The sequence below is a fragment of the Mesorhizobium sp. M8A.F.Ca.ET.208.01.1.1 genome (assembly GCF_004791315.1).
Taxonomy (GTDB): Bacteria; Pseudomonadota; Alphaproteobacteria; order Rhizobiales; family Rhizobiaceae; genus Mesorhizobium.
Genome location: NZ_SRUT01000005.1, coordinates 1 through 57,671, shown reverse-complemented (window position 1 = coordinate 57,671; position 57,671 = coordinate 1). Strand labels below are relative to the sequence as shown.

General features: G+C 63.1%; 47 protein-coding genes and 1 pseudogene (1 of these 48 running past the window's edge). 18 read left to right on the top strand and 30 right to left on the bottom strand.

What is annotated here, in order from left to right; translation table 11 throughout:
- A protein-coding gene (locus EN851_RS22220) for a transcriptional regulator (protein ID WP_245511644.1) crosses the window boundary here: on the top strand, positions 1–8 show its final stretch. It extends 298 nt beyond the left edge of the window; only the last 8 of its 306 coding nucleotides appear in the window; its start codon lies beyond the left edge, outside the window; the stop codon is at positions 6–8.
- Between the two features lie 63 nt (positions 9–71).
- Here the strand turns inward: EN851_RS22220 and EN851_RS22215 are convergent, their stop codons facing one another.
- Together EN851_RS22215 and EN851_RS22210 are read right to left on the bottom strand one after the other, a co-directional pair.
- A complete protein-coding gene (locus EN851_RS22215) occupies positions 72–398 on the bottom strand; it encodes a DUF736 domain-containing protein (protein ID WP_135906813.1) in 327 nt (108 codons plus the stop codon).
- A 530-nt stretch (positions 399–928) separates the two neighbouring features.
- Positions 929–1,273: a hypothetical protein gene (locus tag EN851_RS22210; protein ID WP_135906812.1), complete on the bottom strand. Its 345-nt coding sequence runs from the start codon at positions 1,271–1,273 to the stop codon at positions 929–931.
- A 46-nt stretch (positions 1,274–1,319) separates the two neighbouring features.
- Here EN851_RS22210 and EN851_RS22205 point away from each other — a divergent pair, with 46 nt between their 5' ends.
- The gene (locus EN851_RS22205) at positions 1,320–1,799 is read left to right on the top strand and encodes an NADAR family protein (protein WP_135906811.1); all 480 of its coding nucleotides are present in this window, start codon (positions 1,320–1,322) and stop codon (positions 1,797–1,799) included.
- On the opposite strand, the gene EN851_RS22200 is transcribed toward EN851_RS22205, so the two are convergent.
- From EN851_RS22200 to EN851_RS22180, 5 genes are all read right to left on the bottom strand, one after another.
- Positions 1,796–2,734, bottom strand: a complete 939-nt coding sequence (locus EN851_RS22200; protein WP_135906810.1) for a PfkB family carbohydrate kinase — start codon at positions 2,732–2,734, stop codon at positions 1,796–1,798. The two genes, EN851_RS22205 and EN851_RS22200, sit on opposite strands and share 4 nt — an antisense overlap.
- Positions 2,718–4,697 carry an HAD hydrolase family protein gene (locus EN851_RS22195; RefSeq protein WP_135906809.1) on the bottom strand — a complete coding sequence of 660 codons (1,980 nt, stop codon included), beginning with the start codon at positions 4,695–4,697 and terminating at the stop codon, positions 2,718–2,720. Before EN851_RS22195 ends, EN851_RS22200 begins: the two co-directional genes overlap by 17 nt.
- Positions 4,694–5,836, bottom strand: coding sequence for a hypothetical protein (locus tag EN851_RS22190; RefSeq protein ID WP_135906808.1), 1,143 nt, complete (start codon positions 5,834–5,836; stop codon positions 4,694–4,696). Before EN851_RS22190 ends, EN851_RS22195 begins: the two co-directional genes overlap by 4 nt.
- Before the next feature lies 1 nt (position 5,837).
- Positions 5,838–7,571 carry a hypothetical protein gene (locus EN851_RS22185; RefSeq protein ID WP_245520792.1) on the bottom strand — a complete coding sequence of 578 codons (1,734 nt, stop codon included), beginning with the start codon at positions 7,569–7,571 and terminating at the stop codon, positions 5,838–5,840.
- A gap of 173 nt (positions 7,572–7,744) precedes the next feature.
- Entirely contained in the window at positions 7,745–8,872 is a 1,128-nt protein-coding gene (locus tag EN851_RS22180) for a hypothetical protein (protein WP_135906806.1), read from the bottom strand.
- 465 nt (positions 8,873–9,337) lie between these two features.
- On the opposite strand from EN851_RS22180, the gene EN851_RS22175 reads away from it, so the two are divergent.
- The 3 genes and pseudogenes from EN851_RS22175 to EN851_RS22165 all read left to right on the top strand — a co-directional run bounded on the left by EN851_RS22175 (position 9,338) and on the right by EN851_RS22165 (position 14,793).
- On the top strand, positions 9,338–10,090 hold the full coding sequence (locus EN851_RS22175) for an ImuA family protein (RefSeq protein WP_135906805.1): 753 nt from the start codon (positions 9,338–9,340) through the stop codon (positions 10,088–10,090).
- A pseudogene (locus EN851_RS22170) lies at positions 10,005–11,524 on the top strand (DUF6504 family protein). The gene EN851_RS22175 and the pseudogene EN851_RS22170 overlap by 86 nt, the downstream one beginning before the upstream one ends.
- Positions 11,521–14,793, top strand: a complete 3,273-nt coding sequence (locus tag EN851_RS22165; protein ID WP_135906804.1) for an error-prone DNA polymerase — start codon at positions 11,521–11,523, stop codon at positions 14,791–14,793. The pseudogene EN851_RS22170 and the gene EN851_RS22165 overlap by 4 nt, the downstream one beginning before the upstream one ends.
- A gap of 153 nt (positions 14,794–14,946) precedes the next feature.
- On the opposite strand, the gene EN851_RS22160 is transcribed toward EN851_RS22165, so the two are convergent.
- Together EN851_RS22160 and EN851_RS22155 are read right to left on the bottom strand one after the other, a co-directional pair.
- The gene (locus EN851_RS22160) at positions 14,947–16,647 is read right to left on the bottom strand and encodes a caspase family protein (protein ID WP_135906803.1); all 1,701 of its coding nucleotides are present in this window, start codon (positions 16,645–16,647) and stop codon (positions 14,947–14,949) included.
- A gap of 63 nt (positions 16,648–16,710) precedes the next feature.
- Positions 16,711–17,301 carry an SOS response-associated peptidase gene (locus EN851_RS22155; protein ID WP_135930066.1) on the bottom strand — a complete coding sequence of 197 codons (591 nt, stop codon included), beginning with the start codon at positions 17,299–17,301 and terminating at the stop codon, positions 16,711–16,713.
- A 58-nt stretch (positions 17,302–17,359) separates the two neighbouring features.
- Between EN851_RS22155 and EN851_RS22150 the strand changes: the two genes are divergently transcribed.
- Positions 17,360–17,866 carry an SOS response-associated peptidase gene (locus EN851_RS22150; protein WP_135907069.1) on the top strand — a complete coding sequence of 169 codons (507 nt, stop codon included), beginning with the start codon at positions 17,360–17,362 and terminating at the stop codon, positions 17,864–17,866.
- Positions 17,867–17,924: 58 nt separating this feature from the next.
- A complete protein-coding gene (dinB, locus tag EN851_RS22145) occupies positions 17,925–19,010 on the top strand; it encodes a DNA polymerase IV (RefSeq protein ID WP_135906802.1) in 1,086 nt (361 codons plus the stop codon).
- 45 nt (positions 19,011–19,055) lie between these two features.
- Here the strand turns inward: dinB and EN851_RS36405 are convergent, their stop codons facing one another.
- From EN851_RS36405 to EN851_RS22120, 6 genes are all read right to left on the bottom strand, one after another.
- The gene (locus tag EN851_RS36405) at positions 19,056–19,223 is read right to left on the bottom strand and encodes a hypothetical protein (RefSeq protein WP_167531259.1); all 168 of its coding nucleotides are present in this window, start codon (positions 19,221–19,223) and stop codon (positions 19,056–19,058) included.
- Positions 19,224–19,574: 351 nt separating this feature from the next.
- Complete coding sequence (locus tag EN851_RS22140; RefSeq protein ID WP_135906801.1) at positions 19,575–20,504, bottom strand: DUF2493 domain-containing protein; 930 nt, start codon at positions 20,502–20,504, stop codon at positions 19,575–19,577.
- Between the two features lie 361 nt (positions 20,505–20,865).
- A complete protein-coding gene (locus EN851_RS22135; RefSeq protein ID WP_135906800.1) occupies positions 20,866–21,924 on the bottom strand; it encodes a toprim domain-containing protein in 1,059 nt (352 codons plus the stop codon).
- The gene (locus EN851_RS22130; protein ID WP_135906799.1) at positions 21,924–26,240 is read right to left on the bottom strand and encodes a strawberry notch-like NTP hydrolase domain-containing protein; all 4,317 of its coding nucleotides are present in this window, start codon (positions 26,238–26,240) and stop codon (positions 21,924–21,926) included. The genes EN851_RS22135 and EN851_RS22130 overlap by 1 nt, the downstream gene beginning before the upstream one ends.
- Positions 26,241–26,400: 160 nt before the next feature.
- The gene (locus EN851_RS22125; RefSeq protein ID WP_135906798.1) at positions 26,401–28,524 is read right to left on the bottom strand and encodes a ParB/RepB/Spo0J family partition protein; all 2,124 of its coding nucleotides are present in this window, start codon (positions 28,522–28,524) and stop codon (positions 26,401–26,403) included.
- A gap of 170 nt (positions 28,525–28,694) precedes the next feature.
- Positions 28,695–29,657 carry an ArdC family protein gene (locus tag EN851_RS22120; protein WP_135906797.1) on the bottom strand — a complete coding sequence of 321 codons (963 nt, stop codon included), beginning with the start codon at positions 29,655–29,657 and terminating at the stop codon, positions 28,695–28,697.
- A 483-nt stretch (positions 29,658–30,140) separates the two neighbouring features.
- Here EN851_RS22120 and EN851_RS22115 point away from each other — a divergent pair, with 483 nt between their 5' ends.
- The 3 genes from EN851_RS22115 (at position 30,141) to EN851_RS22105 (ending at position 32,229) form a co-directional block, all read left to right on the top strand.
- Positions 30,141–30,422, top strand: a complete 282-nt coding sequence (locus EN851_RS22115; protein ID WP_135906796.1) for an AlpA family phage regulatory protein — start codon at positions 30,141–30,143, stop codon at positions 30,420–30,422.
- 105 nt (positions 30,423–30,527) lie between these two features.
- Positions 30,528–30,992: a helix-turn-helix transcriptional regulator gene (locus EN851_RS22110; protein WP_135906795.1), complete on the top strand. Its 465-nt coding sequence runs from the start codon at positions 30,528–30,530 to the stop codon at positions 30,990–30,992.
- Entirely contained in the window at positions 30,970–32,229 is a 1,260-nt protein-coding gene (locus EN851_RS22105; RefSeq protein ID WP_135906794.1) for a type II toxin-antitoxin system HipA family toxin, read from the top strand. Before EN851_RS22110 ends, EN851_RS22105 begins: the two co-directional genes overlap by 23 nt.
- Positions 32,230–32,373: 144 nt before the next feature.
- On the opposite strand, the gene EN851_RS22100 is transcribed toward EN851_RS22105, so the two are convergent.
- From EN851_RS22100 to EN851_RS22085, 4 genes are all read right to left on the bottom strand, one after another.
- Positions 32,374–33,630 (bottom strand): tyrosine-type recombinase/integrase, encoded by a 1,257-nt coding sequence (locus tag EN851_RS22100; RefSeq protein ID WP_135906793.1) that lies wholly within the window; start codon positions 33,628–33,630, stop codon positions 32,374–32,376.
- Between the two features lie 293 nt (positions 33,631–33,923).
- On the bottom strand, positions 33,924–35,486 hold the full coding sequence (guaA, locus tag EN851_RS22095; protein ID WP_127278505.1) for a glutamine-hydrolyzing GMP synthase: 1,563 nt from the start codon (positions 35,484–35,486) through the stop codon (positions 33,924–33,926).
- A gap of 55 nt (positions 35,487–35,541) precedes the next feature.
- A complete protein-coding gene (locus EN851_RS22090) occupies positions 35,542–36,207 on the bottom strand; it encodes a 5'-methylthioadenosine/S-adenosylhomocysteine nucleosidase (protein WP_135930065.1) in 666 nt (221 codons plus the stop codon).
- A 4-nt stretch (positions 36,208–36,211) separates the two neighbouring features.
- Positions 36,212–36,670 carry a PaaI family thioesterase gene (locus EN851_RS22085; protein WP_023686843.1) on the bottom strand — a complete coding sequence of 153 codons (459 nt, stop codon included), beginning with the start codon at positions 36,668–36,670 and terminating at the stop codon, positions 36,212–36,214.
- Positions 36,671–36,945: 275 nt separating this feature from the next.
- On the opposite strand from EN851_RS22085, the gene EN851_RS22080 reads away from it, so the two are divergent.
- The gene (locus EN851_RS22080; RefSeq protein ID WP_135880928.1) at positions 36,946–37,344 is read left to right on the top strand and encodes a GFA family protein; all 399 of its coding nucleotides are present in this window, start codon (positions 36,946–36,948) and stop codon (positions 37,342–37,344) included.
- A gap of 169 nt (positions 37,345–37,513) precedes the next feature.
- On the opposite strand, the gene EN851_RS22070 is transcribed toward EN851_RS22080, so the two are convergent.
- Positions 37,514–38,803 (bottom strand): RsmB/NOP family class I SAM-dependent RNA methyltransferase, encoded by a 1,290-nt coding sequence (locus EN851_RS22070; RefSeq protein WP_135930064.1) that lies wholly within the window; start codon positions 38,801–38,803, stop codon positions 37,514–37,516.
- Between the two features lie 323 nt (positions 38,804–39,126).
- Between EN851_RS22070 and EN851_RS22065 the strand changes: the two genes are divergently transcribed.
- Positions 39,127–39,804 (top strand): MIP family channel protein, encoded by a 678-nt coding sequence (locus tag EN851_RS22065; protein ID WP_027146615.1) that lies wholly within the window; start codon positions 39,127–39,129, stop codon positions 39,802–39,804.
- Between the two features lie 69 nt (positions 39,805–39,873).
- On the opposite strand, the gene katG is transcribed toward EN851_RS22065, so the two are convergent.
- Positions 39,874–42,075 (bottom strand): catalase/peroxidase HPI, encoded by a 2,202-nt coding sequence (gene katG, locus EN851_RS22060; RefSeq protein WP_135930063.1) that lies wholly within the window; start codon positions 42,073–42,075, stop codon positions 39,874–39,876.
- A gap of 179 nt (positions 42,076–42,254) precedes the next feature.
- Here katG and EN851_RS22055 point away from each other — a divergent pair, with 179 nt between their 5' ends.
- Positions 42,255–43,163, top strand: a complete 909-nt coding sequence (locus EN851_RS22055) for a hydrogen peroxide-inducible genes activator (RefSeq protein WP_135930062.1) — start codon at positions 42,255–42,257, stop codon at positions 43,161–43,163.
- An 18-nt stretch (positions 43,164–43,181) separates the two neighbouring features.
- Here EN851_RS22055 and EN851_RS22050 read toward each other — a convergent pair whose 3' ends face one another.
- From EN851_RS22050 to EN851_RS22035, 4 genes are all read right to left on the bottom strand, one after another.
- A complete protein-coding gene (locus EN851_RS22050; RefSeq protein WP_135920380.1) occupies positions 43,182–43,988 on the bottom strand; it encodes an amino acid ABC transporter ATP-binding protein in 807 nt (268 codons plus the stop codon).
- Positions 43,985–44,926: an amino acid ABC transporter permease gene (locus EN851_RS22045; RefSeq protein ID WP_135930061.1), complete on the bottom strand. Its 942-nt coding sequence runs from the start codon at positions 44,924–44,926 to the stop codon at positions 43,985–43,987. The genes EN851_RS22050 and EN851_RS22045 overlap by 4 nt, the downstream gene beginning before the upstream one ends.
- A gap of 56 nt (positions 44,927–44,982) precedes the next feature.
- On the bottom strand, positions 44,983–45,840 hold the full coding sequence (locus EN851_RS22040; protein ID WP_135930060.1) for an ABC transporter substrate-binding protein: 858 nt from the start codon (positions 45,838–45,840) through the stop codon (positions 44,983–44,985).
- Between the two features lie 79 nt (positions 45,841–45,919).
- Positions 45,920–46,933 (bottom strand): 2OG-Fe(II) oxygenase family protein, encoded by a 1,014-nt coding sequence (locus tag EN851_RS22035; RefSeq protein ID WP_135930059.1) that lies wholly within the window; start codon positions 46,931–46,933, stop codon positions 45,920–45,922.
- A gap of 103 nt (positions 46,934–47,036) precedes the next feature.
- On the opposite strand from EN851_RS22035, the gene EN851_RS22030 reads away from it, so the two are divergent.
- Complete coding sequence (locus EN851_RS22030; RefSeq protein ID WP_127870942.1) at positions 47,037–47,981, top strand: nucleoside hydrolase; 945 nt, start codon at positions 47,037–47,039, stop codon at positions 47,979–47,981.
- Between the two features lie 103 nt (positions 47,982–48,084).
- On the top strand, positions 48,085–48,759 hold the full coding sequence (locus tag EN851_RS22025) for a TetR/AcrR family transcriptional regulator (protein ID WP_135880934.1): 675 nt from the start codon (positions 48,085–48,087) through the stop codon (positions 48,757–48,759).
- A gap of 15 nt (positions 48,760–48,774) precedes the next feature.
- Here the strand turns inward: EN851_RS22025 and EN851_RS22020 are convergent, their stop codons facing one another.
- Positions 48,775–49,416, bottom strand: coding sequence for a class I SAM-dependent methyltransferase (locus EN851_RS22020; RefSeq protein ID WP_135930058.1), 642 nt, complete (start codon positions 49,414–49,416; stop codon positions 48,775–48,777).
- 192 nt (positions 49,417–49,608) lie between these two features.
- Here EN851_RS22020 and EN851_RS22015 point away from each other — a divergent pair, with 192 nt between their 5' ends.
- Complete coding sequence (locus EN851_RS22015; protein ID WP_245520791.1) at positions 49,609–51,171, top strand: alpha/beta hydrolase; 1,563 nt, start codon at positions 49,609–49,611, stop codon at positions 51,169–51,171.
- Between the two features lie 7 nt (positions 51,172–51,178).
- Here the strand turns inward: EN851_RS22015 and EN851_RS22010 are convergent, their stop codons facing one another.
- From EN851_RS22010 to hisS, 4 genes are all read right to left on the bottom strand, one after another.
- Entirely contained in the window at positions 51,179–52,951 is a 1,773-nt protein-coding gene (locus EN851_RS22010; protein WP_135930057.1) for an AMP-binding protein, read from the bottom strand.
- A 97-nt stretch (positions 52,952–53,048) separates the two neighbouring features.
- Entirely contained in the window at positions 53,049–53,747 is a 699-nt protein-coding gene (hisG, locus tag EN851_RS22005; RefSeq protein WP_135930056.1) for an ATP phosphoribosyltransferase, read from the bottom strand.
- On the bottom strand, positions 53,744–54,865 hold the full coding sequence (locus tag EN851_RS22000) for an ATP phosphoribosyltransferase regulatory subunit (RefSeq protein WP_135930055.1): 1,122 nt from the start codon (positions 54,863–54,865) through the stop codon (positions 53,744–53,746). The genes hisG and EN851_RS22000 overlap by 4 nt, the downstream gene beginning before the upstream one ends.
- A 181-nt stretch (positions 54,866–55,046) precedes the next feature.
- Complete coding sequence (gene hisS, locus EN851_RS21995; protein WP_127278596.1) at positions 55,047–56,543, bottom strand: histidine--tRNA ligase; 1,497 nt, start codon at positions 56,541–56,543, stop codon at positions 55,047–55,049.
- 251 nt (positions 56,544–56,794) lie between these two features.
- On the opposite strand from hisS, the gene EN851_RS21990 reads away from it, so the two are divergent.
- Together EN851_RS21990 and EN851_RS21985 are read left to right on the top strand one after the other, a co-directional pair.
- The gene (locus tag EN851_RS21990; protein WP_127278595.1) at positions 56,795–57,046 is read left to right on the top strand and encodes a hypothetical protein; all 252 of its coding nucleotides are present in this window, start codon (positions 56,795–56,797) and stop codon (positions 57,044–57,046) included.
- Between the two features lie 51 nt (positions 57,047–57,097).
- Complete coding sequence (locus EN851_RS21985; protein ID WP_127278594.1) at positions 57,098–57,487, top strand: hypothetical protein; 390 nt, start codon at positions 57,098–57,100, stop codon at positions 57,485–57,487.
- Positions 57,488–57,671 lie beyond the last annotated feature (184 nt).

Genomic DNA, 57,671 nt, shown 5'->3' with positions numbered 1-57,671 from the left:
ATTCATAGGCAAACTTCCGCGATCTCCGGCAGGAGACGCCTCGCCCGGTACCGGGCGAGGCGTCTGCCGATTTACTCGCCGTTGCGGCGGTTGGGGCGGGACCAGATGAGGCTGTGGCCCTCGCCTTCTTCGTCGGCGAAGAGGTTGGCGTAGATCGGAGCGGTGAAGCTCGGATCGTCGAGCTTGAGCCCGAGATAGTCGCGACCCTCGTTGGAGCGCTTGGACCAGGCGGCGCCGATTTCGGCCTTGCCGACCACCACGCGGTGGCTTGGAGCATTCTCGCCGCTGGCCCGGGTGTCGGGAATGATGCGCACGCCCTTGGCCTGGACGCTGAGGGTGACGATCTCGCCGGTGAACTCGTTCGCATTGGTCTTCTTGAAAGTGCCGATGGTAGCCATTTTCAGTCTCCGTTCTTCGTTTCCGAGCCCGCACCATGCGACCTCGATGGCGATCGAGAGGCCGAAGGCGACCGCCGCCGCATCGCTTGCGACCGCAGCAAAGCGGAGGATGGCGCAGGCGCGCGTTTCTTGGTTCCGCGAGGAATGGCCTTGCCCAGGGGAAGAAACGCGCGACGCACCGTTGCGGCATAGGCGGTCGAGGCTTCAGCCGTCCTTGGGCCAGATCAGCCAGTTCGAGAGGTCGTTGGTGAGCTCTATGAAATGAGGGAGAGAGGCGACGGCAGCACTGGCCATCAAGAGATATGAAGCGCGTTAGTGGCCCATATCTCCACCGAAGGCGATTTGGCGAGATCTAAAAGAAAGCTTGCGCCGATCCGGCACCAGCCGCACACGGTCGTATACAGCGAATGTCTCGTTTGGGGCCGGAAGCTGCTTGGCAGATTTCGGAAAGACGCAGCGAGACCAAACGTCCGCACAGATGGCGCAGGCTGATCTATCTCACCGAATCCCAGACGAGCGACAGCAAGAGGTTAGCGCTCGCGAAGCGCCCCGATGGTATCGAGCACTCGTACGATCTTGTCGGCACCCTCAGGGGTCTTGTCCCATAGGCCGCGTAAGCTCGCCTGCAACTTCGTCCAGGCGGCAGTTTCGGCGTTGGGCTCGATCACGGTTGAGTCCATTTCCAGCCCCAATACCTTGCAAATTTGCACCACGCTTTCGCTGATGCGGCGAAACTTGCCACGCGTGATGCGGCCGACCTGGCTGGCATGCACCCCAACTACAGCGCCGATCTGCGTGTCAGTGAGTGCGCAATCGGTGCGCGCTGCGACGATTCTTGCGCGGAGTACAGAAATCTGATTTTCATTTGCCTTCATGCAGATTTGCATGTAACAAAATGTGCAAATTTGCAAGAGGCACATGATGGCAGATGAAATCCGCTTCTATCGAGCCAGCGAGCGGCCCTACGGTGCGTTCAGCAATCTTTATCGGTGCGAAATCGAGTTTGAGGGTCAGCGCTTCGCCACGAGCGAGCATGCCTACCAGGCGGGGAAGCCGCGCAAGAAGGCTGTCCGCGACTGGCTGATGAGTGCGCCGTCCCCGGCATTACTAGCGATGGCCGCGCACGGCCTGTATTATTGGGATGTCGCGCCAGGCTGGTCGGTCGGCAAATTCGACCGAATGCGCGGGGTGCTCCGGGCCAAGTTCGAGCAGCATCCCGACCTGCGCAATCTGCTGCTCTCTACAGGCGATGCTCGTTTGGTGGAGAGCGCCACCGTCGACAATGATGTCAATCGCCTTTGGGGCGAAGTGAACGGGGTCGGCAAGAATATGCTCGGCGTGCTGTTGATGGAGTTGCGCGCGGAGTTCCGCCGCGAAACGCCGGTGGCGGCGGCGGCCTAGGTCGGGAAATCGCGACGCGCATGCTCTAGGATGGACCGCACATAAGAGACGTCGCGCTGCCGGAACACGCCCCGCGCGCCGGCAAATGCGCAATTTTCCGCCGCGAGCCGCTGGCCGGCGACTACGCCGCCCATCAGGTCATGGATATCCAGGGCCGCGAGCCGCGGCGTGGCTCGGGCCAATAGCCAGTCGATCAGCCCGACGCTCACCATGTCGCCTGATCCGCAAGTGTCCGTCACCTGCTTGGCAGGATAGGCCGCACACCAGATCCGCTCACGACCGTGACGGAGTTCGAGGCCATCGGCGCCGTAAGTAACGATCGCCATTGCCGCGCTGGCAGCTACCTTATCGTCGAGCTCGGGGCCCAAACGATCCGAGGAATATTTAAGCACGCTAGTGATCGCGAGCGCTTCGTCGAATAGCGCGTGATCGATGTCGGACGGTTCGAAATAGATTATCGCACCGCCATGGTAAGCCTGCGCCATCGCGTCGAGGATCGCCGGCGACAGGCGATCAGTGTAAAAGAGTGTGCAATTTTCTAACGCGACCATCGCAGATTGCAGCTCCTCGTGGCCGATCGGCTGATAGCGCGGATATTCCTCGAAAGTGTCGCAGCAGGTGAAACTGAAGCTGTGATGGCCTGAACGGGTGTCGAGTTCCTGGCGCAAGACCGGAGAGCGGCGTCCAGGATGACGATGGATGTAGCGTGTATCGGCGCCGGCGATCTCAAACTCGGCAAGCAACTGCTCACCGATCTCATCCAGCCCAAGTGCCAAAACCGGCGTGACCTGCCTTTGAAGCATGGCAAGCGACACGAGCACGTTGCCACACGACCCGCCAAGCGCCTCGGCGGTAAGATCGCCGTCGGCGTAAAGCCGATCGAGCACCGTAAAACCGGTGCCGACGACATCAATCACGTCACGTTGTGGGATCATAATGTTCTGCAATTGCACTTATTTCGGCAAAGCTGTCGAGTCCCAATGAAGACACATCTATACGAACGCATCCGTCACCATCACGTTCCAAGGCCTGGAGCAGGCGCAGCAGCGCCTCGGGACCGGTTAGCGTCTTGCCGAACAGAGTCCAGCAACCGTCGTGGCGGTCGCAGACCGTTCCAACGCTGATCCCATGGGCGTGCGATAGCAACTCATTGTCATTACCATCGCGCCCGCCACTATCGCCGATGCACAAAATTGCTAAGTCGTTCGGCAACGTCTGCCGCACGCGGTCGACGACGCTGAGCTTGCTGGTGCCGGCCGCAAAGAAATCGATGCTGTGGCCTGAGCGCCTAAACCGAACGGCGCCGGACGCGATGGACGGACAGTCTGCGAGAGCCGCCGGAAAGGCCAAGCGATCAGCGAGATTATCGAGCTTGATCGAAATTTGCACGTCGCTGAACCGCCCCTCGAAAGCTCCAGAGAATAATTCGGGATGTGATTCGAGCCAAGCGTAGCTTTGCGCCAGGTCTGGATCGGACGCTGGTCGATCCACCTCGATGTCGATGCTGAGAGGCTGTATATAAGCACCGTTGTAATAGCCGACGAGCACGTGATCGCGCATCGTCACCGGAAGTACGGCGCTCAGCGCCTTGCCACCCGACCCGCCGCGCCCGGTGGCGATCGCAATGCGCACGCCAATCGCATGGAGGCGTACAAGCTCATCGACGATAGCAGTCCGGGGATGTCCGAAACGCTCGTCATCAGAAATGATCGTGCCGTCATAGTCGAGGACGATCGCGCCGACCCGAGCGTCCGCAAGCACGCCGCGTCGCGCGGCGCAGGCAGCCCGGATACAGACGTGATTGTCGGTCACATCATCGCGCTCGAGTGCGGCCGAGCGCTTTTGTCGGACCGCTGGCCCAAGCTCACGCGCAAGAGCGAGTAATCCGTCTTCCTCGTAGAGGTTTCGGCCAAAATCGCCGATACCCGGCTTTCCTGGATCGATGCCGGTCGCGGCCCCGATCGCCTCGACGATTACTAGGCCTTCGACAATCCCGGCCGCTGTGCGCATGCGCCCGGCATTGCCGAAGTCGAAGACATGGCGCCGTAGCGCCTGTGGCAACAGGGAGATCGCGCGCTCCCATATCTCGCGGCTATCATCGCCGATCAGCCCGAGGATGACGGTTCGTTCGCCTCTATGATGCAGCCAGGTGTGGCGACCATGGGCGAAGTTGCGGAGGTCGGTTCGCTGGATCGGGCACAGCGCAGCCTCCCAGGCGGAGGTCTCGATAAGCTCGGCGACGGCACGAAGCTGGGGATCGGCGACGATCAGCAGGACATCGTCACTCCGCACATCGGCGAGTTGAGCCTGCATGGCCTGCCGGGTTGCTGGGTGCATCCACTCGCGCAGACGTTTGATTACAGCTGCAACGAGCGCCTCGCCCAATGGATCGGCCGATACCAGATCGCTGGCGAACAAGAGTGCGAGGACCGAACCAATGAGCGAATGGGTGGCGAGAAACCCGTCCTTCGCATCGGCGACCGGAATGCTGGTCACTGTGTTGCCAGGGTCTGCGGAGATGGCCTGAACCGCAGCGCCAGTGGCGTTGCGCGTCAGTAGATGGATTTGTGCGGCACCGCGCGAGCGAGCGGCGGCCACACTGGCGATGCTATCGGCATTGTCGGCGCCGGCGCTGAATAACCAGACATCACTCTGCTTAAGTTCGTCGTTGGCGAGGACGAATTCGGCTGGGGTCACTACGTGGGTTGCTGCTTCGAACAGCGTTTCCCTACACCGCGCGAAGTACTGCGCTGTGATCGCCGAGCCACCGGACCCAATCGCGACCACCTGGCGGTGCCGACTTTGCCGAAGCGCCTCGGCCAGCACGCGCAAATCCGCGCTCGCGACCAACTCGGCGGTGCGCAGCAGCGTGTCGAGCTTTTCGGCGAATCGGGTCATACTGCTTTGTCCCTCACTGTCTCAGCGGTATCTGGCGCCGGTGCGGCGGATGCAGCGCCAAGTTCGCTATAGGCAGGGCCGGACAGGAGCAGGTGGACGCGCATGTCGGGTGTCGCCGCGACCGCGGGCTTTTCCGGATCGAAGTCGTAGCGCACAGTCTCGATATACTGGACGGGAAGGTCATGTTCGATCGCGGCCATGAGCGCCCCTGCGGCCATTACACGGCTGCCGACGGGGGAGAGGATGATCGACGGTACGAATACCTGCTCGACCGCGTCGGAGTAGCGTTTGGTGAGTATGCTCAAGGTCCGATAGCAATCCAACGGGTTGGATTCGGAGACATATACGAGATCACGCGGGTCCACCTGCCACTCGTCTACGAGCTGAGCCTCATATTCGGCGATCAGCGCGTCCGCCCGGCGCGGATCGCGTGCCGGGAACGGCACTACCGGACAGATCTTATAGGTGCCGCGGATCGAACGGCCGATATCAGTGAGCGCGCGTGTGCGCCCTTTGGCCAGTTGTGGGACCCAGATTCGCGCGATCTCCAGCTTCGCGTCGCTTTGGTCGGTGCCGGCAAAGCCACGAACGGCAATCGGACGATCACCCGGTTCGCTCGCAATGGCATCGTCCAGCTCTGGGTTAGACGCGATCATGATGTGGAAAGCGATGCCGCAGCTCTCACAATAGTCGAGCAGGAGGCGCGCGGCGGGAAACGCGACGCCGATCGAGAGCGCTGTCATGTCGAGCACGATGTCGGTGGTTTCAGCGGCGATGCTGTGACCACGGATGACCGAAGCGATGCGCGCTCCGGCGATCGGCGCATTATCGTTGCCGAAAATATCAACCGTGGCAATTTCGCAACCGGGCACTAGGCCTCTAAGTAGTACAGCGTTCTGATCGGCCGCCGCGACGAGACTCGCGTCCGGGGTACCTCGCTCCTCCCGGATGAATAGGCCCTTGAGACGTTCACCAAGATGACCGGCGAGAAGCGTCGCGATACCGAGCGATCGGGGGTCGAAGCCCGCGGCGGCCACCAGCAAGCAATGGACGTCTGTGCGCCCAAAGTATTCCCCTGCGAACACGTCGACCTGCGCATCGAAGTGGGCGATGCAGTTTTCCCAATGGTTATGCGCCATCCTAGCCCCCCTGCTCGCGCAGATAGCCAACATCGCGCTCGAGGAAGCCGCCCCGGTGCAAGGTCAGCCCATGCGAGAGTGCGACCACGCCGCTGAGCTCGATGAGGCACCAGTTCTTGCTTCCTTGGCCATAGTCCCGAGTGACCTCGATCGCGCCATGGGCGACGGCATATTTGAGGATGAGCGCAAGCTCGTCGTTTGAGAGTAGAAGCTTGGCCATCTCCTCTTCCAGAACACCAACCGCATTCGCGCCGGCACCGAGACGGGCGTGGGGCAGCAGCGAGACTTCACGGCAGTCCGACGCGATGCCATCGACCATCGCGCGGACACGGCGTGCGAAGGGGAACGCCCAACCATCCATTATTTCTACAGCCTTGGCGCTCAGCACATCCTGTTGTGCACTCGCCGGGAGCGCCAGCGCTCGTCCCCGGATCGCTTGGGTTTCCATGCGTGCGACTAACGCGCCGGCGAGTTGGAGGAACAGCTCGGCATTTTCGTTGCTTGCGTCGCACAGCGTGTCGAAACCGTAGTGGAAGGCACGCCCGCTCAGCGCGTGGAGGTGCAGCCTGGCGGCCTCGGCGACCGGCGCATTCGCCTTGAGCGGTGTCCGCGGCTCTGGATCAAAGTCCTCGAACAGTGATACCTGCTGATCGGAAACGCGGTTGGCGTAACGCGCCATCAGGACTCGGACCATGGCAAGGGCGACCTCCGGCTCACGGTCGCCAGATTGCGTCCCCGCAAGATAGCCGGCCACCAGTTCCTCGATCGAGATGCGCCGCGCCGGAGTTACGTCGAAGCGCTGCTGGTCGCGCTCGACGAGAGCCGCGAGTTCGCGCAGCTTCGCCTCAGACAGGCGTGGTGGTTCGTCGGGGACAAGCCGTCGAAATGGCGGAAGGTTGCGATTGCGGAAGGCGGTGACGCGCGGGAGGTAGCGGTCTGCCATGTCCGCCGCCATGTCGCGGAAGCGCCGCCGCTCCTTGTCGCGGCTTTCGCCGCCCTGCATGAAGATATCGACATAGTCGCGGTCGGGCTTGAGATTATGCGTGGCGACACTACGAGCCGACCGGAACACGGCGCCAGGGCTGAGGGCGTCGAGCCGCATCATCAGCCAGCGTCCGAATTTGATCTCTCGTCGCGCGAGCGCGGTGAAGATCTGCTCGAACTGGTCTGGGTGAAGCGCGTGTACGTCGTCTAGGATAGCGAGCGGCTTGACCGTCAGACGCTCTCCCATCCACGGAATATCGATCTCCTGGATGCATTCGAAAGGCTGATAGGGTTCAGTCGCTGCCTTCGGCAATTTGTCGATGTCGGGCGGCAGCAAGCTCGCTCCGATTGAATAGATGGCGCGCTGCACTTCGAGCGCGCGGTCGCGAATGCCGGTCGCGGTCAGCCCGCCGATCTGCTCGAGGTGCGCTTCCGATGCGTCCCGGGCGATGAAGCGAATCTCCTCGAGCCGGCGATGGTCGCCATTGGTTAGGCCGCGCAGCAGAGCGAGCATAGTGCGCGCCTGGACCAGCCACAGGGCGAGTTTGGTTTTGACGCTGTCCTCATAGGGCAACTCCCAGAAGTCGCGATACTCGGATTCCATAGGAATGCGGACAGCTGCGACCCCGGGTTTCCCGTCTTGCAGAAACCCAGCGCCGGCGAGGGCTATGGAAAGCTGCTTGTTAGTGTCGTTGGTGGGGTCGCGCAGGATCGTTTCGACGAGGCGAAACTCGGCCAGCATGGCCAGCATGGTTTTGCCGCTTCCCGGCGCGCCGACAATGCGGATGGGCAGATCAAAAATGTCGGCCTTGCGAGGATGCTCGGCCAGGAATGTGGTGAGTGGCGCCGGACTCACGATCTCCAGGAAAGTAGTGTCGTCACGAATGTATTCGGTGGCGCGGCGGAGAAATGGATTTGCCATGGTCAGCCGTGCCTATCACGCCGACGAAACAAGGGCTGCATCGCGTGACCATTTTCATTGGTCGTTTCCGCCCAGAGTAGTGGAATGCTGTTGTTAGGTGTGTTGTGCTCAAGGATAAGCGGCAAGGCGCAGTCGGCATAACCCATCTTGAGATCGGCCTGCTCTGCCTCGCCAGCATGTTCGATCAGCCGAAGGTAGAGAGCGTGATTATAGTACTTTTCGCAAAGCGCGATGACGGCGTCGTCAGCGCCTGGATTGAGTTTGAGCGAGGCGGGCAGCAAGGTGCCCTGGGTCACATCGATTGACCCGAAGGTTCGGTCCGCCCATTCGAGATTGGCCAATTTGGTGCGTTGGAGTAGCGCCTCGTGCGCCTGGGTGGTCGAGATATAATGATGAATATGCAGCGCGTAATTCTCGACGATCGGAAAGGTCTTTCCCTGTGCCTCAACCGCCTTGCGCGCACCGATCAGCATGTCGTTGAATTTTTGCAGCTTGCCCTTCCACTCGCCATCCTTGAAGCGAATGAAGGTCGTACCTGAGCCGGTGAAATCGTCGATCAGGTAGACATGCTCGAACTGCTCGTCGCCAGCGTCGGCTTCCTTGATTTTCTTCGCAAGATCGAGCCATTTCTCGATGCCGATATTCATCATCGGCACGACCTGCTCCTGGGTGATGCGGCCGCTGTTGGCGCGCCGCATGATGTCGATGCGGCTGCCGTCGCTCATGCCTATGAATAGCGAGCGTCGCTTAATCCGCTTGAAGGCTGCGACCCCATCGCTGCTGCCCCAAACCTCATGGGGTGGGATGCCGGCCTGCTTGGCGGCAAGGCGCCGCAGATGCGGCGTCACCGTTTCTGGATAAAAGGCCTCGATCACGCGATAAAGCTCTGCATTGGAGATGTAGACGAGCCGGTGCTTAATGAAATCATAGGCCGTCTGGCGGTCCTCGGCATCGAACTGTTTCAGCCAGATTGCCAGGTTTTCGATAAAGCGGGATCCCGCTCGGAAATCGCTGTAGCCGTCATATTTAGTCGAGGCCATTAGCCGCAGCCAAGTATACTCGGCCGTCGCCACGCCGTCATCGGTCCAGTTCATGATTTGCGCAATAAGGCGCAGGCCGAGCAGGTTCATCGGCACCACACCGTAACATGTTCAAATATCGTCTCGCGCACGGAATCTCCCCCTGGAGAGTTTGTAGCGAATTGCACATCGTTGGCAAAGCAATTGAGTCGCGCTTTCAGTGGAATGATGCGTACTCTCGAAATGGAGGAGAAATCGATCAGATTATGCTGCGACTACGGCTTCACACGTCAATCGGCCCAAAGCTACGATTGGGAACGCCCAAAAAAACAGTGAACGAGTGAATGCGGCAGGAATACTGAACGATCGTCTGCTTCTGGAGTCGCGCTATGACGGGCTGAACGGCTGAGATGAGGCTTAACGCCGCCCTTGTGTTGTCGAAGCAGCCTGTAATTTCGCAAGCGGCGCCGCGAAACACGCCAGCGGCTCGCTGATGCCCACTTGACTCTCGTTCACCAATCGTAGAACAAATAGAGAACACGCTTATATACGCTTTCTTGGAGGTCAACCACCATCTTGCGGCCGGAGCCCGCCATAGAGTCATTGCGCGCGCGGATCGAGAAGATCGAGGGCCGAGGCCGGCGCGCCATATCTGTACTTCCTTTCGGAATAGCCGAAATCGACGCACGACTCCCGGGCGGCGGACTGGCGCTCGGCGCGCTGCATGAAATCGCAGGCGGCGGCAATGGCGCCATCGATGGTGCGGCAGCAGCGCTGTTCGCCGGCGGTGTGGCGGCGCGAACGCGGGGCAAGGTCTTGTGGTGCATCACCCGCCCAGACTTGTTCGCCCCGGCGCTGGCGCAGGCCGGCCTCAAACCTGACCGGGTCATCTATGTTGAGGCCGGCGACGACAAGACGATCCTCGCCTGCATGGAGGAAGGCATCCGGCATGGCGGGCTGGGCGCGGTCGTCGGCGAGGTCGCGCGCCTGACCATGACCGCTTCGCGGCGGCTGCAGCTTGCCGCCGAGGAAGCGCACACGATCGGCATCGCGCTGCGGAGATGGCGGCGGCAGGCGGAGGCGGCCGATTTCGGGCAGCCGACGGCAGCCATGACACGCTGGCGCGTCTCGGTCCTGCCATCGGCGCCATTGCCTGTACCTGGCGTCGGCCGTCACCGATGGCTGGTCGAATTGATCCGCGCCCGCGCGGGCGAAAGTGCCGATTTCGAATTGGAGGCGTGCGATGGCACGGGTTGTCTCGCTGTTCCTGCCGACCTGGCCGACCGACAGGGTGCGGCGCAAGGCCGGCGATGGGGCGCCTCCAGCTGAGGCTCCGCTCGTCCTGATCGGCCGCGATAAAAACAGGCGCTTGGTGCTCGCCGCCGACGCCGCCGCACTCGTCGCCGGCCTGCGCCCCGGCATGCCCGTGACGAAGGCGCAGGTGCTGGTGCCGGGCCTCGCGATCCAGGACGCCGATCCGCAAGCGGATGCCAAGGCGCTCGAGCGGCTCGCCGTCTGGATGCTTCGATTTGCACCGATCCTAGCGCCCGACCCTCCCGACGGGATCGTCATCGACACGACCGGCGCCGACCATCTCCATGGCGGCGAGGCCATGATGCTCGAGGGCATGGTCGGACGTCTGGCCATGTCCGGCATCGTCGCCCGCGCCGCGATCGCGGACAGCTGGGGTGCGGCGCATGCAATGGCCCGCTATGGCGGCCATCCCATCCGCATCGCACCGGCCGGCCATGGTCAATCGATCCTCGAACCGCTCGCGCTCGAGGCGTTGCGGATCGCGCCTTCGACGGCGGCCGAACTGCGCAAGCTAGGCTTCCAACGGATCGGCGATCTCCTGAAACAGCCGCGCGCCCCGCTTGCGTTGCGCTTCGGTCCGGAGATCGGCCGTCGTATCGATCAGGCCCTTGGCGCCGTCGCCGAGCCGATCGACCCGGTTCGTCCGCCGGACATCATCGAAGTCCGCCGCGCCTTCGCCGAGCCTATCGGCGCGGCCGAGACAATCGCGCGCTACATCGGCAAGCTCGTCGCCCAGCTCTGCAACCTGATGGAACAGCGCGGCATCGGCGCGCGCCGTCTCGATCTCATCTGCCGGCGCGTCGACAGCCATGCCCAGGCGATCCGTGTCGGCATGGCGATGCCCGTTCGCGATGCCAAACGGTTGACGCGGCTGCTCTGGACAAGATCGAGACCATCGCGGCCGGCTTCGGCATCGAGATGATGATCTTGGCGGCGACGGCGGCTGAGCCTCTGGAGCGCAGCCAGGCCGTGAGTTCCCTCGTCGAGGAGACCGTGCCCGACGTCTCCGAACTCATCGATACGCTGATGAACCGCGTCGGCGAGCGCGCCGTCTATCGGCTTGCACCCGTCGCCAGCGACGTGCCGGAGCGTTCGGTTGGCAAGATTCCGGCGATGGCGGCCGACACCGGCGCGAGCTGGCCCGGTCACTGGCCGCGGCCCTCGCGCTTGCTGGCGCAGCCGGATCCGGTCGAGACGGTGGCGCTGTTGCCCGACCATCCGCCAGTGTCCTTCACCTGGCGAGGGGTGCGCCGACGCGTGAAGCGCGCGGACGGTCCGGAGCGGGTCTTCGGCGAATGGTGGAAGCGCGACGCCGAGCTTGTCGCGGTGCGCGACTATTTCAGGGTCGAGGACGAAGCCGGCGAGCGCTACTGGCTCTACCGCGCCGGCGACGGCGAGGATGCGGCAACGGGCTCGCACCGCTGGTTCCTGCACGGAGTGTTCGGATGAGCGAGGTCCGTTATGCCGAATTGCAGGTCACCTCGCATTTCAGCTTCCTGCGCGGCGCCTCCTCGGCCGAGGAGTTGTTTTCGCAGGCAGCGCTGCTCGGCATCGAGGCGCTGGCCGTCGCTGATCGCAACAGCCTCGCCGGCATCGTGCGTGCCCATGAGGCCGCCAGGACGACTGGCGTGCGGCTCATCGTCGGCTGCCGGCTTGACCTCGATGACGGCACGTCGCTGCTTGTCTACCCAACGGATCGCGACGCCTATTCCAGGCTGTGTCGGCTGCTCTCGCTTGGCAAGGGACGCGCCGGAAAAGCGAAATGCCGGCTGGCGTGGAGCGACGTCGTCGCCTATGGCGCCGGCCTCATCGCCGTTCTCCTGCCCGATCTGGCCGATGAGACCCTGGCGCTGCGCCTCAGGCACCTGCGCGAGGCATTCGGCGATCGGGCGTACATGGCGCTGACGCTCAGGCGCCGGCCCAACGATCAGCTTCGCATCCACGACCTGGCGGCACTTGCCCTCAAGATGAAGGTGGCGTGGGTCGTCACCAACGACGTGCTCTTCCACGAGCCAGGCCGCCGCACCATGCAGGACGTTGTCACCGCGATCCGGCACAATGTTACCATTGACGCGCTCGGCGACCGCCGCGAGCGGCATGCAGACCGCCATCTCAAGCCGCCGCAGGAGATGCACCGGCTTTTCGCGCGCTACCCGGAGGCGCTGGCGCGCACCATCGAGATCGCCAACCGCTGCCGCTTTTCGCTCGACGAACTCGCCTACCAATATCCGGAGGAGCGCGACGACCCGTCTTTGACACCGCAGCAGGCGCTCGAAAAGCTGACCTGGCAGGGCGCCGACTCCCGTTACCCCGAGGGTTTGCCTGACAGCGTCATCGCGTCACTGCGCCACGAATTGCGGCTGATCGAGAAGCTCGATTATGCGCCCTACTTCCTGACCGTGAACGCCATCGTTCGCTTCGCGCGGTCGAAGGACATCCTTTGCCAAGGCCGTGGCTCGGCCGCCAACTCCGCGGTCTGCTATGTGCTCGGCATCACCTCGATCGATCCCGGCCGCAACGATCTCTTGTTCGAGCGTTTCGTCTCCGAGGAACGCCGCGAGCCCCCGGATATCGACGTCGATTTCGAGCACGAGCGGCGCGAGATCGTCATGCAGTGGGTGTTCGACACCTATGGCCGTGACCACGCGGCATTGTGCTCGACGGTGGTCCGCTATCGCACCAAGGGCGCGCTGCGCGATGTCGGCAAGGCGCTCGGCCTGCCGGAAGATCTCATCCGCACTTTGTCCGGCCAAGTTTGGGGCTGGTCTGAAGAGGGCGTCGAGGAACGCCATGTCGAGGATCTAAACCTCAACCTCGCCGATCGCCGCCTGCGGCTGACGCTCGACCTCGCCCGTCAGTTGATGGGCGCCCCCCGCCATCTCAGCCAGCATCCCGGCGGCTTCGTGCTTACCCACGACCGCCTCGACGACCTGGTGCCTATCGAACCGGCCAGCATGAAGGACCGCCAGGTGATCGAATGGGACAAGGACGATATCGACGCGCTCAAATTCATGAAGGTCGACGTGCTGGCGCTCGGCATGCTGACCTGTATGAAGAAGGGCCTTGATCTTCTCGCTGACTGCAAGGACATCCGGCTCGACCTTGCGACCATCCCGGCGGAGGATCCGCGCACCTATGCCATGATCCGCAAGGCCGATACGCTCGGCACCTTCCAGATCGAGAGCCGGGCGCAGATGTCCATGCTGCCGCGGCTGAAGCCGAGGACCTTCTACGATCTGGTGGTGCAGGTCGCGATCGTTCGTCCCGGGCCGATACAGGGCGATATGGTCCATCCCTATCTGCGCCGGCGGGAAGGCCTGGAGCCGGTGCATTATCCGAAGCCGGAGCTCGAAAAGGTGCTCGGCAAGACGCTCGGCGTGCCGCTGTTCCAGGAGCAAGCAATGCGCGTCGCCATCGAATGCGCCGGCTTCACGCCGGGTGAAGCGGACATGCTTCGCAAATCGATGGCCACCTTCAAGTTCACGGGCGGGGTTTCGTCATTCAAGACGAAGCTGATTGAGGGCATGGTAGACAATGGCTATGAGCGGGGGTTCGCCGAGCAGACCTTCAGGCAGCTCGAAGGTTTCGGCTCTTATGGTTTTCCTGAGAGCCACGCCGCCTCATTCGCGCTGATCGCCTATGCCTCGGCCTGGCTCAAATGCTGGCACCCGGACGTTTTCTGCGCTGCACTCCTGAACAGCCAACCGATGGGCTTCTACGCACCGGCGCAGATCGTGCGCGACGCGGCCGCGCACGGCATCGACATCCGGCCGGCCTGCGTCAACGCCTCGCGCTGGGAGTGCACGCTCGAGCCTGTTTCCGATGACGCAGGCTTCGCCGTTCGGCTTGGGCTGCGTATGGTGCGCGGACTTGCCAACACCCACGCCAGCAAGATCGTCACGACACGCGCCGATCAGCCGTTTGCCTCCGTCGACGATCTCTGGCGCCGCGCCGGCGTGCCGCAGGCCGCACTTGTCCAGCTCGCGGAGGCCGACGCGTTCCGGCCAGCACTTGGTCTCGCGCGGCGCGAGGCGCTGTGGGCGATCAAGGCACTGCGCGACGAACCCCTGCCTCTATTCGCTGCTGCGTCGGCCAAAGAGGCCAAGATCGTGCCCGAGATCAACGAACCGGCGGTGGCGCTGCGACCGATGACCGCCGGCGGCGAGGTCGTGGAAGACTACCGCCACATCGGCCTGACGCTGCGCAGCCATCCGATCTCTTTCCTTCCTAATGACCTGCGCCGCCGCAGCATAGTTTCCTGCGCAGAGGCGATGGAAGCCCGCGACGGTCGATGGCTGGAAGCGGCGGGCATAGTGCTTGTCCGGCAGCGCCCGGGCTCGGCAAAGGGTGTGATGTTCATCACGATAGAGGACGAGACCGGAATCGCGAACCTCGTCGTCTGGGCGAAAGTGTTCGAGCAGCACCGGCGCACGGTGCTGTCGGCGGGCATGGTCGCGGTCCGGGGGCGCATCCAGCGCGAAGGCGGGGTGGTCCACCTCGTCGCTCGCAAGATCAGCGATCTATCAACCGAGCTCGCCAGCGTCGGCGAACGCGAGGGCAGCTTTCCGGTGCCGTACGCCCGCGGCGACCAGATACCCAATGGCGGCTCCGGGCCCGATCCGCGCGAGCTACCGCCCAAGGGGCTGCGCAGCCGCGATATCTATATTCCCGATCTTCACATCGACAACATCAAGGTCAAAACGCGGGATTTCAGGTAGGCTGGGTCCGACAGCTCGGGATCATTTGAAGGCGTTGGAATCCCGGGTTAGATTCTAACGATCTTTTGCCCGACAGACGAAGCTCCTCTCCCAGCTGGATTGCATATCAAGCGGGATTGTATCGGACCGGAACCAATTCAAGCCTTTGCCGGATCAAGCTTCGAAGAAGGTGACATCGCCGCTGCCGCCGACCACCGCGAGCTCGTGATCGGAGAAAAAATGGACGCCAGACACGATCGTTGAATTACCGGAGCCGACATCGAGTTCTTGAATCACTTGAAGATCGCGCGTGTCGAGCAGAACCACGCTGCTCTCTTGCGTCGCGATCGCAAGGATCGGCAGCGTGGGCGCGTGGGCGCACGCGTGATAGTCCGGGACTTTCAAACTCTCGGTGAGTGCCCTGTGCACGCGCCGCTTTAATTTCGACGGCTCGAAGATGAACAGGCGGATAGCCTCGTCCTCCGCGAAGTTAAGCAACCGCGCACGAATGCCTGCGGCAGTTTTGAAACCCCGGTCTGGAAGGAGTTCCGCAATCACCTGCCCCGACCGGTCCAGCTTCAATGCGACGCCCCCTTGGCCTACAACAAAAACGCAGTCGCCGTCTGGGGCGACCGCCATCGCGTTGACATGATGCCTGACCGTAGCGATCTCGCTTATGGGTGTGTTCAGATTTTGCGGATCGATTTCGCAGATTCTGCCATCGCCGCCAGCGACCCAGACAAGACCACCAGGCATGTAAGTGCAGCAGTAGACGTCAAAGCCTACCTCATAGCGAGCGACCTCCTCGATATGGTGGATATCAACTCTGAGGCAACTGACAATACCGTTGCCGAAGTAGGTAATGCCATTCGCCGACGGGGAGGCAGTCAACCCGAACGAATGCTCCATTTGGAGGTCCAGTAGAGGTTTATTGCCAGCGCCCGCTACGTACAGCGCGCCGCTTGAGCCGGCGAGCAGAAGCAGCTTGTCGCAATATGCCGCCCCCATGAGGTGGTCCTTGCCGTGATATCGAACTTTCGCAAAGCCACCGATGCCAACGCTCCAGGACATTGCGTCGCCAACTCCAACGATGAGGGTACGGCGCGTAGTGTCGGCCGCTGCCCAGGCGCCGACACTGAAATGCTCGGGGTTGGGCACGCCATGTCGTTGGATCGCTGCGAAACGCGGCAGGTCGGTAAATGAAAGGGTTCGTGCGAGGCTGGAATAGGTCCAGGGCTGCTGATCATTTCGTTGAGCGACGACGTCCTGCGACACGCGCCGGAAGCACTCATCCACAGTGAGGCTGTGATCCAGCAGATGGCGGCAGAGAGCGTTTGAGAATGCGCTGCCCATCCCTTTGGCGCCGTCGCCAGCGTCCCTCGTGGCGCTCGTAGCATAGGCCAGCAGAAGGTTTGACCAACTGCGTTCGTCAGCGACCAGCTCCTCCAGATCGTTCGACGTGCGCCTGGCTTCGTCGGGATCGTGCGGCCAGTTCCGGCACGCATCGAGCACGATTATGCGGGACGCAGCGCCGCCCGTGGCCTCCACGAAGGTGTTCAAACTTGTGGCGGTGTAGCGCAGGCCAGCGGCGGTTGGCGGGAAACAGAAGTCGATCGGGAGGAAATAGCCCCGACCATGGCGTTCGACGGCATGCCCGGCCAAAAAGATCACCGCGAGTTCCGCTGTCTGCGCCAACTCCTTAAAGTTGGTGAGGGCGGCGTCTATAGCCGCCAGGCTAGGGTCAAAGACGGTCGTCACGGCAAAGCCGCGATCGCGCAGCGCGTCAGCGGCGTGACCTGCATCGCTTGTCGCGTTCTCCAACTCCTGACCCGGATAAGCGATTGCTCCGATCACAAGCGCGTGGCGTCCGTTCATGATTTTGCACCCAGCGCTGCAGCCCGCCGCAGATGAGCTGCCGTAGCCAACCCCGACTCGACGTTAGCCGACCTGCTCGACGGTGAGCGAGCCAGCTTGGAGCGACCTGATCAACGACTTTGCCGAGACCAGCGGATCGAGCCAGCTCGCCCAGTCCTTCCGGTCTAGTATCACGATCTGCCGGTCATGATAGGGGGCGATGTCCGGACCGGGTTCCATCGTAAGCATCGTAAACGCTTCACCGACATCATTGGTCTGGCGCCAGATTCCGGCGATGCAGAAGATCGGCTCGTCGCGCTTGGTGAAGAGCCACTTGTCCTTGCGCTTCTTGCCCTTCTCCGTTGGATCGGTGAATTCGTAAAAGCCATCGGCAGGGATCAGGCAGCGGTTCGCTGCGAACTCGCGACCATCCGAGCGGAAGTTGTAGACCGGCCGTTTGTTCTGTCCGGGCCAGCTCCACCGGCGCTGAATCAGGTCACCCTCGCCGCTCGCGCCGTCGACCGCGCGGATAATCGGCCCGATATCCGTTATCTTGATGTCCTCGCGTGCCTCGATGTTCGGCGCGCCGTCGCTGAAGCGGATCTTGATCTTGAGATCGGCGAAGTCCTCGACGATCGAGGCGACATCCACCATCAGCCGATAATCATTGCACATGTGTCACCTGTTTCCCGGCGTTGCGCGGCAATTATGTTCCTGTTATGTTCTTTTGGCTATGAGCGCAAGAGTTTTTGATTCCGACGCACCGCTCGACGAACGCCGCGTCATCATAAGACGCTACGGCGGCGATGTTGAGATGCTAGAGCTGCCGTGGGGACTTCAACCCAGGGACCCGGGCGGGCGACCCTTCACGGTCGTGCGCACAGAAGACCGATCGTTTCCGAGCCATCGCTGCCTGGTGCCGGCGTCCGAATTCCGGCACCGCAGCCAGGGGAAGAACTACAGCTTTCGCCTCGCAAACGGTGACTGGTTCTACTTCGCCGGCATCTGGCGGCCAGCGACGCGCGATTGGCCGGAAGCCTACGCAACCCTCACGATCCAGGCCAACGATGATATTGCGCCCTACCATGACCGCCAGATGGCGGTGCTGCGCCGGGACGAGCGCACGGCTTGGCTCGACATGACGCATCCGGAACATGAAGTCCTTCGTCCCCTTCCCGGGAGAAGCTTTGCGATTTCGCGTCTCCGTCAGGGTCGTATGCAGGCTGAATTTGCGATCTGAAGATTGTAGCATCCTTCAGCACGAAGCTCAGACCATGCCGAAATGACATTGCAAGCAAATGGCCCCTGAACACAGCGCCGACCCGCGCAAGATCATCCATGTCGACATGGATGCGTTCTACGCGTCGGTCGAACAGCGCGACGATCCGGAACTCCGCGGTAAGCCGCTTGCCGTTGGTGGAGCGGCTGCCCGCGGCGTTGTGGCGGCCGCGAGCTACGAGGCCCGCGCCTTCGGCGTTCGCTCCGCGATGCCTTCGGTCACGGCAAAGCGCAAATGCCCCGAGCTGATATTCGTGCCGCCCCGCTTCGAGGTCTACCGGGCAGTCTCGGCTCAGATCCGCGAGGTGTTTGCCGAACATACCGACCTCATTGAGCCGCTGTCGCTCGACGAGGCCTATCTCGACGTGACGCAGAACCGGCTCGACATTGCGTCTGCCACGACGATCGCCGAGATGATCAGGGCAAAGATCCTGCTGGTGACCGGTCTCACCGCGTCCGCCGGCATTTCGTACAACAAATTTCTCGCCAAGATGGCGTCCGACCAGAACAAGCCGAACGGTCAGTTCGTCATCACGCCGCGCCACGGCCCCGCCTTCGTGGAGACTTTGCCAGTCAAGAAGTTTCACGGTGTCGGCCCCGCGACAGCCGCGAAGATGGAAGCGCTCGGCATCGAGACCGGCGCCGATCTCAAGGACAGGTCGCTCCCCTTCCTGCAGCAGCATTTCGGCAAGTCCGGGCTCTGGTACTATCAGATCGCGCGCGCCATCGACGAACGCGCGGTCGACCCGGATCGGCCACGCAAATCAATCGGCGCCGAGGATACGTTCGCAGCCGACATTATCGATCTCGATGCATCGCTCGCCGAACTCAAGCCGCTGGTCGCCAAGGTCTGGGGATACTGTGAAGGCAAAGGCATCCGGGGCCGGACCGTCACGCTGAAGATCAAATTCGCCGACTTCCAGCAGATCACGCGCAGCCGCACGGTGGCCGTGCCGATCGAACTCCCTGATTTCGAGGCGCTTGCAGCCGATCTCCTGCGGCCGGTATTTCCGGTACAGAAGGGAATCCGCCTGTTGGGTGTCACGCTTTCGTCGCTCGGCGATGTGCTACCGCCCGATCGGCGTCAGCTGCGGTTCGAATTGTAGGGTGTCTCTACGCCGGGGGGATAGCCCGGCTGCAGGCTCTCCGGATCAGCGCGCGTGTGGATCGATTTCGCGGACGATCTCGGAGGCTTCTCCTTCATACTCGTCGGCTGGCACGACGGTCAGCGTACCGTCGCCGGCGCGGAAGATGACGATGCTGACCATCAGGCTGGTGGCGAGGCTGAAGGCGAAGGCGTTGGCTTCCATGAGCGACATCGTTCCGGCTCCTGTTCTGGAAGCGGGGAGCGATCCCGCGTGACAGGCGCCCTATGTGTCCGGCCGAGGGCCGCAATCACCGTGAAGGCGAAGCCGAGCGGCGGCACGCTTTGTGTAGTCCGACCCTTTACGGGTTGATGGCATCAGGCCCACGGACCGGATCAAGGAATTGCGCCCATGAACGCGGGGATCGCTCCCCGTTTCCAGAATAGCAGCCGGCGAAATCCGTCGCTCGGAGCACGCTCCCTCGCATTCATCCCAGCCGAACCAGCTTTGCCACGGCCGGTCCCAAGTCTCGAAGAGATGCCAACGAAGTTGCCTTCGTCGGCTTGGCCGCGGAGTGCTGCCCCCTTAAAAGGCGCCGAATTTCATGACCGGGATGCCCAGCTTGCGTGCCTTGTCGGCGAGGTTGTCCTGAATGCCAGAGCCGGGGAAATGAATGACGCCAATCGGCAAGGTGTCGAGCATGGCATCGTTGCGCTTGAAGGGCGCAGCCTTGGCGTGCCCCGTCCAGTCCGGTTTGAAGGCGATTTGTGGCACCTTGCGGCTATGAGCCCATTTGGCCGCGATCAACTCGGCACCTTTTGGTGATCCGCCGTGTAGCAGGACCATGTCCGGATGCTTGGTATGGACCTGGTCGAGCTTGGCCCAGATTAGCCGATGATCGTTGAAATCGAGCCCCCCGGTGAAGGCGACTTTGGGTCCGGGTGGCAACAGCACCTGGCTGTCCGCATGCTTCCTCGCGGCGACGAAGTCCCGACTGTCGATCATGGCCGCGGTGAGGTGACGATGGTTGACGACAGAACCCGAACGCGGACGCCAGATCGAGTGGGTGTGCCGCTCGTAGTGCTCGGCGGACTGGTCACGCATCAATTCGAAGGCGTTGCGGCGTTCGAGCAGTGTCTGACCTTGGGCGATCTGCCGCTCGAGTTCGACCGACTTGACCTCGGATCCGTCCTGTTCGCGCTGCAGCCGTTGCTGGCAAAGCTCGTTTTCATCGAGCTCGCGTTCAATCCGCTTGGTCGCGCGGTGGAACAGGTTGACCGTCCCCCACAGCAGTTCCTCGAGGTCTGGTTCAAGGCGTGTGTCGGCCATCGCCACCACGAGAGCATCGAATATGTCGGCGATACTGGCCGCTATGACCCGGCCTTCGGGCAGCGGGCGCGGATCGGGCTCGTCGTCGAAGGGACGGTAGCCGTAGAGCTGAAGCTCTTGAAGGACGTAGTCGGTGGGTGATGATGCGGGTTGCGGCTCGAAGTCGGTATCGTGCTCGGTGCTCATGGCGGCTTGCCTTCGTGGGATCGGCCGCGCCCATCGCGGCCTTCATGGCGACGAAGGCGATGGATGATCCGGACTTGCACCCGCAGCGCCAGCGCAGGGCCGGAACGGAAGTGGAGGATGGCGAAGCCCGGCTATTTTGTCTCGCGATGGAAAGGCCCGAAGACGGGGCCTCGCGCGGCCCGCCGCGTGGGGTGGCAAGGGCCGCCGGAAAATAGCCGGGCGCAGCCATTGCCTGTCCGGATCGGCCGGCGCCCGATCGCCCTCTGGAAGGCCGTGGGCCGGCCCTCGCCCCAGCGAAGGTCCACCTTAAGCACTCGGGCCACGCATCCTGGCATGCCGCCCCTCTCTTCCCCCTTTCCGGTCAGGCCGCCAGTGCCATGAAGCGAGCCACATCCTGTGGCGCGATCTGGATCCGCAGGATCGCCCTGAGGGCATCGGCACCGAGCAGGCGCAGATCCTCGTTGAAGTCGCCGAGTTGCGGCGCCAGGACCATCGCCTCGATACCGGCCGCTTTGGTGCGTTCAATGAGGGTTGCCACAGCTGCGTCGCCGGCGGGATCATTGTCGCGGGCGATATAGAGCCGCCGCAATGTGTCGGGAAACAGGATTGCGGACAGATGGGCCGCCGACAGGGCCGCGAGTGCCGGCAGGGCGGGCAGGACAGTGCGGTGCGACAGCATGGTCTCGATGCCTTCGCCGGCGACCATGACATCGCAGCAGCAGCCGAAGCGGACGGCGTGACCGAGCAGTTCGCCCATGGCCCGTCTCGGCGTGTCGATTGGAGCGCGGCCGAGATGGGCCTCGGTGAAACCGCCAGGATCGAGCCAGGTGCGGTGGGCGCCGGTGAGCTTGCCTTTGAGGTCGGTGACCGACGCGATCATTGCCGGCCATGTTTCGGTCGGGCCGTGCTCGGCACTGTAATAGCAGCGCGGATGAAACCGAAGGCTCCCGGTCGCATGCAAGGCTGTGATCCCGCGTCCACGCAGATACGTCTCAACAAGCGTTCTCCCAATGGGTTGCGAAATGGAGACCAAACGCCGGGCCGCTTCGGGGGAGCCGCCGGCAGCGGGAACGGCTGGCACCCTGTGTTCGTCCGGTTCGCTCGTCGCCCGGGGCATGGACAGAAAGCTGCGCGCCTCGTCGGAAACGTCCTTGAAATCGACAAGGCCAAGCGACTCCCGAATAACGTCCAGAAGGTCGCCGTGCTCGCCGGTGGCGGCGTCGGTCCATTTCCCGGCGGCGCCCTTGCCGGAATCCGATCCCTTGAGGCGGACAAACATCGAACGCCCCGGCGCATTGCTGACATCACCCACCAGCCAGTAATTGCCGACGCGGCGACCATTGGACAGGTATTGGCGGCACACCGCCTCCGCCCGTCGGGCGAGACGGCTTGCCAGTACGGACGCATCGTGCGGCGCCATCAGCTGGCCTCCCGCTCGCTGATGCGCTGCACCGGATAACGCTCGATGACCTTGGCGAGCACCGTAGGCCCGCTCGCGTCCGCGGGCACGAACATGCGCAGCTTCCAGGATATGATCTCGTGGAAAAGTCCGTAGGCCGTGAGCCGCTCGCGCATGGTATCGGTGAAGCCCGACAGCTCGATGCGATTGGCGCCCATGACGCGGACGCGGCGCAGATCAAGACCTTCCGCGAGGTCGAGCATCGTTCGTCCATCCACAAGAGCGTTGAAGGCATCTTGCGCTGTCAGCGTGCTGATGCCGGTTGCCAGCGCGCCGGCGGCCCAGGCGACTGAGACCCTGCGTCCTATGATGCGCTCTCCCGCATCGGTCTGAAGCCGATAGACCCGGCTCGATTCGTTTGGAAGACGCTTCCAGATCGGCAGCAGCAGTCCTGCGACGATGTGGATGGTCGAGTCCGAGAATGCCGGGACGCCCGCGACCTCGGCGCTCCAGGCAGCGCTGAAGGTCTCTCGATCAACATGCTGCCAATGACTGTCCTCCATCATGCGCAGCGAGGCATGGTGTTGCTCCATCGGCCGGATCAGCCGGACCCGCCGCTCGATCTCGCCATCGTCGAGCATAAACGATGGCGCGGGAACCTGGACGGCCGCACGTCCTGAGCGTTCGTTGACCAACAGGATGGCGCGCTGATCGTCGAGCTCGGCGACAGCTTCCTCGACGGGCATCGGCCGGTTGCGCTGGCGCTGATCGATAGTGAGAAGCTGTGTCTCGGCGCCGGTGCCAGGATGGGTGTAGATAGCCCGCCTATCGGTGACGACGAAACTCTCCGCTCGCAGCGTTTCGAGCCCGAGGTCGTAGACCCCAGCCGCGATGGCGCCTTCCACCTTCGCGGTGAGCAACTGCTCGAAAGCCGCGAACAGGATGTTCTGCAGTTCGATGGTGAGCGCCAGCAGGCGATTAAGGAAAGTGGTGATCGGCGGCAGCTCGTCCTTGATGCCGTTCTCGTCCGTCAGCCTCAGCCCCGTGGTCTGCTCGAACAGCTCGAGTGAGCAGCCCTCCACCTTGCCGCGGACGATCAGCAGATAGAGTTGCCGCAGCGCATCGCGCGCATGATGCGATTCCAGATTGTCCTCTGGCCGAAACAGACCCTGCCCGCCGGTCTGGCGCTGGCCACGCGTGATCGCGCCCAGCGTGTCGAGGCGTCGGGCAATCGTCGAGAGGAAGCGTTTCTCGGCTTTCACATTGGTGGCGATCGGTCGAAACAGCGGTGGCTGCGCCTGATTTGTCCGATGCGTGCGGCCAAGTCCCTGGATGGCTGCGTCGGCCTTCCAGCCAGGTTCGAGGAGATAGTGGACGCGCAGGCGCGTGTTACGCGCGGAAAGCTCCGCATGGTAGCTGCGGCCTGTCCCACCGGCATCGCTGAACACCAGGATACGCTTGACGTCATCCATGAAGGCCTGCGTCTCGGCGAGATTGGCCGAGGCCGCGCGGCCCTCGACCATCAGGCGTTCGCCCTTCCTGACGATGCGTCGCGACCGGCCCGTCACCTCCGCTACCATGTCGGTGCCGAAGCGCTGGACGATCTGGTCGAGCGCGCCAGGGACCGGTGGCAGGCTCGCCAGCTTCTCGATCAGGGCCGTGCGGCGCGCGACCGCCTCACGACTTTCAACGGGTTGACCGTCGCGAAACACCGGCCTCGACGACAGGTTGCCTTCCGAATCCGTGAAGGGCTCGTAGAGCTGCACTGGGAAGGAATGCTCGAGGTAATCGAGCACATATTCGCGCGGCGTGATGTCGACGCGGACGTCGTTCCATTCCTGCGTTGGCACCTCCGCCAGCCGGCGTTCCATCAGTGCCTCGCCGGTGGAGACGATCTGAACCACGGCCGAATGCCCGGACTGGAGATCCTGCTCGATCGAGCGGATCAGTGTCGGCGTCTTCATCGACGTCAGCAGGTGACCGAAAAAGCGCTGCTTGGCGCTTTCGAAAGCCGAGCGCGCGGCGGACTTGGCCTGGCGGTTCAGGGTGCCGCTGTCGCCGGTGATGTTGGCGGCCTGCATGGCCGCGTCGAGATTGTTGTGAATGACGGCAAAGGCGCCGGCATAGGCATCGTAGATCCGCCGCTGCTCAAGCGTCAGTTCGTGCTCGACCAGTTCATATTCGACGCCGTCGAAGGAGAGCGAGCGTGCCGTGTAGAGGCCAAGCGCTCGAAGGTCCCGGGCGAGCACCTCCATTGCCGCCACGCCACCCGCCTCGATCGCCTCGACGAACTCCGCGCGGGTCGAGAACGGGAAGTCCTCGCCGCCCCACAGGCCAAGCCTCTGGGCGTAGGCGAGATTGGCGACCGTGGTCGCGCCGGTGGCGGAGACATAGACGACACGGGCGCTAGGCAGCGCTTGTTGCAAACGCAAACCGGCGCGGCCTTGCTGTGAGGGCGCGACATCGCCACGCTCTCCCTTGCCGCCGCCGGCATTCTGCATGGCGTGCGCCTCGTCGAATATAAGCACTCCGTCGAAATCCGGACCCAACCATTCGACGATCTGCCTGACGCGCGAAACCTTCTCGCCACGGTCGTCGGAGCGTAGCGTGGCATAGGTTGTAAACAGGATGCCTTCTGGAAGCGTGATGGTGCGCCCTTGCGGGAAGCGCGACAGCGGCGTGACCAGCAGACGCTCCATGCCGAGCGCGGCCCAGTCGCGCTGCGCGTCCTCAAGCAGCCTGTCTGACTTGGAGATCCACACGGCCTTGCGTCGACCTTGCAGCCAGTTGTCGAGCATGATGCTCGCCGACTGCCGGCCCTTGCCGACGCCGGTCCCGTCGCCGATGAAGAAGCCACGCCGGAAGCGCACGGCCCCTGGCGCGTCCTCGGGTGCCGCTTTGACAACATCAAGCGTGTGGTCGACTGACCACGATCCGGCGAGAAACCCGCAATGGGCCTCGCCGGCCATGATCACCGTTTCGAGCTGGGCGTCGGAGAGCGATGTCAGGATGTCGCCGGGCAGGGTCGGCCGATAGCTGGGCCTCGGTGGCGCGACAGACGCCATTGCCGCGGACTGGACCAGCGTTGTCGGGTGCGCCTGGGAGCCCGGAATACGGATCGTCTGCAATCCGTATTCCTCGTAAATCGCGTCGGTCAGCCGTGCTCCGTCGTCGGGCGTCCAATCGACCGTCTCGTACGACAGTTCAACGCCGACCGGCTCGGATAGCTGCCGCTGAGCCGGGCTTGCGACAGTGCGGGCGAGATAACCGCGGACCGTCCTGGGCGCGGTGATGGCCGGAACGACCCTGGCAGCTTCGGCGATCGGCGGCCGTGCGGGAACGTGCTTCTCGATCCAGCTGAGCAATGTGGCGACATCCGGCGCAAAGCCAGGCGAGGCCGGAATGAATGACGGATCGCCAGCCAATGTCTTGTCGATGACCGTCAGTCGGGTGTCGATCGCCGTGCCATGCCTGGCGTAGACGGCGCCACTGATCGTGGCGGTGAAGACGACGCGGCCATGCTCCTGCAGGCGCTCGAATGAATTGCGCCACGCCGGCATCTCCGGTCCGAAGCCCGCGCTGGTGATGGTGACCAGCCGACCACCGTCGGCGAGCCGCGCGAGTGCCGAGGCGATATGGCGATAGGTTGCGTCCGCGACCCGCCCCCGCACGTTGGCGAGGACCGAGAACGGCGGGTTCATCAGCACGATGGTGGGCAAGCGCGCCGGATCAAGATGGTCGTGGATCTGCGCCGCGTCGAAGCGTGTGACCGTGACGCCCGGGAAGAGATTGGACAGAAGGCCGGCACGCGTCTCCGCGAGCTCGTTTAGCACAAGCGAGCCGCCGGCAATCTCAGCAAGGATCGCAAGCAGACCGGTGCCGGCAGAAGGTTCAAGCACCCGGTCAGCCGACGTTATGGCCGCAGCCGTGACGGCCGCGAGGCCGAGCGGGATGGGTGTCGAGAATTGCTGCAGCGCCTGGCTTTCCTCGGAGCGGCGGGTATGCGTGGGCAGCAGGTCCGCAATCCGGCTGAGAAGCGGCAAGACGGATGTCGCGGAACCGGCTTTGCGCAGAAGCGACCTGCCGTATTTGCGAAGGAACAGAACGGTCGCGGCTTCGCAGGCTTCATAGGCCGTCTTCCAGTCCCAGGCGCCGCTTGTGTCGGACGCCCCGAATGAGGCTTCCATCGCCGCTCGCAGGACAACGGCATCTACGCGCCGGCCGCATTCGATGTGGGGGAGAAGAACCAGGGCTGCCGCGTAGACGGCTGCGGCTGGATCGAGAGGCGTGGCGGAAGAGGCCGAACCGCCGATTACTGCGGGTGACAAAAAGTTCATTGGAGATCCTCTGGAGAGCGAGGCCAGGAAAAGCCCATCGGCGCTCTCTCTGACCGCACGGGCTCAACTCGTCCCGGCCGGACACTCACTCTCACGACAGAACGCAAAAACGCCCGGCCCTCTTGCGAGAGCCGGGCGATGGGACGCGGAAGGAGACGGCCTATTCGGCGGCGTCTAGCTGTTTTTCATCCTGGTCGACCAAGGCGACATCGTTGTCACCTGCCAGGAATTCAGGCAAAGCTTCATCTTCGTCGCCAGCGTTGGTGTCCACTGCTTCCACATCAACGTCGACAAGCCGCAGAGGCTCAGGCAGCCAGCCACTATCGGCGAGCAGGCGTTCGGCTTCCTTGGCCATGTCGCCCTTCTTGAGGTGGTCAATGAGCTGGGAGGCGCGCTCGCCGGCGCCCTCGCGAACGGCTTCCAGGATGCGCGCCTTGGTGACACGGCCGAGATAGTTGCCGACAGTGGGTCGCCACCCGGCATCAATCATGTCGAGTCCGACTGCCCTGGCGAGATTATCGGCGTCGGCAAGGCGCTGTTGCACACCGTGTGTGGAGATAGCGCCGTTGCCGTAGCGATCGGCCCTTTCGTAGAGGGCGTTGACACCCAAGGATGCGCAATGGGCGAACAGCTCAGTCTGCTCGGTGCCCGTCAGTGCAGAGAGCGCGTTCCACAGGTCGGCGACGTCAGTTGGAAGACGCTTTTCCCAGGCCTCGTGGCGGGCCTGGATCGAGCGCGCATAAATCGTATCCCGAAGCCCTTCGGACTGGACGGGAAAGACCGTGCCGCGGACAAGGACTTCCATCGCCACGCCTTGCGCGCTGTAGCGAGAGAAAGCGTCGCGGACGAATTTGTTGAGCACGGCCAGGAAGGCGGTCGCGGGATCGTTGGCGAGCTTGTCGCGCAGAGCCAGCGTGCGATCCGCGGTCAGCTCCATGATCAGGCGATCGGGCAATGGCTTGATGCCATCGTCGTCATCATCCTGCGTGTCGGCCGGTTGGCCACCGATGGTGATGACGGCCCGCTGACCCGGGCCTGTGGCTGAGACGCCGGATCCGTCGACGCCGGGATCGTTGTTGCCGTCGGACGGAACGAGCGCCTCATCCTCCGGCTTCACGTAACCGCGTTCGACGAGAAGCGCTCCGTCCGTGTCGACGCTGACGAAGACACCCGCACACGCGATTTCGACCGGATTGAAGCGGACGGGGCGCGCCTCGATCGACTTGATAGCGGTTTCAATCTCGCCAAACCGCTGGTCGACCTCGTCAGGCAACTCGTCGGCCTCCTCATACTGCGCCTGGAGCTGGTCAAATTCATTGCGCAGCGCGTCGAGCGTTGCCTGCTCATCACTGCCGAGGTCGATTGGCGCGCCCTCGAGCTCACGCAAACCGTCCGCCGCGCCATAAGGGAAACTCACCGCGACCTCGATCCACTTCCAACCTTCGTTGGCGATTTCGTCAACCATCATCTGCAGCTTCTCAATGACGAGCCGCTCAAGCAGCGGAATGTCCTGTAGCCAACCGCCATCATCCGACTGGAACAGATCACGCAGCACTTCGCCGCCTGCCGCCTCATAGCTCTCGAGGCCGACGAACACGGCCCGCTTGTCGGAGGCGCGGACGGTATTCTCGGTCAGCATGCGGCGGATCTGGTATGGCTCTTTCGACCAGCTGTTCTTGATCGCCTCCCAGACCTGCTCCTGTCGGGTGTGGTCGGTGCTGACGGAAAATGCCTCCAGTTGGGCGATCGTCATGCCGTCCTCGGCGTAAACATCGAGAAGCGCCGGCGATACGGTTGTGAGCTTCAGACGCTGCTTGACGATGTTGACCGAGATGAAGAATGCGGCGGCAATCTCTTCCTCGGCCATGCCCTGGTCGCAGAGAACTTTGAAGGCGCGATACTGATCCAAAGGATGAAGCGGCGCACGTTCGATGTTTTCCGCCAAGGACACCTCCTCGGCGAGAACCGTGCTGGACGAACTCCCGATGACACAGGGGACAGGCGCTACCTTGGCAAGCCGCTTCTGTTTGACGAGCATTTCGAGGGCGCGGTAGCGACGGCCGCCGGCCGGCACCTCGAACATCCCGGTCTCCTGGCCGTCTGCACCGACCAAGGGGCGAACGTGTATGCCCTGGATCAGTCCGCGGCGGGCGATTGATTCAGCCAGGTCCTCGATCGAGACGCCAGCCTTTATGCGCCGCACGTTGGTCTGGGCAAGCACCAGCTTATTGAAAGGAATATCGCGCGAGGACGACAGCGTGATCTTTTGAACGGCAATGGTCATTGAGGTTTCTCCGCGACGGGCCGCCGAGAGCCTCTCTCTCGGTCCTGAACCCGTCATGAAACCCCCTCCAACCCTCTTCCTCTCCCGCCCCGCGCGATCCGGCACGCCGTTGATCGACAGCCGAGCCGCAATGGACAGGAAGACGCTTGCGCTGCTCCGGACAAAGAAGGTTATGCTGCCCTTCTTTCCTTGCCTTCATCCAACTCGACGGATGCTTCGACCTCCTCCGGCAGGTGACCGAGAAGCCACTCAGCTGCCTTGCTTGCCTGGCTGGCGGCACGCACAATAGCGCGATTGTCCTCGCGCAGAACCTCTAGCCATGAGCCGATATAGTCGGCATGCCTAACGGTGGGCATGATGCCCAAGGCGGCGCAGCAGAAGGCAGCGTTGATCTCTGCCACGAGTTCCTCGAACGCATATTTCCTGGAGCCGGTGGAACCGGAGCAGTCGCGGGCCAAGCGTGAACTGTGACCGGTGGCATGACCGAGTTCATGCAAGGCCGTCCGGTGCCAGTTGATCGGCTCGAAATAAGCTTGGGGCGGAGGCACCTGTATATAATCGCGGCCAGGCATATAGAACGCCCTGTCGCCACCAATACGGAAGTCGATACCGGTGGCCTTGATCAGAGCCTCGACCCGCGGTTCGATCAAGCTTGCCACCGGCAGCGGAGCCGAAACTGCGACTTCATCAGGCAGCCCTTCACATTGCTCGATATTGAAAACGGTGAAGCGCTTGAGGAAAGGGATCGCCTGGGCATCCTCGCCTGTCTCGCGAGCGCGCTTCCTCTCATGATCCGGGACAAAACGATCGGCATAAACGACCGTTGTCCCACGCTCGCCTCTACGGACGTTCCCGCCGAGCGCGGCAGACTGTCGATAGGTTAGCCAACTCTGCGTTGGGAACCCGCGTTCGACGACGGCACCCCAGAGGATAAGGACGTTGATCCCGCTGTACGTGCGATGCGTGCTGGCATTCTTCGGCAGGGAAAGCGACGCTTTTGCCGCGGAAGTCCCCCATGGCTGAACCCAAGGAAAACGACCCGCTTCCAGCTCGGCAATTATCTTGCCGGTGATCTCGTCGTAGAGATTAGACCGGTCGGCGACGGCATGGTTTCGATTGCTCCGGACAGACATCGCGGTTCTCCGCGACGGGCGCCGAAGGCCTTTCCTTCCGCTTTCAACCCGTCGCGAAAAACCCGACCCTCCTCTCACTCTCCGTCGGGAGAGCCCTCTGCTCTCCCGACCAGTGTGAAAAAAAGGGCGTACAAGGCGGAAGCAGCGAAATGTCCGTCAGCGGGAATAAGTCAGTTCGGTGCTGGAGCAGGTTCGTGGCCCTGAGACCGGTTCAACAGGGCGGCCGAAGGAGCATCAGCATAGCGCCGCCGTGAGGCGGGATGCGGGACCGACAGCCCCCGGCGAAGGGCGCCATATGAAACTTGAGCGCAGAGCAGGGAGCAAGCCGTCGCGCATGACGCATGGTCGATCCGGGCCACGGCTATCCCTCGCCGGCCGATATATACGAAATCACCGCCCGGCATACGCTTGCCGGCTTTCGCCCTTTCCACCGGTGAAGACTATCGGCTTCAATCGTCTGCTTACCGAAGGAGGAATCGCGCTATGACAGGTCCCAGGGAAAGTGCACTAAAGCGGACGATCCGCCGCAAGGAACTGCGCGAAATCGTGCCTCTGGCCGACAGCACAATCTATGAAATGGAACAACGCGGGCAATTTCCACGACGCTTCGCTCTCACCCCTCGGTGCGTGGTTTGGGATCTGGCCGAAGTAGAAGCCTGGCTCCAGGCTCGCAGGGCGGTTCCGATCTCCCGTGCGAGTCCTCCTGATGTGCGTTTACGGAAAACCTCTCGTGTCAGAGCGCGAGATCGGGCACAAATACCGTAAGCTGAGGGGGGACGAGCGCCACGGTACGGTGTCGATGATCAATCCGTTCGGGCACATTTGCCGTTGCCGCGGACGCATGGCCATCCATCCTGCCGAAGATCAGCGATGGTCATGTCGGCACGATCGTGTCGCCGGCATGATGCCGATGATGATGGCGAAGATCAGGAAAGCTCGTACGGCTTGCTGCTTACGATAGGCATGATGCCGTTTCAAGGTTACGGTCATTGCACCCTTGAAAACAGCCAGTATATAAGCTATTTTCCTCATTATAGCTATAAACAGCTAATTTGTGAGGCGAAAATGATCGACCTGAACGATCTTGGCAATGAGATCAAGAATGCCAGAAAGCAGCGTAAGCTGACACGCGAAAAGCTCGCAGAACTTTCCGGGGTCAGTCGGGCGAGGATCGAGGCGTTTGAAAACGGCAGGGTATCCGACATGGGGTTCAAAGGCGTGCTCACGCTCATGAACATTGTAGGGCTCGATTTCCGACTGACGACCTTCAACAACAAGCGCCCCACACTGGAAGACATCATGGAGGAAGACGATGCTGCGCGTTTGGGTAGGTAGCAAGCCAGTCGGCGTCCTGGACAGATCCGGCAAGCGTGGTTCGACTTTCGTGTACGATGTGAAGACCGATGGTCGTGACGCCGTGTCGCTCACAATGCCCAAGCGGACCGAATCGTGGAATTCGGAGTTCGGGCTCCTTCCCATTTTCGACATGAACCTTCCTGAGGGGGCACTTGAAGGGAAGATCAGGACGGCCTTCGCGAAGGCATTGGGCCGGTTCGACGACATCGACCTGCTGGCCGTAGTCGGCCGGTCGCAGATCGGCCGTATCCGCTTCACTGGCATGGAAGAGGAGCTGGTGGAGGACGTCCCTTTCCGAAGCATTGACGACTTGCTGCGTGCCCGTCGGGCGGGTGATCTCTATAACGAACTCCTGGAAACATACGCAGTCCATTCAGGGGTCGCCGGAGTGCAGCCGAAGGTCCTGGTGCGAGCCAGGGAGGATGGTCCGTCGGACGGACGCCAGTCGCTCAGCGTCCGCGGAGCTACCCACATCGTCAAAATGTGGGATCCCGACGAGTATCCCGAATTGGCTGCAAATGAGTTCTTCTGTCTTATGGCAGCTCGGGAAGTTGGCCTCGAGGTGCCGGATTTCCGGCTATCCGAGGATGGGCTTGCCCTAGTGGTCGAGCGATTCGACCTGACCGACGAATCGTACTTCGGATATGAGGACTTCTGTGCGCTGAACGGCGTAACCAGCAAGGACAAATACAACGGAGGGTATGAAACAAAGCTCTTCAAGCGGATCAGGGAGTTCGTCTCTCCCGAAAATGCCGTCGGGTCATTGGAAGCCGCTTTCCGCCTGTTTGTGATTAACTGCGCCATCCGCAATGGCGATGCCCACCTGAAGAATTTCGGCGTCGTCTACAAAGACGCGGAAAGTCCGGTACGGCTGGCTCCCGTGTATGACCTCATCACGACTAGGGCCTACATCAAGAACGATGCCATGGCGCTTACCCTCGACGGCACCACTGCCTGGCCCGACCGAAAGAGGCTTGACCGGTTGGGCGTCACCCGCGCGAACCTCCGACCGGGGCGCGTAGCAGAGATCGTGGAGCAGACCTGCGACTCGCTCTCAGACGTTTCGGGAAGGGTGAAGGCCTATTTTGAAGGATCCCGCTTCCCTGAGGTCGGCGAAGACATGCTTAGGGAATGGCAGGCCGGAGTGCGCTCGCTTTGCCAGGGAAAGACGATCCACATGATGGGGGTTTTGGACGAAACACGAGCAAACGACTAAAATATCAGCTCTTTCAGGAAAATCAGAATATAATAGCTAGTATTTAAGCTGTTCAGACCGAGGTGCTCTAGATTCCACCGCTGGCTTGCAGTCCATCGCCAAAACCAATTCTCCGCGCATTCAGACCGGCACGGGCTCGTTCAGTCAAAGCGCCGGATCGGGCGCCAGGATCGGCAGCGACGGCGGAACGAGCGTCGGCAGGTACCTCTTGCCATCCACCCAGGCATCAATGATGTCCGACCATTCCTGCATCATATGGCGGCGCTGCACCTCATATTCGGCTTTGTTGTAAACGCCACGCGACGAGCGTCCGTCTTCGTGCGCCAAGCACTTTTCTATCCAGTCGCTGTTGAAACCAAGTTCGTTCAGCAGCGTCGAACCTGTCCGTCGCAGGTCGTGAACCGTAAACGGCTCAAGGGGCAGCCCCTCCATCTTGGCCCGTTCGACGACAGCATAGGTCACGCGGTTGAAGGTCGCGCGCGACATCGATGCATCCGCGTCATATCGAGACGGCAGCAGATATCTTGAATTGCCTGCACAGGTCTTCAAGGCGATCATGATGTCGAGCGTCTGGCGCGACAGATAGACGTTGTGCGCCTTCGAACGCTTCATCCTCTCCTTCGGGATCGTCCAGACTGCGTTCTCAAAATCGACTTCGTCCCAGACGGCGTCCTGCAGCTCGCTCTTGCGCACCATGGTCAGGAGGTAGAGGCGCATCCCCAAGCGGATGGTCGGAAGCGTTGCGACATGCTCGAGTTGCTTCAGCATCACTCGAATTTCTGAAGGGGTGAGTGAGCGATCCCGTGGAACGAAGTTGGCGATGGAGGCCGGCCCTACGTCGTCAGCCGGATTGGCGACCTTCTCGCCATGAAGAACCGCGAAGCTGTAGATCTGCTTGAGGATATCGCGCACGTGGATCGCTGTGGCAGGAGCACCACGATCAACGATCTTGCCGCAAAGTACCCTGAGGTCGTCAGGCGTGATTTCCGTCAGAAGGCGGTTCCTCCAGACCGGGAGCAGTTCACGTTCGAAGATTGAACGCCGCATCGCGCGCGTGCTGTCGGCCATGGGTCCGGCAGTCAACCACTTTTCACCGAACTCGCCGAAGCTCTTTGCCTCCTTGATACGGCGCTTCTCCCGCTGCTTCTCAATCGCAGGAGATCGGCCGTCGCGAATGTCTCGTCTTGCATCGAGGCACCGCTCTCGCGCCAGGGCAAGTGAGATGCCGTCGCGTCCGTATTTGCCTAGGTAGACAGTCTCCCGACGGCCGTTGAGCCTGTAATCCAGCCGGAACGAGATCGCGCCACTCGGCATGACGCGAATGTACATGCCATCGCGGTCCGCAATCTTGTAGATTTTATCTTTTGGTTTCAATGCCTTGAGGGCTGTGTCCGTCAGCATTCCTGCTGCCTCCTGAAAAGTACCGTCAGCGCAATTTCGGGGGCTCTTGGCAGGGATTTCCTATTGTCTTCAATAGGTTAAAACGAAAAAAGTACCGTCACGAGCCTCATTGGTCGTGACGGTACTTTGAAAAATTGGTGGGAGCAATAATGGGCGAGGTCCGTCAGGCGGACCGCCAGCGCCAAAACCTGCCTGCCGATAGATGCCGAATGTCTTAGAGAGGATTTATTTTTGATTTCAATGGCTTGCGTCGAACTACAGCGTATTTTCGGCGGCGTTCGGATAGGCCTGAATCATTCCCACTCGATTGTCCCAGGCGGCTTCGAGGTGACGTCATAGACCACGCGGTTAATGCCGCGCACTTCGTTGATGATGCGGGTTGCGGCGGCACCCAGGAAGGCCATGTCGTAGTGGTAGAAATCGGCCGTCATGCCGTCGACCGAGGTGACGGCGCGCAGCGCACAGACGAATTCGTAGGTGCGGCCGTCGCCCATCACGCCGACGGTCTGCACCGGCAACAACACGGCGAAGGCTTGCCAGATGGCGTCATAGAGGCCGGCCTTGCGGATCTCGTCGAGATAGATGGCGTCGGCCTCGCGCAGGATCTCCAGCTTCTCGCGCGTGATGCCACCGGGACAGCGTATGGCAAGACCGGGGCCTGGAAACGGATGGCGGCCTATGAAGCTTTCGGGCAGGCCGAGCTCCTTGCCCAGCGCCCTCACCTCGTCCTTGAACAGTTCGCGCAGCGGCTCGACCAGCTGCATGTTCATGCGCTCCGGCAGACCGCCGACATTGTGGTGCGACTTGATCGTCACCGACGGGCCGCCGGTGAAGGAGACGCTCTCGATGACGTCTGGATAGAGCGTGCCCTGCGCCAGGAAATCGGCACCGCCGAGCTTTTTCGCCTCTTCCTCGAACACCTCGATGAACAGCCGGCCGATCGTCTTGCGCTTCTTTTCCGGGTCCGACTCGCCTTCCAGCGCGGTGATGAACTTTTCCGAAGCATCGACCAGGATCAGCGGCAGATTATAGTGCTGGCGGAACATCGCCACCACACCGGCGGCCTCGTCCTTGCGCATCAGGCCGTGGTCGACGAGGATGCAGGTGAGCTGATCGCCGACCGCCTCGTGGATCAGAAGGGCGGCGACCGAGGAATCCACGCCGCCCGAGAGCGCGCAGATGACCTTGCCCTTGCCGACCTGCTTGCGGATCGCCTCGACCGCGTGCTCGCGGTAGGCGCGCATCGTCCAGTCGCCTTCGATGCCGGCGATGTTGTGGACGAAATTCCTCAGCAGCCTCGCGCCGTCCGGCGTGTGCACCACCTCCGGATGGAACATGATGCCGTACATCCTGCGCTCGACATTGCCGAAGATGGCGAAGGGCGAGCTTTCCGATTTGCCGAACACCTCGAAACCCGGTGGCAGGGCGATGACGCGGTCACCATGGCTCATCCACACCTGATGGCGCTGGCCGGTCGCCCACAGACCCTCGAACAGCGGGCTGTCCTTCTCGATCTCGACGAAGGCGCGGCCGAATTCGCGATGGTTGGAGCTTTCGGCGACGCCGCCCATCTGCACGCACATGGCCATCTGGCCATAGCAGATGCCAAGCACCGGCACGCCGGCATCGAAGACGATCTGGGGCGCGCGCGGGCTGCCGATATCGGATGTCGAGGCCGGACCGCCGGACAGGATCACCGCTTTCGGATTGATGCGCTTGAAGGCCGCCTCGGCCGACTGGAACGGCACGATCTCGGAAAACACGCCGGCCTCACGGATGCGGCGGGCGATGAGCTGCGTAAACTGGCTGCCGAAATCGACAATCAGGACGGTGTCGGGGTGATTGGCTGTTGTCATGGCGAGCGTTTAGAGAAAGAAACGAGTCTGCGCAATGGGTTGCGTAGCCTGACTTTCAGACTGGTCTGGGCTGATCGTCGGATGAAGCCGCCCGCAGCAAACCCGAACCGATCGCCTGTTCGAGGCGCATGACGGCGTCGGCCAGCTTCTCGTCGATGACATGGAGATATTCGGTCCAGTCGCCGACGTGCCTCAGATCAGCCGCGCCGTCGGAAATGCCGCGCAGCCCAATGAGAGGAATGTCGAACAGCTGGCTGGCACGCAAGCAGGCGAAGGTTTCCATGTCGACCATGTCGGCGGCGATCGCTTCGTACGCCGAGCCGGTAATGATGGCGCCGCCGGTCGACAGTGTCGCCTGCTTGATTTCGGGAATACGCAGCGGCAGCGGTACGGTCACCGGCAGGTCGAGAAACGGCGTGGCGCCCTTCTCGAAGCCCAGCGGCGAGGCATCGATGTCACGATAGGCGGCCGAGACCGCCTGGTAGATTTCCGTCTGTTCCAGGGTCCGGCTGCCGGCCGAGCCGAGCGATACGACAAGGTCCGGCAATGCTTTTGCGGATTTCAACCAGGAAAGCTCGGCACCCAGCCGTACGCCGGCTTCGACCGGCCCGACACCCGTCATCAGCGGGGTGAACAGCCGCTGCAAATGCGGGCCGTATTCGGCCTTCGCCGCCATGACGAAGAGGACATCCTTGCCACCAATTCGCACGACGTTGCTCATCGGATCAGCCAGCTATCCCGTCACGCCCAACCACCGTCATCATCGTCCCGGTCATGGTTGCGATCAGCTTGGCCTCGCCGTCGGCGGCGAAGGCATAGGCCTGGCCGTCGGCAACGATGATGGTGCGGCCGGGTTTGGTCACCGACCCGCGGAACAGAAAGCGCTCGCCCCGGCCCGGTGCCAAAAGGTTGACCTTGAACTCGATGGTCAGCACGCCGGAATTTTCCGGCATCAGCGAGAACGCCGCATAGCCGCAAGCCGAGTCCAGCGCCGTCGAGATGACCCCCGCATGCAGGAAGCCATGCTGCTGGGTCAGCGCCGCCGAATAGGGCATCTCGATCTCGATGATGCCGGGCGTCACCAATGTCAGTTCGGCGCCGATCGTCGCCATCGCCTGCTGGCGCGCGAAGGACGCCCTGACGCGATCCTCATAGTCCGGAGCCGGTACGATCTTCGCTGCCATCGCCATTGCCTTCACGTTTGCCGGGAAAGCTTATCGCAGAGGCATGGGCGGCAGGCAAATGCTTTTGCTGCACTGCAACAAAACGACATCGAGGCGTCCTGGGCTACGGACTCGTAAATGCGAAGCTGATGGCCGCCAAGGCCATGCTCGCGCACGCGAGCACAATCGCTAACGCCGAATGTCGCATTTGAGCGCCAGCTCGGCGCATCTCATGGCGACCTCTCGCTACGCCCGGTACAAATTATTGGTCAGGTCAGTTGGCAGGGAGACCTTGCATGCGTGGTCATTGCTTATGTGGCGCTATTGCTTTTGAAGTCGACGGCCCGGCACAAGCATGCGTGGTCTGTCATTGTGAAAGCTGTCGGCGGCAATGTTCCGCGCCGATGACCGCCTACATTGGCGTCCTGAACGGCCAATGGCGATGGCTAAGCAAGCCGCCAAAGCTGTTCAACTCTTCTCCCGGTGTGGAAAGAACATTTTGCGATCACTGTGGCACGCCGCTGTCCTTCCGCTCAAAGAAGATGTCCAATGTCATGCATTTTTTCTCGGCAGCGATGGAGGAGCCGGAAAAATTCGCACCAACGCTGCATGTCGCTTTTGAGGAGAAGCTGCCTTGGTTGAAACTCGCCGACGGTCTGCCGACACGGTTTGGGCCTGACTATACGAAAAACTAGTTCAACCAGAGAAACGAAGCGGCGAGCGGAGTGGCGAACGCCACCCATGCCGCATAGGGCGCGAACAGCCGGCCGGAAAGCCGATCGCCGTTGCTGGGTGCCCCAGATCTTCATCGCGGTGGCCGCCGGGTCACGCAACCAGGGGCGTTGCCGGCACCTGTCAACGGCGTCAGTTCACCCGGCGCATGGCGCAGAAGTAAAATCCGTCAGTGCCACTCAGCGCCGGAGAGAGCGAAATGCCACCCAGGGCACCGATCCGCATCGCGGCGGCATGGCCTGGAAAGTGGCTGTCCCAAAGCTGGCGATGATCGACCGAGGCAAAGCCGCCGTGCCGCTCGCGAAACGCGGCGACCTGTTCGCCATTTTCCTCGTCGAACACGGAACAGGTGATGTAGACCAGCAGGCCGCCGGGTTTGACATAGGTTCTGGCGGCATCGAGGATCGTCGACTGCTCGCCCTTGCGGGCGTCGAGCTGTCTCTGCGTCAGCCGCCATTTGGCGTCGGGACGCCGCCGCCAGGTGCCGCTGCCGGTGCAGGGAGCGTCGACCAGCACGATGTCCATATGATTGGCGAGCGGGGCAAGCTCGGCCGGCTTGGTGGCGACCTGCACATTGCGGTTTTCCGAGCGGCGGATACGGTCGAAGATCGGCGCCAGCCGCGCCTTTTCGGCATCGTGAGCGAAGATCTGACCGTGATTGCCCATCGCAGCCGACAGCGCCAGCGTCTTGCCGCCGGCGCCGGCGCAAAAGTCGAGTACCTGCATGCCAGCCGTCGCGCCGGCAAGCGCTGCCGCAATCTGCGACCCCTCGTCCTGGACCTCGAACCAGCCTTTCTGGAAGGCCGGCTCGGCCTGCACGTTCGGGTGTCGGCCGTCACCGTCGATCGGCGGGATGCGGATGCCGTAGGGTGCGATCCGTGCGGCGCTGGCACCGGTCTGCTCCAGTTCGGCCAAGACCTTGGCGCGATCGGCCTGCAGGGTGTTGACCCGGATGTCGAGCGGCGGACGCGTGGCAAGTGCTGCGCCCTCCTCGACCCATGTCCCGCCAAAGGCCCGTTCGAATAGCGGTTCGCACCAATCGGGGATGTCGGCGCGAACCGCAGGCGGCGCATCGGCAAGCCGGCGGTCTGCGATTGCCTGGAGTTCCGTTGCGCTGAGCAGCGGCGGCGCGAACTTGTCACCTTCGAGCGCAGCGTTGAGCGACTGCCCCGTCTGGCTCCATTCGAGCAGCAGCGCCCCGAAGCCGATGGCGCGCGGCGTGTCTTCGCCCAGCAACCAGCCGGCGGAGCGTTTGTGGCGCAGCGCGTCGTAGACGATGTTGCCGATCGCGGCGCGATCACCACCGCCGGCGAAGCGATGTGACAGGCCCCAATCCTTCAGCGCATCGGCCACCGGCCGGTGACGCCGACCAATGTCCTCCAGCACTTCGATGGCCGCAGCCAGCCGTCCGCCCAGTCGCATTCGTCATTCCATCAAATCGAGCACATGAATCCCAGGGCCTGCTCTTAGAGCCTTTCACGCCCGGATTGAACCCCGCTCCGTCGCGCACCGCCGAGATACTGCCGACCAGGCCCAGCGGATCTAGCCGACCAATAAATCTCCCCGGTCCGCGAAAGCAGATCGATCAATAGATGAAAGGTCTCTAATGTTCGCAACTGGTGACTGCAAGCACGGCTTGTGGCGCAACCGCTCTGCTTTCCAAGTTTTTCGGTTGGGAATACTCTTGCCGCCATGATTCGCGGCGCGGAAACCGTGGACCGGCGGATCGTCACGAGGAGAGGGCAATGAAGACTTATCTGGCGGAAGTTCTAGGCACATTTCTGTTGGTGTTCATCGGTACGGCGTCCGTGGTGACGGGCGGCTTCGGCGGCGCGCTGCCGCTTGGTCAGGAAGGCATCGGCCTGGCATTCGGCATCGGCCTCATCGCAGCGGCCTATGCGATCGGCCCGATTTCGGGCGCGCATCTCAATCCGGCGGTGACGCTCGGCGTCTTCCTTGCCGGCCGGCTGCCCGCCAAGGACGTCATCCCCTATTGGATCGCGCAGATAATCGGGGCCATCATCGCCTCGCTGGCGTTGTGGATCATCGTTTCCGGCCAGACCGGCGGCCACACCGGCGGCTTCGGCGCCAATGGCTGGGACGAGACGAAATGGGGCATGAGCTCGGCGTTCCTGTGGGAGCTGATCGGCACCTTCACCTTCGTCACGGTGATCCTCGGCGTTACCGCTGAAAAGCACTCGACGGCTTTTGCCGGTCTGGTCATCGGCCTGACGCTGGCGGGCATTCACTTCGCCATGATCCCGGTCACCGGCACCTCGGTCAATCCGGCGCGCTCCATCGGTCCGGCGCTTTTTACCGGCGGTGCCGCGCTCAGCCAGCTCTGGCTGTTCATCGTCGCGCCGTTGATCGGTGGCGCCATTGCCGGCGTCGTCGCCAAGGCGCGTATCTTCGAGAAGGATTGATTTCCAAAGCCCGAATGCAAAAGGCGCGGGCCATGGCCCGCGCCTTTTTTGTAGGTCCTTAAGTTCGGATCAGGCAGCGATATCAAAGCGATCGGCGTTCATCACCTTGGTCCATGCCGCAACGAAATCCCGGGCGAATTTCTGCCCGGCATCCCCGGATCCATAGACTTCGGCCAATGCACGCAATTGTGCGTGCGAGCCGAAGATCAGATCGGCACGGGTGCCGGTCCACCTGACCGCCTTGGTCTTGCGGTCGCGCGCCTCGTAGACCTCTTCCGAGCCCGGCTCGGAGCCGGCAGCCGGATCCCACACCGTGCTCATGCTGAGCAGGTTGACGAAGAAGTCGTTGGTCAGCGTACCCGGCCTGTCGGTGAACACGCCGTGCTTTGACTGCCCGGTGTTGGCACCAAGCACCCTCAGACCGCCGACAAGCACCGTCAGCTCCGGCGCCGTCAGGCCCAGCAACTGCGCCCGGTCGACCAGCATGGCTTCGACCGACATGGGCTGCTTGCCCCTGACATAGTTGCGGAAGCCGTCGACTTTCGGCTCCAGCGGGGCAAAGGAGTGGACGTCCGTCTGCTCCTGCGAGGCATCCATGCGGCCTGGCGTGAACGGCACCTTCACGTCGTTGCCGCCATCCTTCGCGGCCTTCTCGACCGCGGCAACGCCACCGAGCACGATCAGGTCGGCCAGCGAGACCTTCTTGCCACCGGCATTGAACTCCTTCTGGATGGCTTCGAGCTTGGCCAGCACCTTCGACAATTGGGCCGGCTCATTGACGGCCCAGTCCTTCTGCGGTGCCAACCGGATGCGGGCGCCGTTGGCGCCGCCGCGCTTGTCGGAGTTGCGGAAGGTCGAAGCCGAGGCCCAGGCTGTCGAGACCAGTTCGGAAACCGACAGGCCGGAGGCCAGGATCTTGGCCTTCAGCGATGCGATGTCCTGGTCGCTGACCAGTTCATGATCGATCGCGGGGATCGGGTCCTGCCAGATCAGCTCTTCCTTCGGCACCAACGGGCCGAGATAGCGCACGACCGGACCCATGTCGCGGTGGGTCAGCTTGAACCAGGCGCGGGCGAAGGCATCGGCGAACTGGTCCGGATGCTCGTGGAAACGACGCGAGATCTTCTCGTAGGCCGGGTCCGCCCGCAGCGCGAGGTCGGTGGTCAGCATGGCCGGCGCGTGACGCTTCGAGGGATTGTGCGCATCCGGCACCGTGCCGGCACCGGCGCCAGCCTTCGGCGTCCACTGATGGGCGCCGGCCGGACTCTTGGTCAGTTCCCATTCATAGTTGAACAAATTGTTGAAGAAGTTGTTGCTCCACTTGGTCGGCGTCGTCGTCCAGGTGACTTCGAGGCCCGAGGTGATGGCGTCGCCGGCAATGCCTGAGGCATGCTTGCTCGACCAGCCGAGACCCTGCGCCTCGATGCCGGCGCCTTCGGGTTCGGCACCGACCAGCGAGGCATCGCCGGCGCCATGGGTCTTGCCGAAAGTGTGACCGCCGGCGATCAGCGCCACGGTTTCCTCGTCGTTCATGGCCATGCGCGCGAAGGTTTCCCTGATGTCGCGGGCCGAGGCCAGCGGATCGGGCTTGCCGTTCGGGCCTTCCGGATTGACGTAGATCAGGCCCATCTGCACGGCGCCGAGATGGCCGCGAAGCTCACGGTCGCCCGAATAGCGCTCGTCGCCGAGCCACTTGGTTTCGGAACCCCAGTCCACGTCCTGCTCTGGCTCCCAGACATCGGCGCGGCCGCCGGCGAAGCCGAAGGTCTTGAAGCCCATCGATTCCAGGGCGACGTTGCCGGTGAGGATCAACAGGTCGGCCCAGGAAATCTTGCGGCCATATTTCTGCTTGACCGGCCAGAGCAGGCGGCGCGCCTTGTCGAGATTGGCATTATCCGGCCAGCTGTTGAGCGGCGCGAAACGCTGCTGGCCCGCTCCGGCGCCGCCGCGGCCGTCGCCAATGCGGTAGGTTCCGGCGCTGTGCCAGGCCATGCGGATGAACAGCGGCCCGTAATGGCCAAAGTCAGCCGGCCACCAATCCTGCGAGTCCGTCATCACATGGTGCAGATCCTTGATGACCGCATCGAGATCGAGGCTTGCGAATTCCTTGGCATAGTCGAAGTCCTCGCCCATCGGGTCGGACAGGTTCGACTGCTGGTGGAGAACGCCGAGGTCAAGCTGGTTCGGCCACCAGTCACGGTTGGTCCGGCCGGCGGATCCATGCGCCACGGGGCATTTGCCCGCGCTGTTATCGTCGGTTTTCGCGTCCATCTCTCACTCCAATTTTGCCGAGGTTTGATTTTGCCGAGGTTGATTTTTGCCGAGATTTTGGGGGCGGCCGGCGGCCCGCGCCAATCTGGAACGGTTCGAGACTAGGCCACACTGGCGATAAAAACAAATTGCCTTTCCTGTTTATTTCGATAGGATTTTCTTATGACAGGCTTGACTGCATGATCGGATTGACAGTTCGCCAGATGCACTATTTCGACGCGCTGGCGCAAACGCTGCATTTCGGGCGCGCGGCGAAACTTGCCGGCGTCAGCCAGCCGGCGCTGTCTTCCCAGATCGCCGAAATGGAGCAACGGCTGAACTGCCGGCTGTTCGAACGCGGGGGCAGGTCGGTGCGCATGACGGACGAAGCGATCACTCTGTTGCCGCGCATCGAGCGCATCCTGGCTGACATACGTGACGTGGAAACGACGGCCCGGCGCGGCCGCACGGCGATGGAGGGACGCTTCCGGCTGGGCATCATCCCGACCGTCGCGCCCTATCTTCTGCCGCGCGCCCTGCCCGAACTGAAGAAACATTTCCCGGCCTTGCTGCTCGAATTGCGCGAGGCGGTCACCACCTCCCTGGTCGAGGACACCGCATCGCGAAAACTCGATGCCTTCATCGCCGCACTTCCGCTCGACCATCCCGGGCTGATCACCGAGGCGCTGTTTCCCGACCGGTTCTTCCTGGCCGTGCCATCAGGCGATCCAGCCTTTGCCTCGCCGCCGGTTCCACCCGAGAGCCCGGCGCTGGAGAGACTGATGCTGCTGGAAGAAGGCCATTGCCTGCGCGAACAGGCGCTGGCCGTCTGCGGCAATGTGCGGCCGGTGGCGATGGCAAGCTACGGCGCCACCAGCCTGACGACGCTCCTGCAGATGGTGGCGCACGGGCTCGGCGTCACACTCATCCCCGAAATGGCGGTCGTCCCCGCCGGCACTATCCCCGACCTCAAGATCGTGCCGTTCCAGGAGCCGATGCCGCAGCGCATGATCTGCCTTGCCTGGCGGCGCAACAATGCGCGGCATGGCGAATGCGTCGAGCTGGCGAAGATTATCCGGGGCCTCGGCGCGGCGGTGCTGGCTGGCTGAGAGCCGGTCTAACCGGCGCTACAGAACCCTGGACAGGAACTCGCGGGTGCGCGGCGATGTCGGATTGGCGATCATCTCGCGCGGCGCGCCGCGTTCGACGATCACGCCGCCGTCCATGAAAACGAGCTGGTCGCCGATCTCACGGGCGAAGCCGATCTCATGGGTGACGACGACCATCGTCATGCCGCTCTCGGCAAGGTCGCGCATGACCTGCAGAACTTCGCCGACCAGTTCCGGATCGAGCGCCGAGGTCGGCTCGTCGAAGAGCAGCACCTTGGGCTTCATCGCCATGGCGCGCGCGATCGCGACACGCTGCTGCTGACCGCCGGACAGTTCGCGCGGATAGCGGTCGACCTTGTCGGCGAGGCCGACACGCCGCAGCAGCACCTCCGCCTCGGCCTTCGCCTGGTCCAGCGGGATTCGCCGCACCTGCGTCGGCGCCTCGATCAGGTTCTCCATCACGGTCATGTGCGAGAACAGGTTGAACGACTGGAACAGCATGCCGATCTCGGCGCGGCGCCGGCACAGAAGATCGTCCTTCACCTCATAGAGCTTGTCGCCCTGGAGGTCGTAGCCGACGAACTGGCTGTCGACGAGCAGGATGCCGCCGCTGAGCTTTTCCAAATGGTTGATGCAGCGCAGGAACGTGCTCTTGCCGGATCCGGACGGACCAATGATGCAGGCGACCGATCCCTCCGGCACATCGAGGTCGACGCCTTTGAGAACTTCAAGCTGGCCATAGGTTTTGCGCACGCCGCGCGCGAACACCATGGAATCGGCCGGCACGCCGAAGCGGGCACGATTTTCGGATTTCACATCGCTCATCGGGCAAGGCCGCGCAGGCTGATGGCGTTGAGCAAGGCGCGCATCGTCAGGGGGTCGCGGCGGATATCGCTGCGGCCGAAATGGCGCTCCAGGAAATGCTGCCCGACCGACATGATGCTGACCACGGCGAGATACCAGAAGGCGACCACGATCAGCAGCGGGATCGTCTCGAAGGTGCGCGCGTAGATGCTCTGCGCGGTGTAGAACAGGTCATCGACGGCGATGAACGTCACCAGCGAGGTCATCTTCAGGAGGTTGATCGCTTCATTGCCGGTCGGCGGCAGCACGAAGCGCATGGCTTGCGGCAAGGTGATGCGCTTCAGGATCATGCGATAAGGCATGCCGAGCGCGCTCGCCGCTTCCGACTGGCCGGACGGCACCGACTTGATGCCGGCGCGGATGATCTCGGCCATGTAGCCGGCCTCGCACAGCGAAAGCGCGACGACGGCAGAGAAGAACGGGGTCATGAAATCATTGGTGCGCACGGAAAACAGCGTGCCCAGGAACGGCAGCGTCAGCGAGATCTCGCGCACCAGCAGCGACAGGTTGAACCAAAAGATCAGCTGGATCAGCGCGGGCACGCCGCGGAAGAACCAGACATAGACGCCGGAAAAGGCGCGCAGCACCGGGCTCGGCGACACCCGCATGATGGCGATGACGGTGCCGACCACGATCGCCAGCACCATGATGATGACGGTAAGCATCAGCGTGTTGCCGAGGCCGCGCATGATCGAGGGATGGAACAGGTAGCCGGCTGCCGTGCCCCAGGCAAAGGCCGGGTTGCTGGCGAAAGCGCGAATGATCAGGAAGGCCAGCAGCAGGGCGAACGCCGTGCCGATCCAGATGCCATAGCGGCGCTGCGGCACGACGATCAGCCGTGACACGGCGGCGGCGGCGCCCGGCTCGATGCCGATCTCGGTCGGGTGGGCCACGCCCATCGGATGTCTCCAGGTTGCGGGCCGGCGCCTGATGAAGCATCAGACGCCGGTAGTCTCTATTCGGCGCGAAGCGCGTCCATGGAGCCAACGAAATACGGTTCCTTGATCGCGTAGGCACCCATGCCGTACTTCTCTAGGATAGCCTTGTACGTGCCGTTCTTGAACAGCTCGGCAAGTGCCGCCACCATCATGCCGGCGGTCTCCTTGTCGTCCTTGGCGATCGCCATGCCGAGTGGCGCGACTTCATAAAGCGTCGGCAGGACCACCAGTTGCCCTTTGCTCGTCACCTCGAAATAGCTCGATGCCGTGGCATCGTCCATACGCCCGTCGACGCGGTCCGAAAGCACAGCCTGGACGATATCGGTAGAGGAATTGAACACCGACTTTTCGATCGCCTTCTGGCCCTTGTCGGTGCATTCCTTGCCGAGCTTGTCGACCAGGAAATCCGAAGCACTGCCGGCCGAGACGCCTATGCGCTTGCCACAAAGCGGCGTGTCGCCGCTGAAGCTCGCCTTCTTGTCGGGTGACGTCGATACGGCGAGGCCCGCTTTCAGGAACATGACGAAATCGACCTGCTTCAGGCGCTCCGGCGTGGCCGAGAAGGTCTCCCAGGCGATCTTAAAGCGGCCGGCCGCGAGGCCCGGGATCGTCGACGGAAACGGCGTGCGCTGGATATCGAGCTTGGCGTCGACGAGCTTGGCCACCTCGCCAGCGAGTTCGATGATGATGCCGGTCTGCTTGCCGTCGGCGTCGAGATATTCGAACGGCGCGAAGTCCAGCGTGTTGGCGACGGCGAGCGTTCCGCTCTGTTTCACCTCAGCCGATTTCGGCACATCGGCGGCTTTGGAAACCCCACCCCAGACGGTGGCGGAGACCGCCAGCGCGAGACTGGTCATTCGCAGATATCTGTTCATTGCTGTTCCCCTTTCTTGTGCTTGTTTACGATCTTTGTGGCAGAGCCCGAGCCGGTGGCCGGCGCGGGCTCGGCATTCCTTACGAAGCAGCGGCTTCGGCCGCCTTCTTCTTGCGGTAGTGATAATTCTTGTCGATGCGCTCCATCAGGTAATCGCCATAGAGCACCGGCTCGTATTTCGGCTGTGTGCCGGCCGGCACGCAGACCGGAAGTGCGGCGATCGTTTCATCCATGGACGGATCGAAGAAGAAGGGCTGCGAATAGCGCTCGCGTCCGGAGCGGTTGATGACGCGGTGCGGCGTCGAGACGAACTGGTCGTTGGACCAGCGCGCCAGGATGTCGCCGACATTCATGACGAAGGAATCCGGAACCGGAGGTGCTGGAACCCAGTCACCGGCCTTGTTCTTGACCTCGAGGCCGCCGACATTGTCCTGCGCCAACAGGGTGATGAAGCCATAGTCGGTGTGGGGGGCCGAGCCGAACAGGCCCTCTTCCTGGGGCTGCGTCGGATAGTGCAGCAGCCGCAGGAAGGTCGTCGGCTGCTCGAAATAGCGGTCGAGGCTGTCGGAGGGCAGCCCGAGCGAGAGCGCGATGGCGCGCACCATCTTGCGGGCGAGCGTGCCCATCTCCTGGACATAGCGCTCGAGGGTCTCCCTGAAGCCGGCAAGAGCGGCCTCGTCAGGCCATTGGTTGGGGCCTTGCAGCGGCTTGCCGGCCAAAGCCCGGGGATCGTCGGCGCCGACCTCGTGCATGAAGAAGATCGATTCGCTCTGGTTCGGCTTGCTGACCGCCGCCACGGACGAGGTCACGATGGTCGAGCCGGCAAAGGGCAGGAAGCCGCGGAAATTCTTGTCGATCTTCAGCTTGGCCTTCTCCTCCTCGGGCAAGGCGAAGAAACGCTTGGAGGCCTCGCGGACCGCTTCGACATCGGCGCGCGGAATGGGGTGGCCGGTGACATAGAGGAAGCCGATCGTCTCGAGATAGCGGCGCAGTGTCGCTGCCGTTGCCCGGATCGCGGCTTCGTCGTCGCCATAGAGCGCCGAGACGTCGAGGATCGGAATTTCGGAAAAATCGCCGCGCTCTTGTCCATCCATTTTCGAACACCCTGTCTTGAACATAAGATACAGTACTGTATTTCTACACATCCGAACGGCCTCATCAATAGGCTTTCGATCGCAAAACGAAGGACGCGGCATCATGGCACCACGCAAGATCATCATCGACACCGATCCCGGCCAGGATGACGCCTTCGCCATCCTCTTCGCACTGGGGTCGCCCGATGAACTCGACGTGGTCGGCATCACCACGGTCGGCGGTAACGTGCCGCTTGCACTGACCTCGAAGAACGCGCTCAAGGTCGTCGAGCTTGCAGGGCGGCCGGATGTGCCTGTTTATGCCGGCTGCCCGGCGCCGATGGTGCGCACGCTGATCACCGCCGAATATGTCCACGGCGAAACCGGCCTCGACGGCGCCGACCTTGCCGAACCGGTGACGCCGCTACAGGACGAACACGCGGTCAACTACCTGGTGCGCGCGATCATGGACGCGCCTGAAGGCGAATTGACCGTCTGCACGCTCGGGCCGATGACCAATCTGGCCATGGCGATGACCATGGAGCCGAGGATCGTGCCTCGGCTGCGCGAAGTGGTGCTGATGGGCGGCGGCTTCTTCCAGGGCGGCAACGCCACGCCGGCCGCCGAGTTCAACATCTTCGTCGACCCGCACGCCGCGCACAAGGTGTTCGCCAGCGGCGTGCCGGTGACCATGGCGGGTATCGACTGCACCTACACCGCACTGATGACGCCCGAATGGCTGGACCGCCTGCGCGCCACCGGCAGCCGCGCCGCGATCGAGGCTGCGAACCTGGCCGACTTCTACCGCCAGTACGGCACCCACAAATTCGAGACGCCGGCGCGCCCCATCCACGATGCCTGCGTGACAGGTTATCTCCTGGCGCCGCAAATCTATGAACAGCGCCAGTGCGCGGTGACGGTCGACATTGTCTCGCCGGAGACGATCGGCATGACGGTCGTCGACTGGTGGCATGTCACCGGCCGGCGCAAGAACTGCAATGTGCTGCGGCGCATCGATCCGGCGCCGTTCTTCGAACTCATGCTGGAGCGGATAAGCGCATTGCCCTGAGTTGCGCCTTCCGCGATAGATGGACACTTGATGAGTCGCGAAGCGCATCGGAGCCGGCGAACGGATTGCTGGCGTTGAGCATGGCGATGAAGGTCTTGACCACATGAAAGTCGACAGCGCCCCTGCCAGAGGCAAGAGACCGCCCAAAGCCGCCGCGCCCGCGAAGGCGGCGCGGCAGACGCTGAGCCGCGAGGCCTGGATATCGGCGGCGCGCAAGGTGCTGGAGAAACACGGCATCGGCGAGGTCAAGATCGACCGCCTCGCCAAGCAATTCAAGGTGACGCGCGGCAGCTTTTATTTCCATTTCACCAGCCTGGCCGATCTTCGCGACGGACTGCTGCAGGAATGGCGGGACATCAATTGCCAGCCCTTCTGGGCGATGCGCGAGATACTAGATATAGATGGCCTGCAGTTCTTCACCGACATCGTGCATGTCTGGGTCGACGAGGCCCCGTTCAGTCCCCTGCTCGACCTCGCCGTGCGCGACTGGTCGCGAACTTCGAAAAAGCTGGCGCGGGAGGTCAAGGATATCGACGATCTGCGTATCGAGCTCCTGATCCGCTCCTTCCGCGCCATGGGTTATCCCGAGGACGAGAGCTTGGTCAGGGCCCGCATCACCTATTTCCACCAGATCGGCCAATACGCTCTGTCCTTCAAAGAGGACCCGGCGGTGCGCCGGAGCTACCAGCCGCTGTTCGGCGAAGTGCTGCTCGGCCCGCTGGTCCAGGAGCCGGGTTCAGCGCCGAGGCCGGTGGAAATACGCGGCGGACGGCGATAGCAGGGCGAAGGCGCATCAGCCCGTTGGGGGTATCGCGATGCCGGCATGGTGACTTCCCAACTGCCAGAAGGGTAGCCGGAACCGTTCACGCTCCGCTTCGACGACATGGAAGCCCGCCGCCCGGATCAGGTGCAATGGATCGCGGTTGAGGTGGCAGCCGCCGGCGAGTCGGCCCCAGGACCGGTTCAGACGCTCCTGCCATTTGCGGCAGCGCGGCCCCTCGGCCTGGCCATGCTCGATGAAGATCAGCCGGCCCGTGGGCTTCAGGATGCGCCGGATCTCGGTCAGCGCCGCCTCGGGATCCGGAATGGTGCAGAAGGCATAGGTGACGACGACCGTGTCGGCGAAGGTGTCGATCAACGGCAGTCTTTCACCGCTGGCCCGGATACAGTCGACCTTGAATGGCAAGGAACGGCTCTTCGGTTCGGCCAGGCCGAGCATCGTGCCGTCGGGATCGACGCCGACCAGCCGCTTCACCCTGCCGGCGTCGTAATAGGGAAGGTTCAGGCCAGACCCGAAACCGACCTCGACGACAACGCCATCTGCCCGTGGGATCAGGCGCCGTCGCATATGCGTGAAAGCGCGGGCCGAACAGCCGACGTGGACGAAGTAGGGAGCCATGCAGCGCGCGTACCAGGAGAGACAGGATTGGCACATGTCTCAGCCTCCTTGCCCTGCGCCGGCAGCACCAATAGAGGCGCCACCGGCGGCAACAGGCCCTGCAGTGCAATGGTGGATGAGAGTATTGACCAGTGACATTTCTCGCTCCAAGGGAGTCTCATGATCGGGCCCGATCGGCCCGATGTCGTGGGAATGGATAGAAGGCCGGCGTCCCCTCAGCGTCCCCGCATGGCCGTGGTCGGATCGATGGAGCGATTGGAATTCCGATTTCTGGGTTTTCCGGAGTTCCGCTTGAGCGGCCGGCGGGTGGAACTTGCCTTGCGCAAGGCGGCGGCGCTCCTCATCTACCTGGCCGAGGCCGGCGGACCGGTGGCGCGCGATGTCGTCGCCACGCTTCTGTGGCCCGAGACCGACGAACAGGCCGCTCGCGCCCGCCTTCGGCGGACACTCTATAAAATCCGCATCGCGTTCGGCAGAGAGATCATCGCCGCCACAGGCGCCTCGCTGAGCCTGCACCCGGCCTTGTCCGCCGAGATCGACACCAGGGTTTTCGAGCAGGCCTGCAATTCCCGCTCTCTCGACGAGGCAGCCGACATCTACAACGACGATTATCTCGCCGGCTTCTCGCTGCCGGACAGTCCGGAATTCGAGGAATGGATCTTCTTCCGGCGAGAGACCTTGCGCGGCCGGCTGGTGCAGGCGCTGGAGCGGCTCGTCGAAGCCAAGATCGCCGGCGGCGAGCCGCGCGGCGCGGTCGTTCATGCGACACGGTTGACGGCGCTCGACCCTTTGAGCGAAAGCGCGCACCGCCACCTGATCCATGTCCACCTGGCCGCCGGGGACAGGGCCGCGGCCGAGCGCAAGATTGAGACGTGCATCCGGCTCTTGCGGGACGAACTCGGCGTAGCGCCGGACCCCGCCACGCTAGCCATGCTGCGCGAGCCAACTCAGGACGCTACCGTGGACGTGCCCAGGACGTGCTACGTCGCAGTGGACGGCATTCACATCGCGTACCAGATCGTCGGTAGCGGCCCGACGGACATCGTGCTTGTTCCCGGCTTCATTTCGCATGTCGAGCGTATCTGGGAAGACCCGGGCTGCCGCGTCTGGCTGACCGCGGTTTCGCGCCTGGGTCGCCTGATCCTCTTCGACCGGCGCGGCATGGGGCTTTCAGACCGCGTCGGCGCCCGCCCCACGGTCGAGGCGACGGCGCAGGATATTCTGGCGGTCATGAACGCGGCCGGCAGCGGCCGGGCCTTGCTGGTCGGTGCGTCGGAGGGCGGGCCGGGCTGCATCCGTTTTGCAGTCGAGCATAGCGACCGGCTGAGCGGCCTTGTTCTCTGGGGCTCGCTGGCGAAGGGCAGCCGCGCCCCCGACTATCCCTACGCCTTGACCGTCGCGCAGTATGATCTGTGGAAGCAACGCCTGCTCGCGGGTTGGGGTGGCCCAGCGGAAATCGAAACCTTCGCCCCAAGCCTCACTGGCGACCGTCAGGCGAGGACCTGGTGGGCCGGATTGCTCAGGGCAGCCTCCAGCCCGGGCGCGGTCGCGGGCCTGCTCGAGGCATTACGGGATGCAGATGTCCGTCACCTCCTGGCAAAAGTCTCCGCCCCGACGATGGTCCTCCACCGTTCAGGCGACCGCGCCGTGCGCATCGAGGCCGGGCGGTTCCTCGCGTCCAGGATTCCGGGCGCCCGGTTCATCGAGGTCGACGGCGACGACCACTGGTTCTGGGTCGGCGACCGGCAGTCCCTGCTCGACAGCATCAGTGCCTTCGTACGACGCGGCTGATCCCGCCTCACGCCGTTTTCTGCGCCTCCAGCCCCAACTCTTCCACCATCGCCTGACGCATCAGGAATTTCTGCGGCTTGCCGGTCACCGTCATCGGCAATTCGGTGCGGAAGCGAATGTGGCGCGGTATCTTGTAATGGGCGATCTGGCCCGCACAGAAGGCCTTGATTTCCTGTTCGGTGGCGACCTGGCCGGGTTTGAGCACGATCCAGGCGCACAACTCCTCGCCATATTTGGCATCCGGGATGCCGAAGACCTGCACTTCCCGCACCTTGGGATGACGGTAGAGGAATTCCTCGACCTCCCTGGGATAGACGTTCTCACCGCCGCGGATGACCATGTCCTTGACGCGGCCGACAATGTTGCAATAGCCCTCGGCGTCGATGGTGGCGAGGTCGCCAGTGTGCATCCAGCCGTCGGTGTCGATTGCCTCACGGGTCTTTTCGTCGTCGTCCCAATAGCCTTTCATCACCGAGTAGCCGCGCGTGCAAAGCTCGCCCGGCGCGCCGACGGCAACGGTGGCGCCATCGGCATCGACCGCCTTGACCTCGACATGCGGATGGATGCGCCCGACGGTCGACACGCGCTTTTCCAGCGGATCGTCGGTGCTGCTCTGGAACGAGACCGGACTGGTCTCGGTCATGCCGTAGGCGATGGTCACCTCCGACATATGCATCAGCGACACCACTTTCTTCATCACCTCGATCGGGCATGGCGAGCCGGCCATGATGCCGGTGCGCAGGCTGGAGAGATCGAAGGATGAGAAATCCGGATGGTCGAGCATGCCGACGAACATGGTCGGAACGCCGTAGAGGCCCGTGCAGCGCTCCTGCGCGATCGCTTTCAGCGTCAGGCCGGGATCAAAACCCTCGCAAGGGAAAACCATGGTCGCGCCTTTCGACACACAACCCATCGTGCCCATCGACATGCCGAAGCAATGATAGAGCGGCACCGGGATGCAGAGCCGGTCGTCGACAGTGAGCTTGATGGCCGAAGTGACGAAGTTGCCGTTGTTGACGATGTTCAGATGAGTGAGCGTCGCGCCCTTGGGAGCGCCTGTCGTGCCTGAGGTGAACTGGATGTTGATCGCGTCGCCCGGCTTCAGACCCTCGGAGATGCGGTCGAGGCTGTCATGCTCGTCGCGGCCGGCCATGGCCAGCACGTCGCCGAAATTGAACATGCCTGGCGAGTTCTCCTCGCCCATGCGGATGACGATCCTCAGCGCCGGCAATTTGGCGGCCTTCAGCTTGCCCGGCGTCGCCGTGGCGATTTCCGGCGCCAGCGTCTCGATCATGCCGAGATAGTCCGAGGTCTTGAAGCTCGCCGCCGTCACCAGAGCCTTGCAGCTGACCTTGTTCAGGGCATATTCCAGCTCGGTCAGCCGATAGGCCGGGTTGATGTTGACCAGAATCAGGCCGATGCGGGCGGTGGCGAATTGCGTCACCAGCCATTCCCAGCGGTTGGGCGACCAGATGCCGACGCGATCGCCCTTGCGCAGGCCGAGCGCCAGGAAGCCGGCGGCCAGCGCATCGACGGTGTCCGACAGTTCGCTCCAGGAGAAGCGCTTGTCCTGGCCGACGAAGATTGCGGCATCGAGCGTGCCGTATTTGCTGACGGTATCGGAGAACAGGGCCGGAATGGTCTCCTCCAGCAACGGCACCTTGCGCTCGCCCGAGACATGCGCCTTGCCGTGGACGGGCGCGACAAAGACAATGCCGGAGCGCGCGCCGCGTCCGCGCAGATTGGTGGCGTTCTTCAGCTCGTCGAGATTGACCGGCATCGCTCTCTCCTCCCAGCACGGACCTAGCCTATCAGCCTGCCGGAACGGTGGAAATCCCGCCGATGGTAGTGACACCCCTCCCGCCAGGGAAAGCAGGCTATCCGACCGTCGCCGTCATTTTCGCGGCTATATCCCGGAAGATGGCCTCATCGGCGGCGGAACGATCTTTCTTCGAGGCCACCAGGCAGGCCTGCGACTTCAGCACGACGCCATCGCCCAGCACCTTGAGATGGTTGGCGCGCAGCGTCGAGCCCGTGGTGGTGATGTCGACGATGACGTCGGCAAGGCCGGCCGCCGGCGCGCCTTCGGTGGCGCCGAGGCTTTCGACGATGCGATAGACCTGGATGCCGTGCTTGAGCGAAAAGAACTGCTGCGTCAGCCGCCAGTATTTGGTGGCGATCCTGAGCCGCCGGCCATGGCGCTGGCGGAAATCTGCGGCGACGTCATCGAGATCGGCCATGGTGTCGACATCGAGCCAGATCTCGGGCACCGCGACCACGACATCGGCATGGCCGAAGCCGAGACGGGCGACGATCTCGGCCCGCGCTTCCCAGTCGGCGAGATTTTCCCGCACAAGGTCCTCGCCGGTGATGCCGAGATCGACCGCGCCCTGCCCTATTTCGCCCGATATTTCGGAAGCCGACAGGAAGACCACTTCGACATTGTCCATGCCCTCGACGCGGGCGTGATATTTGCGCTCGTCGCCGGGCAGGCTGACGGCGAGGCCGGCCTTGGCCAGCACCTCCAGCGCCTGCTCCTTGAGCCGGCCCTTGGACGGGATCGCCAGCGTGATCATGGTGCCGTCTCCCGCAACGCCTCGATGCGGTCGAGCCACACCGAGAAGCCGACACCGGGGATCGCGGTCTTGGCGCCGAGCAGCGTCAGCAATCTGTCATAGCGGCCGCCACCGGCCAGGGGACGCTCGCCACTTGCGGCCGCGACTTCGAAGACCACACCGGTGTAATAATCGAGCGGACGGCCGAAGGCGGCGTCGTAGCGGATTTTTCCCGACGGCAAGCCATGCGCCTCGATCGCCTTGGCGCGGGCCGCGAATTTTTCCAGCGCCGCACCCAATGAAAGTCCGGCGCCGGCGGCGAAGGTTTCCAATGCCTGGGCCGCGCCATCGAGCGGCACGTCGATGGCCAGAAAACCTTTCAACGCCGCGAAGGCCTCGTTCGACAGCCGCACGCTGCGCAACTCGGCTTTCTCGATCAGCCGCCGCGCGATGTCCGACGGCGCGCGCCCGGCCGATGCCGACAGGCCGGCCTCCTCCATGCCGCCGGCAATGTGCTGGGAAAGGCCGTCCAGATCGCCGTCGAGGACAAGCGCCGCGACCGGGCCGGAGAGCTGGCCGTTGCGCGGCGGGTTGGCGAGATCGGCGAGTGCCGCCTCCAGCATCGGCGCCGAGCCGAAGGCGCGGGCGAGCCGCATGCGCCATCCGCGCGGGAGCCCAAGCGCCGCCAGCACCGCCTCGAAGATGCCCTGATCACCGAGCGTGACCACCAGCGGCCTGCCGGGCAGCACCAGCGAAAGCAGGGCGTGCGCGTCAGCGACAGAGCGGGCATCCGCTTCAGCCGTGTCGCGGTCGCCGAGATCCTCGATGCCGGCCTGGAAGAATTCGTTGCCGCCCTCGCGGCGCTGGCGAAACACCTCGCCGAGATAGGAATAGCGGCGCGGCGTGCCGGCCTGGCTGGTTATGTGGTCGAGACAGACCGGAATGGTGAATTCAGGCCGCAGGCAGAGCGTCTGCCCGGTCTCGCTCTCGGTCAGGAAGATGCGGCGACGCAGGTCCTCGCCGGCCATGTCGAGGAACGGATCGGCCGGCTGCAGCACGGCAACTTCCACCGCATGCGTGTTGCGGGTTGCGAAGAGCGCGATGATGTCGGTTGATATGGCGGGGTAGCGGGAGGTCATATGCCGCGCCCTTCCCTTCTCCCCCTGTGGGAGAAGGTGGATCGGCGCGCAGCGCCGAGACGGTTGAGGGGTGCGTGTCGGAATGAAGCGTTTGCGTTCCCTGGAACACCCCTCATCCGACCTCGCTTCGCGAGGCCACCTTCTCCCACAAGGGGAGAAGGACAAGAGCGCGCGGCGCTCGTCACTTGGTCCGCTCCTGGGCCTGCGCCGCCAAGATCTTCTTCACTTCGGCGACCAGCTCGCTTTCCGCCACCGTCACCTGCGCCGGGCGCGCGGCGCGCCATTCGGCATTGTCGGTGATTTCGGCGGACATGCGCGCGCCTTCGATCAGGTCCTTGATCTGCAGTTCACCCTTGGCGCGCTCGTCGCCGCCCTGAATGATGGCGACCGGACAGCCGCGACGGTCGGCATATTTGAGCTGCGCCTTCATGCCGGCGCCGCCGAGGTACATTTCGGAGCGGATGCCGGCGGCGCGCAGTTCCGCCACCATCTTCTGGTAGCGGCCGAGGCTTTCCGTGTCCTTGTCCATGACCAGCACGACAACCGGCGCGATCACGTCGGCGCTTCCGAGCTTGCCAAGGTTCTTCAGCGCCGTCATCAGCCTGGAGACGCCGATGGAAAAGCCCGTCGCCGGCACCGGCTCACCGCGGAAGCGTGAGACCAATCCGTCATAGCGGCCGCCGCCACCGACCGAGCCGAAGCGTACGATCTGGCCGTCCTCATTGGGGATCTCGGCCAGCAGTTCGGCCTCGAAGACGGGACCCGTGTAATATTCCAGGCCGCGCACGACGGAACGGTCCATGGCGATGCGGTCCTCGCCGTATCCGGCGGCCCTGACCAAGGCTTCGATCGTCGCGAGTTCGCCGACGCCCTCCTGGTAGACCGTGTTCCCGCTGACGCTGGCATCCTGGCCGGCCTGCGCATTGCGCGCCGTCGCCAGAAGGACGGCCTGGGCTTGAGTATCGTTCAGCCCGGCGCCCTTGGCGAAGTCGCCCTCGCCTTCCTTGCCGCCATCCCAACGCCCTGGGCCAAGCAGAAGCCGGACACCTTCCGCGCCGAGCTTGTCCAGCTTGTCGATGGCACGCAGCACGGTCAGCCGACGACCGGCATTCTCCTCGCCGCCAAGGCCGATTGCTTCCAGCACGCCGTCCAGCACCTTGCGGTTGTTGACGCGGATGACATAGTCGCCGCGCTTGATGCCGAGCGCTTCCATGACGTCGGCCATCATCATCGCCATCTCTGCATCCGCCGCAACGCCCGGCGTGCCGATCGTATCGGCGTCGAACTGCATGAACTGGCGGAAGCGGCCGGGGCCGGGCTTTTCGTTGCGGAACACCCAGCCGGACCGGTAGCTGCGGTATGGCTTGGGCAGGCGTTCGAAATTCTCGGCGACGAAGCGTGCCGTCGGCGCTGTTAGGTCGTAGCGCAGCGACAGCCACTGGTCGTCATCGTCCTGGAAGGAGAACACGCCTTCGTTCGGCCGGTCCTGGTCGGGCAGGAATTTGCCGAGCGCATCGGTGTATTCGATCAGCGGCTGGTCGGCCGGTTCGAAGCCATAGAGCTCATAGACCGAGCGGATCGTCGCCATCATCTTCTCGACGGCGCGGATGTCCTCGGCGCCGCGGTCGGCAAACCCGCGCGGCAGCCGCGCTTTCGTCTTTTCCGATTTGTCGGCCATAATCTGGGCACCCGATGGTTCATGACTTCGTGGCGCGGTAAATCTACCGCGTTCCACAGCGCGCGTTTCCTAACCGATGAAGCCGGGAGCGGCAAGGGTTGGCGCCCCGCGGCGCACCCGACGAGATCAGGAAAAATCGAAACCCTCTGAAACAAAAACACGCCAGAAGTGAAACAATGCCGCCATGAGCGCGGCATCGCGCCGACACAATCGCGGCCGATACAGCGCATCGAAACGAAGGGGTTCGGGACATGACCAGTGCAACGGAATTCCAGGCCAACGGCGAGGCCGGTGAACTGCCCACACGCTTGCGCCCTGCGGGCACCCATGCACCGAAAATGGCTGGCCAGGCGGCCGGGCCGTTCGATGTACCCGCCGACACCGGCAAGGGATCTTCCCTGCGCGACGCCCTGGTGACCGGCCTGCTGGTGATCTATCCGACAGTGGCCACCGTGGCGGCAATCGTCGCCGGGCTGTTCCTGGCCGGCGCCAACGGCACCTGAAACCGTCCGTTTCGCTGGATGCGATTTTCATTCTTGATCAGGGGATTGAGCATGCGACTGGGCTACGCATACGCGCTTGGCTGCGCGTTTTTACTTGGGGCGGCCAATCCGGCCAGCGCCGCAGGCTGCAAGCCGGGGGACGCGGGCCTTGCCGGCCATTACTACCTGCGCGGCGTCATGGAGGTCGGCTCCGAACTGCTGCTGAAGAAGGACGGCAGCTTCGAGTTCATGCTCGCCTATGGCGCCAATGACCAGTACGGTAAGGGCTGTTGGGTGAAAAAGGGCTCGACGGTCGAGGTCATCCCCGCCGGACGCAGTTCGGCATCGACGCATCATACGCCCGACGACAGCGGTTTCAGCGGCCTTGTGCTGAGCATTTCAGGCCGCAGCCTGGTGTGGGACATCAATGGCAGCGGGCACAAGGGACGTTTCGAGAAGTGAGGGCAGTGCGACACCTGGCAAGGTCGGCGCCGCCCCTCATCCGGCCTTCGGCCACCTTTGTATCTACACGAGAGAGATTTCGTGGGATTGAAGCGATTGAGCCAAGGTCCGGGCGGCCGCCCGGACCTTGGCTTGGCGAAGTCGCCCGTACCACCTGAGGTTACAGCCGCGGGAGAGCTTGGGA

Coding starts and splice junctions, on each gene's coding strand:
- EN851_RS22090 (WP_135930065.1), bottom strand. CDS start 36,207: ATGAGCAACGTCGTGCGAATTGGTGGCAAGGATGTCCTCTTCGTCATG.
- EN851_RS21985 (WP_127278594.1), top strand. CDS start 57,098: ATGCGACTGGGCTACGCATACGCGCTTGGCTGCGCGTTTTTACTTGGG.
- dinB (WP_135906802.1), top strand. CDS start 17,925: ATGGCCCCTGAACACAGCGCCGACCCGCGCAAGATCATCCATGTCGAC.
- EN851_RS22185 (WP_245520792.1), bottom strand. CDS start 7,571: ATGCTGGCCATGCTGGCCGAGTTTCGCCTCGTCGAAACGATCCTGCGC.
- EN851_RS22140 (WP_135906801.1), bottom strand. CDS start 20,504: ATGAGCACCGAGCACGATACCGACTTCGAGCCGCAACCCGCATCATCA.
- EN851_RS22030 (WP_127870942.1), top strand. CDS start 47,037: ATGGCACCACGCAAGATCATCATCGACACCGATCCCGGCCAGGATGAC.
- guaA (WP_127278505.1), bottom strand. CDS start 35,486: ATGACAACAGCCAATCACCCCGACACCGTCCTGATTGTCGATTTCGGC.
- EN851_RS22015 (WP_245520791.1), top strand. CDS start 49,609: ATGGCCGTGGTCGGATCGATGGAGCGATTGGAATTCCGATTTCTGGGT.
- EN851_RS22165 (WP_135906804.1), top strand. CDS start 11,521: ATGAGCGAGGTCCGTTATGCCGAATTGCAGGTCACCTCGCATTTCAGC.
- EN851_RS22020 (WP_135930058.1), bottom strand. CDS start 49,416: ATGTGCCAATCCTGTCTCTCCTGGTACGCGCGCTGCATGGCTCCCTAC.
- EN851_RS22125 (WP_135906798.1), bottom strand. CDS start 28,524: ATGACCATTGCCGTTCAAAAGATCACGCTGTCGTCCTCGCGCGATATT.
- katG (WP_135930063.1), bottom strand. CDS start 42,075: ATGGACGCGAAAACCGACGATAACAGCGCGGGCAAATGCCCCGTGGCG.
- EN851_RS22000 (WP_135930055.1), bottom strand. CDS start 54,865: ATGACCTCCCGCTACCCCGCCATATCAACCGACATCATCGCGCTCTTC.
- EN851_RS22070 (WP_135930064.1), bottom strand. CDS start 38,803: ATGCGACTGGGCGGACGGCTGGCTGCGGCCATCGAAGTGCTGGAGGAC.
- EN851_RS22105 (WP_135906794.1), top strand. CDS start 30,970: ATGCTGCGCGTTTGGGTAGGTAGCAAGCCAGTCGGCGTCCTGGACAGA.
- EN851_RS22055 (WP_135930062.1), top strand. CDS start 42,255: ATGATCGGATTGACAGTTCGCCAGATGCACTATTTCGACGCGCTGGCG.
- EN851_RS22190 (WP_135906808.1), bottom strand. CDS start 5,836: ATGGCGCATAACCATTGGGAAAACTGCATCGCCCACTTCGATGCGCAG.
- EN851_RS22025 (WP_135880934.1), top strand. CDS start 48,085: ATGAAAGTCGACAGCGCCCCTGCCAGAGGCAAGAGACCGCCCAAAGCC.
- EN851_RS22135 (WP_135906800.1), bottom strand. CDS start 21,924: ATGGCGCCGCACGATGCGTCCGTACTGGCAAGCCGTCTCGCCCGACGG.
- EN851_RS22085 (WP_023686843.1), bottom strand. CDS start 36,670: ATGGCAGCGAAGATCGTACCGGCTCCGGACTATGAGGATCGCGTCAGG.
- EN851_RS22160 (WP_135906803.1), bottom strand. CDS start 16,647: ATGAACGGACGCCACGCGCTTGTGATCGGAGCAATCGCTTATCCGGGT.
- EN851_RS22065 (WP_027146615.1), top strand. CDS start 39,127: ATGAAGACTTATCTGGCGGAAGTTCTAGGCACATTTCTGTTGGTGTTC.
- EN851_RS22195 (WP_135906809.1), bottom strand. CDS start 4,697: ATGACCCGATTCGCCGAAAAGCTCGACACGCTGCTGCGCACCGCCGAG.
- hisS (WP_127278596.1), bottom strand. CDS start 56,543: ATGGCCGACAAATCGGAAAAGACGAAAGCGCGGCTGCCGCGCGGGTTT.
- EN851_RS21990 (WP_127278595.1), top strand. CDS start 56,795: ATGACCAGTGCAACGGAATTCCAGGCCAACGGCGAGGCCGGTGAACTG.
- hisG (WP_135930056.1), bottom strand. CDS start 53,747: ATGATCACGCTGGCGATCCCGTCCAAGGGCCGGCTCAAGGAGCAGGCG.
- EN851_RS22045 (WP_135930061.1), bottom strand. CDS start 44,926: ATGGGCGTGGCCCACCCGACCGAGATCGGCATCGAGCCGGGCGCCGCC.
- EN851_RS22150 (WP_135907069.1), top strand. CDS start 17,360: ATGAGCGCAAGAGTTTTTGATTCCGACGCACCGCTCGACGAACGCCGC.
- EN851_RS22115 (WP_135906796.1), top strand. CDS start 30,141: ATGACAGGTCCCAGGGAAAGTGCACTAAAGCGGACGATCCGCCGCAAG.
- EN851_RS22180 (WP_135906806.1), bottom strand. CDS start 8,872: ATGAACCTGCTCGGCCTGCGCCTTATTGCGCAAATCATGAACTGGACC.
- EN851_RS22155 (WP_135930066.1), bottom strand. CDS start 17,301: ATGTGCAATGATTATCGGCTGATGGTGGATGTCGCCTCGATCGTCGAG.
- EN851_RS22010 (WP_135930057.1), bottom strand. CDS start 52,951: ATGCCGGTCAATCTCGACGAGCTGAAGAACGCCACCAATCTGCGCGGA.
- EN851_RS22200 (WP_135906810.1), bottom strand. CDS start 2,734: ATGATCCCACAACGTGACGTGATTGATGTCGTCGGCACCGGTTTTACG.
- EN851_RS22205 (WP_135906811.1), top strand. CDS start 1,320: ATGGCAGATGAAATCCGCTTCTATCGAGCCAGCGAGCGGCCCTACGGT.
- EN851_RS36405 (WP_167531259.1), bottom strand. CDS start 19,223: ATGTCGCTCATGGAAGCCAACGCCTTCGCCTTCAGCCTCGCCACCAGC.
- EN851_RS22050 (WP_135920380.1), bottom strand. CDS start 43,988: ATGAGCGATGTGAAATCCGAAAATCGTGCCCGCTTCGGCGTGCCGGCC.
- EN851_RS22040 (WP_135930060.1), bottom strand. CDS start 45,840: ATGAACAGATATCTGCGAATGACCAGTCTCGCGCTGGCGGTCTCCGCC.
- EN851_RS22120 (WP_135906797.1), bottom strand. CDS start 29,657: ATGTCTGTCCGGAGCAATCGAAACCATGCCGTCGCCGACCGGTCTAAT.
- EN851_RS22215 (WP_135906813.1), bottom strand. CDS start 398: ATGGCTACCATCGGCACTTTCAAGAAGACCAATGCGAACGAGTTCACC.
- EN851_RS22080 (WP_135880928.1), top strand. CDS start 36,946: ATGCGTGGTCATTGCTTATGTGGCGCTATTGCTTTTGAAGTCGACGGC.
- EN851_RS22035 (WP_135930059.1), bottom strand. CDS start 46,933: ATGGATGGACAAGAGCGCGGCGATTTTTCCGAAATTCCGATCCTCGAC.
- EN851_RS22130 (WP_135906799.1), bottom strand. CDS start 26,240: ATGAACTTTTTGTCACCCGCAGTAATCGGCGGTTCGGCCTCTTCCGCC.
- EN851_RS22110 (WP_135906795.1), top strand. CDS start 30,528: ATGGTCATGTCGGCACGATCGTGTCGCCGGCATGATGCCGATGATGAT.
- EN851_RS22100 (WP_135906793.1), bottom strand. CDS start 33,630: ATGCTGACGGACACAGCCCTCAAGGCATTGAAACCAAAAGATAAAATC.
- EN851_RS22210 (WP_135906812.1), bottom strand. CDS start 1,273: ATGAAGGCAAATGAAAATCAGATTTCTGTACTCCGCGCAAGAATCGTC.